The following is a 56,602-nucleotide window of genomic DNA, read 5'->3' on the forward strand; positions in this document are numbered from 1 at the left end:
GTGCTCGACGACCTGGCCCGGCTGCTCGGCTGAGGGCGGCCGGGACCGAGCGTGTCGGCGCGGTGCCGTGGTCGGCCCGGCCCCGCCGAGGCGTCGCGGGGTGGGTGCGGTCGGGCGTGGGCTCGGTGGGGGCTCGGTCGGGGTGGGAATCAGTCGAGGTCGCCGGGGCCCAGCTCGTCCTCGTCCGCGCCGTGCTCGGCGAGCGCGGTGCGGACGACCCGGTAGGCGATCGGCGGCGGGTAGCCCTTGCGAGCGAGCATGCCGAGCAGCCGGCGGCCGGCCTTCTGGCGGTCCTCCGGGCCGGCAACGGTCATCGTGCGGAGGCGACGGTCGACGAGGTCCCGGGCGCGCTGTTCCTCGGCGGCATCGTCGACCTCGGTGAGCGCGGTGTCGGCGATCTCCTTGGCGACACCCTTGCGACGCAGCTCCTGGGCGATCGCCCGCCGGCCCAGGCCTCGCGCGCGGTGCCGCGAGCGGACCCAGGCGTCGGCGAAGGCCTGGTCGTCGATGAGGCCGACCTCGTCGAACCGCTCGAGGACCTTCTCGGCGATCTCGTCCGCGACACCCTTCTGCCGGAGCTTCGTGGCGAGCTCGTGCTTCGAGCGGGCGCGGTCGGTGAGCAGGCGCAGGCAGATCTCCTTGGCCGCCGCCTCCTGCTCCTCCGGGGGCCGCGTGTCCTCGGGGACGGCAGAAACCTCGGAGACCTCGCGATCGGAGCCCCCGGGACCTGTGGAGACCTCGGGGCGCGCGGCGGGCCGCTCCCCGCCGGGACGGCGACCGGTGCCCCGACGCGGCTCGCGGTCGGCCGAACGCGCGGTGGCGCGGACTCGGTCGCGACCGGCACCGTCCGAGCGCCGTGCCCGGCGGATCCGGAGGTCCTCGAGGGAGAGGACCGTGGCCTGTTCCGCCGGCGCGTCGAGATGGCCCAGGTCGGCGGCCTCGTGAGCCGCGGGACCGCCGGGCTCGAGGGCGTCGAGGTCGACGAGCCCTGCCCGCCGCTCCCGATCGGGGTCGGGTCCGGTGGCGGCCCACGCCTCGGCGGACCGGGCATCGCGGGCGGTCGTCCGGGACAGGTCATCCGGCTCGGCGGCATCCGCCTCGTCGAACCGGTCGGGCTCGTCCGTCGTGTGTGCCTCGGTGGCGAAGTCCGCGAGCCGGCCCCCGGAGGCCGGGCTCCGGTTCTCCGCCGGATCGAGATCGTCGAAGGAGACGACCGGCACGGCCTCCCGCGGGGCCGGTTCGAGCTCGTCGGACGACATCCGGCGGCGGGCCGGCCGCGCGGGGCGCGGCGGTGACCCGCCCCCGTCCTCGCCGGAGGTCGCCACGATCAGAAGTCGACGGGCGCGGGCAGCGGCTCGACCTGCTCGGCGTCGGCATCGAGCACCGCGCCGATCCCGAGCTTCTCCTTGATCCGCTTCTCGATCTCCGCGGCGATGTCGGGGTTCTCCTTGAGGAACTTGCGGGCGTTCTCCTTGCCCTGCCCCATCTGGTCGCCCTCGTACGTGTACCAGGCGCCGGACTTGCGGATGATCCCCTGCTCGACGCCGACGTCGATCAGCGAGCCCTCGCGGCTGATGCCGACGCCGTACAGCACGTCGAACTCCGCCTGCTTGAACGGCGGGGCCACCTTGTTCTTCACGACCTTGACCCGGGTCCGGCTGCCGACCATGTCGGTGCCGTCCTTCAGGGTCTCGATGCGCCGGATGTCCAGCCGGACGGAGGCGTAGAACTTGAGCGCCTTGCCGCCGGTCGTGGTCTCGGGGGACCCGAACATCACGCCGATCTTCTCGCGCAGCTGGTTGATGAAGATCGCGGTGGTGCCGGACGTGCTCAGCGCACCGGTGATCTTGCGCAGCGCCTGGCTCATGAGGCGGGCCTGGAGGCCGACGTGGCTGTCGCCCATCTCGCCCTCGATCTCGGCGCGCGGCACGAGCGCGGCCACCGAGTCGATGACGATGACGTCCAGCGCGCCGGAGCGGATCAGCATGTCCGCGATCTCCAGCGCCTGCTCGCCGGTGTCCGGCTGCGAGACGAGCAGCTCGTCCGTGTTCACGCCGAGCGCCTTGGCGTACTCCGGGTCGAGCGCGTGCTCCGCGTCGATGAACGCGGCGGTGCCGCCCGCGGCCTGCGCGTTGGCCACCGCGTGCAGCGCGACCGTGGTCTTACCGCTGGACTCCGGGCCGTAGATCTCCACGACCCGGCCGCGCGGGAGGCCGCCGACGCCGAGCGCCACGTCGAGCGCGATCGACCCGGTGGGGATCACACCGATCGGCGGGCGCGTGTCGTCCCCCAGGCGCATCACCGAACCCTTGCCGTGGTTCTTCTCGATCTGGGCGAGGGCGAGCTGGAGCGCCTTCTCGCGGTCGGGAGTGCTCATCTGACTACCTCGCTCGGTGCGGGACGGGCCTGTGTTCGCTGTGTTCGCTGTGTTCGACGACTTCCGGGGAGCCACGGGGAGAACCGTATTGGGTCCCCCCGACAGTTCCGGTACTCGCGCCCCCGCTGTGGACAACCGGGGCCGGGTGTGGACGCCACGGTATACGAACACGTGTTCGAGGCCGAGCCCGACACGCCGATCGGCTACCCTGCCGCGCCGAGCGGCGGCCCGGGCCCCGGGCGGCTGCCGTCAGTCGTCCCGCCCCAGCCTGCGGTCCTCCGGCACGTCGTAGGCCTCGCAGATCACCTGCCACACCCGCTTCGGGTCGATCCCCGCCTCGATGGCCTGCTCGGCGCTGCGCCCGCCGAGCTCGGCGAACACGTGGTCGCGCGCCAGCGAGCCCGCCCGCATCTCGCCGAACTCGTCCTGCATCAGGGTCCGGAACTGGCTCAGTCGCACCTGGCCGAGGGTAGTCAGGCCCCGCCGCGGCGGCTCATCACGCGCCCGCGCGGCGGAGCCTCACGCGCCCGCGCGGCGGAGCCTCACGCGCCCGCGCGGCGGGGCCTCACGCGCCCGCGCGGCGGCGGAACAACGCCCCGCACGCCAACACCCCGAGCAGACCCAGCCCGCCCCACCACGCCACCGCCAGCAGCGGAGACGCACCGACCGGCGTGCCCAGCAGCAGCCCCCGGACCGCGTCGATCAGCGGCGTGACGGGCTGGTGACCGGCGAATCCGCGCAGCGCCGCGGGCATGGTCTCCGGGGGCACGAACCCGCTCGAGACGTACGGCAGGAACAACAGCACGAAGGACAGCGCGCCCGCCGCCTCGGGGCTCGCGACCAGCAGCCCGAACGCCGCCGACAGCGCCGACACGCCCGCCATCAGCAGCGCCAGCAGCGCAGCCACGACCAGCCAGTCCGGCGGCGACGCGACCGGGCGGAAGCCCATCAGCAGCGCCACGCCCACGACCACCGCGGTGGACACGAGGTTGCGTGCCACGCTCGCGAGCACGTGCCCCACCAGCACCGCCGACCCGAGGACCGGAAGGGAGCGGACCCGGTCGACCATGCCCGTCGTCATGTCCCGGTTCACCCCGACCGCCGTCTGCGCCGCGCCGTGCGCCGCGCAGAGCACGATCACCCCCGGCACGACGTACGTGAGGTAGTCGGCGCCGTCCGCGCCGGTCGTCATCGCGCCGCCGAACACGTACACGAACACCAGCAGGATCAGCACCGGCAGCACCACTGCGACGATCATCGCGTCGATGCTGCGGGCCGAGTGCCGCAGCGAGCGGCCGAGGAAGGTCCCGACGTCGACGAGCGGACCGGGGGCCGCCGAGTACGACGTGGAGGGCAGCCCGGACGGCCTGGAGGACGGCGCGGTGTCCGAGGTCATGCCGGCACCGTCCCCGGCGCGGCCTCGGTGAGGGAGAGGAAGACGTCGTCGAGCGTGGGCCGGTGCACGGCCACCCGCACCACCGGGACGCCGGCCATCGCCTCCAGCAGCTCCCGCACCCCGGTGGCCGTGCCGTCCGTCGGGACGTGCACCGACGGCGTCTCGGCGTCCGCGCGGGCGGCGTACCCCCGCTGCCCGGCGACGGTCAGCGCCGCCTCCACCGACGCGGCGTCGGGCAGCACCAGCTGTACGGTCTCGCCGCCGATCAGCGACTTCAGCTCGTCGGCGGTGCCCTCGGCGGCGATCCGGCCGCCGGCGAGCACCGCGACCCGGTCGGCCAACCGGTCCGCCTCCTCGAGGTACTGCGTGGTGAGCAGCACCGTCACACCGGACGCGGCCAGCTCGGCGACCGAGTCCCGGACGTCGCGGCGGCTGCGCGGGTCCAGCCCGGTGGTCGGCTCGTCGAGGAAGAGCACCTCCGGCTCGTCGACCAGGCCGAGCGCGATGTCGAGCCGCCGGGCCATCCCGCCGGAGTAGGTCGACACCCGCCGGTCGGCCGCCGCGACCAGGTCGAAGCGTTCCAGCAGGGCGGTCGCCCGCTCGCGCGCGGCCGCCTTCGTCAGGTGCCGCAGCCGGCCCGTCATGACCAGGTTCTCCCGTCCGGTGAGCACCTCGTCGACCGTCGCGTGCTGACCGGTGAGGCTGATCGCCCGGCGAACCGCCGCCGGATCGGCCCGCACGTCCCACCCGGCCACGTGCACGCGCCCGGCGTCGGGCCGCAGCAGCGTGGCGAGGATCTTCACGGTCGTGGTCTTGCCCGCCCCGTTCGGCCCGAGCAGCGCCGCGACGCTCCCCCGCGCGACGCGCAGGTCGATCCCGTCCAGGACGCGTTTCCCCCCGAAGGACTTCCGGAGGCCCTCGACCTCCACCGTGTATGCCATACACTCAGTATATGTCGTAAACATCGCTTAGGATCAAGCCCGATGGACGCGTCGTCGCCGCTGGAGGCGGTCTGGAAGGCGGGGCCCGGCACCACGGGCCGGGAAGGGCTCTCGCGCGCCCGGATCGTGGCCGCGGCGATCGACCTCGCCGACGCCGAGGGCCTCGATGCGGTGTCGATGAGCCGCGTCGCGAAGACCCTCGGCTTCACGCCGATGTCGCTCTACCGGCACGTGGGCAGCAAGGAGGAGCTGGTCCTGCACATGCAGGACGTCGCCGTGGGTCCGCCGCCCGCCGAACTCGACCCCGCTCCCGAGGCCGGCTGGCGGGAGTGCGTGGAGCGCTGGGCCTGGGCGACCGTGGGCCGCCTGCGCGCCCACCCGTGGATCCTGCAGACCCTGCCGGTGCTGGGCCCGCCCGCCACGCCGAACCAGTTGACCTGGCTGGAGTACGGACTGCGCGCGCTGCGCCCGACGGCGCTCTCGGAGCCGGAGAAGCTGTACGTCATCCTGCTGCTCAACGCGCACGCCTTCGGCGACCTGACCTTCCACGAGGCCGAGGCGGCGGACACCGCGGAGTCGGCCTACGAGAACCTCTTCACCCGCTATCTGGACCCCGGGCGCTTCCCGGCCCTGCTCGAGGCGTTCGCGAGCGGCGCGTTCGCGGCGGGCCCGGACCCGGCCGAGGACCGGGACGCGCAGTTCCGGTTCGGGCTGGACCGCATCCTCGACGGCGTCGCGCGGCTGGTCGGGGCCAGGGCAGGATCGACGTCGTGATCGAGCAGGTCTGGGCCGCGCTCGGCGGCGACCCGAAGGAGCTTCCCCGGCTGACGACGACCGGGCCGGAGCGCACGCTGAGCAGCCGCTTCCCGGTCACGGAGTTCGGCACCGCGACGATCGGCGCCGCGCTGCTCGCGGCGACGGCGGACGACACCGTGGGGGCGGGCCGGTCCGTCGGGATCGACACGCGGCAGGCCGCGGTCGCCCTGCGCAGCGAGCGGTACCTGCGGCGGGACGGCGCGGGCCCCGGCAACCCGTTCGACCCCCTGTCGGCCTTCCACCCGACGGCGGACGGCTGGCTGCGGCTGCACGCCAACTACCCCTGGCACGCCGCTGCCGCGCGGCAGGTCCTGGACCTGGGTCCCGGGGCCGGTCTCGACGAGGTGCGGGCCGCGATCGCCGGACGGGGCAAGGTCGAGTTGGAGACCGCACTGCACGAGGCGGGCGGGGTCGCCGCAGCCACCCGCACCGAGGACGAGTGGGCGGCCACCGAGGCCGGGCGGGCCGCCCGGGCACTGCCCCTGGTCGAACGGCGGGTCCTGGGCGAGGCGCCGCCGCGGCCCGCCCGCCGTGCCCGGGTCCTCGACCTGACGCGCGTGATCGCGGGCCCGGTCGCCACCCGCTTCCTCGCGGCGCACGGCGCGGACGTGCTGCGCCTCGACCCGCCGCACCGCCCGGAGATCGCCGCGCAGGCCTGGGACACGCTGCCGGGCAAGCGGTCGGCGATCGCCGCGCTGCCGGCGGAGGACCTCCTGGCGGGCGCCGACGTCGTCGTGACCGGATACCGGCCGGGGTCCCTGGACCGCTTCGGCCTGGCCCCCGAGGAGCTGGCGGCGCGGCATCCCGGGCTCGTGGTCGTCACGCTGTCGGCGTGGGGGCACACCGGCCCGTGGGCCGGGCGGCGTGGGTTCGACAGCCTCGTCCAGTCCGCGTGCGGCATCGGCTGCACCGAGGGCGGTCCCGACGCCCCGGGAGCGCTGCCCGCCCAGATCCTGGACCACGCGACGGGCTATCTGGGCGCGGCCGGGGCCCTGCTCGCGCTGACCGCCCAGCGACGCGACGGCGGCACCCACCACGTCCGGCTCGCCCTGGCCGGCACGGCCTCGTTCCTGCAGGCGCTGCCCCGCAGCGAACCGGCCCCGGGGAACGTGGAGGAGGTCGACGCGGCCCCCTACCTCGAGGAGCTCGGCCCGTTCACGCTCGCCTCGCCGCCGGGCACCGTCGACGGCGCACTCCGGCACTGGCCCTCCCCGGCGGACTACGGCGGCGCGCGGCCGACGTGGCTACCCTGACCGGTATGTCCGATCCCACCGGCCTGTCCTCACCGCTGGGCCAGGCCGTGATCGTGCTGATGCTGCTGGCCTCGCTCACCCTGCTGATCCGCTGGTGGGTACAGAACCGCAAGCGCTGACGCCTTGGCCCGGGCGGGCGCGTCCGGGTCGCCGCCGGCCGTGGCGAGCACCGTCGCCCCCTCGTAGAGCAGGTGCAGCGCGACCCCGGCGCTCTCCGGGTGCCCCTCCTCGCGCGCCCGGTCGACCAGGTACGCCCGCATCCACTCCTTCTCCGCCCGGATCACCGGTTCGGCCGGGTGCCCGGTGCCGCCGATCTCCGCGTAGGCGTTGACGAAGGCACAACCCCGGTCCTGCTCGCGCAGCCACAGGGCCAGCACGTCGAACAGGTCCTCGACCGGCCGGCCGCGCAGGTGCTCGTGGAGGAACTCCCGCCAGATCCCGGTGCGCCGTTCCAGGTACAGCGCGACCAGGGCGTCCTTCGAGCCGAAGCGGTCGTAGAGCGTCTTCTTCGTGGTGCCGGCGGTCTCGGCGATCAGGTCCACGCCGACCGCCCGGATCCCGTGGCGGTAGAACAGCGCGCTCGCCGCCGCGATCAGCTTCTCGCCCGCAGGGGTGCTCATACACTGCGAGTATACCGACCGGTGTGGTTACTTCGGAACCATGAGACGAGACGCGGTCGCGGGCGCGGCGTTCGTGCTGTTCTGGAGCTCGGGGTTCGTCGGGGCGGAGCTGGGGACCGGCTACACCGGCGCGGACACGTTGCTGGCGTGGCGGTACGTGCTCGCCGCCGCGGTGTTGTGGCTGGTGGTGGCGGTGCGGCGGGACCGGGTCCCGCGCGGCGCGCCCGCGCGCCAGGTCCTGCTCGGGACCCTCTCCCAGGTCCTCTACCTCGGCGGTGTCGTGACGGGTGTCGGGCTCGGCGTGCCGGCGGGGACCGCGGCACTGGTCGCCGCGCTGCAGCCGTTGGTCGTCGCGACGGCGGCGGGCCGGTTCCTCGGCGAACGCACGACCTCCCGCCAACGCCTCGGGCTCGCGGCCGGGCTGGCCGGGGTCGCGCTGGTGGTGGCGGGCGACCTCGGCCCGGGCACCGCCCCGGCCTGGGCGTTCCTGCTCCCGCTCGGCGGGATGCTGGCACTCTCGGTCGGGACCGTGCTGGAGCGGCGGATGCAGCCGCCCGAGTCGCCGCTCACCGCGATGGCCCTGCAGTCGACCACGGGGGCGGTGCTGTTCACCGCGGTCGCCGCGCTGGCCGGGGACCTGCGGCCGCCCGCCGAGCCGGGGTTCTGGGGCGCGGTGGCCTGGGTGGTCGTGCTGTCGTCCTTCGGCGGCTACGGCTCCTACCTGGTCGTCCTGCGCCGCAGCGGGGCCACCCGCGTCTCCGCGCTGCTCTACCTGACCCCGCCCACGACCATGCTGTGGGCCTTCCTCATGTTCGGCGAGCTCCCGGCCCTGCCGGCCGTCCCCGGCATCGCGTTGTGCGCGGCCGGCGTCTGGCTCGTGCTCGGCCGGCGCGGACCCGGTCGACGGGAAACTGTCGGTGCCCCGGCGCATGATGGGGACCGTGAGCTCGCTGGACGGTTTCTCCCCCGCCACCCGGGACTGGTTCCGGGGCGCCTTCGCCGCGCCCACGGCCGCCCAGGAGGGCGCGTGGAGCGCCGCCCAGGCGGGACGGAACGCGCTGGTCGTGGCGCCCACGGGGTCGGGTAAGACGCTCGCGGCGTTCCTCTGGGCGCTGGACCGGCTGGCGTCGGAGCCCGTGCCCGAGGAGCGCACCCGCCGCTGCCGGGTGCTGTACGTGTCCCCGCTCAAGGCGCTGGCGGTCGACGTGCAGCGCAACCTGCGCGCCCCGCTCACCGGGATGCGGCAGGAGGCGCAGCGGCGCGGCGACCCCGTCCCGGACATCACGGTCGGCATGCGCACCGGCGACACCCCGGCGGACGAGCGGCGCCAGTTCACCCGCACCCCGCCGGACGTGCTGGTCACCACCCCCGAGTCGTTGTTCCTGCTGCTCACCTCGGCCGCGCGCGAGTCGCTGCGGGGCGTCGAGACCGTGATCCTCGACGAGGTGCACGCCGTCGCGGCGACCAAGCGCGGCGCGCACCTGGCCCTGTCCCTCGAGCGGCTCGACGAGCTGCTGGAGAAGCCGGCCCAGCGGATCGGCCTGTCGGCCACCGTCCGCCCGCTCGACGAGGTGTCCACGTTCCTGTCCGGCGCGCGCCCGGTGGAGGTCGTGCAGCCGCGCACGCCGAAGACGATCGAGGTCCGCGTCGAGGTCCCCGTGCCGGACCTCGCCGCGCTCGACGAGCGGCCGACCCCCGGCAGCGCGGACGAGGAGGTCATCGGCTCCGCGGCGGGCGGCGCCCAGCGGCCCTCGATCTGGCCCGCCGTCGAGAAGCGCTTGCTCGACCTGGTGCGCGAGCACCGCTCGACCATCGTGTTCGCCAACTCCCGGCGGTTGGCCGAGCGCCTCACGGCGAAGCTCAACGAGCTGGCGGCCGAGGAGGCCGGCGAGGCCGTCGAGCTCGACCGGTTCCCGGCCGAGGCGATCGGCGAGTCCGGCGTGGGCGGCGGGGCGCCGCCCGTGGTGGCCAAGGCGCACCACGGGTCGATGTCCCGCGAGCAGCGCACCCTCGTGGAGGAGGAGCTCAAGAGCGGGCGGCTGCCGTGCGTGGTGGCCACCTCGAGCCTCGAGCTGGGCATCGACATGGGTGCGGTCGACCTGGTGGTGCAGGTGGAGGCGCCGCCGAGCGTGGCCTCCGGGCTGCAGCGCGTCGGGCGCGCCGGGCACCAGGTGGGGGCGGTGTCGCAGGGCGTGGTGTTCCCGAAGTTCCGCGGCGACCTCGTGTCGTGCGCGGTGGTGGCCGAGCGCATGTCCGGCGGGGCGATCGAGTCGATGCGCTACCCCCGCAACCCGCTCGACGTCCTGGCCCAGCAGGTCGTGGCCATGGTCGCGATGGATCCCTGGCGGCTCGACGAGCTGGCGGCCCTCGTCCGCCGGGCCGCACCCTTCGCCGCGCTGCCGGACTCGGCGCTGCACTCGGTGCTGGACATGCTGGCCGGCCGCTACCCGTCGGAGGAGTTCGGCGAGCTGCGGGCGCGGATCACCTGGGACCGCGTGACCGACGAGCTGCGCGGCCGTCCCGGCGCGCAGCGCCTCGCGGTCACCTCGGGCGGCACGATTCCCGACCGCGGCCTGTTCACGGTGATGACGCCGGGTGGGGCCGACGGGGCGGGCTCGCGCGTCGGCGAGCTCGACGAGGAGATGGTCTACGAGTCCCGCGTGGGCGACACCTTCCTGCTCGGCACCTCGAGCTGGCGGGTCGAGGACATCACCCACGACCGCGTGATCGTCACGCCCGCGCCCGGGGAGCCGGCGCGGATGCCGTTCTGGAAGGGCGAGTCGATCGGGCGGCCGCTGGAGCTGGGCCGCGCCGTCGGCAGGTTCGTCCGCGAGATGGCCGGGCTCGCGGACGAGGAGGCCCGAACCCGGGCCGCCGCGGCCGGGCTCGACGAGTGGGCCACCGACAACCTGCTCTCCTACCTGCGCGAACAGCGCGAGGCCACCCGGCACGTGCCGAGCGACCGCACGATCCTGGTCGAACGGTTCCGCGACGAGCTCGGCGACTGGCGGCTCGTCGTGCACTCGCCGTTCGGTTCGCAGGTCAACGGGCCGTGGGCGTTGGCCATCGCGGCCCGGATGCGGGAGAAGCGCGGGGTCGAGGTGCACGCCGCCGGGGCGGACGACGGGATCGTGCTGCGCCTGCCCGACGCCCTCGACGACAGCGGCGGCGAGCTCGTGCCCACTGCGGAGGACGTGCTGCTCGAACCCGGTGAGGTCGAGCAGATCGTGGTGGCCGAGCTGGGCAACTCCTCGCTGTTCGCCTCGCGCTTCCGGGAGTGCGCGGCCCGGGCGCTGCTGCTCCCCCGCCGCGACCCGAAGCGGCGCAGCCCGCTGTGGCAACAGCGGCAGCGCTCGGCCCAGCTGCTGGCCGTCGCCGGGAAGTTCGAGCAGTTCCCGATCACGCTCGAGGCGATGCGCGAGTGCGTGCAGGACGTCTACGACCTGCCGGGCCTGCGCGAGCTGATGTCCGACGTGGAGGCGCGCAAGGTCAAGGTGGTCGAGGTGGCCACCCCGCAGCCCTCGCCCTTCGCGCGCAGCCTGTTGTTCGGCTACATCGGGATGTTCCTGTACGAGATGGACGCCCCGCTGGCCGAGCGCCGCGCGGCCGCCCTCTCGCTCGACTCCACCCTGCTCGCCGAGCTCCTGGGCTCGGAGGCGATCCGCGAGCTCCTCGATCCCGAGGTGCTGGCCGAGGTCGAGGCGTCGCTGCAGCGCACCGCGGCGGACCGGCACGCGCGCGACGTCGAGGGCGCGGCGGACCTGCTGCGCTTCGTCGGCGACCTGTCCGAGGCCGACGGCCGGGCCCGCGGCGTGGATCCCACCTGGTTCGTGGAGCTGGAGGCGCAGCGCCGGGCGATCCGGGTACGGATCGCCGGCGAGCAGCGGTTCGTCGCGATCGAGGACGCGGGCCGCATCCGGGACGCGCTGGGCGCGCCGCTGCCGGTCGGCGTGCCGGAGACGTTCACCGAACCCGTCCCGGACCCGCTCGGCGATCTCGTGCTGCGGTACGCCCGCACCCACGGCCCGTTCACGGCCGCCGAGTGCGCGGCCCGGTTCGGGCTCGGCGTCGCCGTGGTGGCCGGGGTGCTCGACCGGCTGACGGGGGTCGGACGGCTGGTCCGCGGCGAGCTGCGCCCGCAGGCCGTGTCTGCTTCCCCGACCCAGGGCTCCGTCGAGTACTGCGACGCCGAGGTCCTGCGCCGGTTGCGCCGCGCCTCGCTCGCCCGGCTGCGGGCCGAGGTCGAGCCGGTGGAGCAACGGGCGCTGGGGCGGTTCCTGCCCGCCTGGCAGGGCGTCCGCACCCACGCCGGCGGCGAGCGGCGCGGCCGCATGCGCCGGGCCCCCGGGGCGGAGGACGTGCTCGGGGTGGTCGAGCAGCTGGCCGGGGCGCCGCTGCCGGCGAGCGCCCTGGAGTCGCTGATCCTGCCCGCCCGGCTGCCGGGCTACACACCGGCCCTGCTCGACGAGCTCACCGCGGCCGGCGAGGTCACCTGGACCGGGTGCGGGCCGCTCGCCGGCAGCGACGGCTGGCTGGCCGTGGCCCCGGCGGACGTCGCCGACCTGCTGCTGCCCGAGCCCGAGCCCGAGATCGCGGCGACGCCGCTGCACCGCGCCCTCCTCGCCGCGCTCGGTCTGCCCGAGCCCGGCGAGCCCGCGGTCGGCGGTGGGGCCCTGTTCTTCCGCCAGCTCGCCGACCAAGCCGGTCGCACGCTCGTGGCACAGGGTGAGGAGTCCCCGACGGACGACGCGGCGGTCACGGCGATCTGGGACCTCCTGTGGGCCGGGCTCCTCACCAACGACACGCTCGGCCCCCTCCGGGCACGGCTGGGCGGCGGCCGCGGCTCCGGCAGCCGCGGCGGGCCGGCGCACCGGACCCGGCGCAGCGCCTCCCGCGGCCGGTACGCCCAGCTGCGCGCCGGGCGGCCGCAGATGCCGAGCCGGACCGGGCCGCCCTCGGTCGGCGGCCGGTGGGCACTGGCCGCGGACCGCGAGCTCGACCCCACCCGCCGGGCGCACGCGCGCGCCGAGGCGTTCCTGGAGCGGCACGGGGTGCTGACCCGGGGCGCGCTGGGCACCGAGCGGGTCACCGGCGGGTTCGCCGCCGTTTACAAGGTGCTGCGGGCCATGGAGGACTCCGGTCGGGTGCGGCGAGGCTACGTCGTCGAGGGGCTCGGGGCGGCGCAGTTCGCCGTGCCCGGGGCGATCGACCGGATCCGCGCGCTGTCCAGCCCGGACGGCGGCCCCGCGGCGAGCGGATCGGCGTCGCCGTCGGGGTCGAGCGCGTCCGCGCCGAGCGGGGGCCCGCGACCCGGCGGGTTCGAGGACCTCGCCGCCGGTTCCCCCGACACCGCCGCCGACGGCTACGACCCCGCGGACCACCCCGACGGGCGACACTTCGCCGGGGCCGGCCGGGCGCCGCACGATGCGGGCGGCGGCTCCGGGCTGTCGCGGGTCGTGCTGGCGGCGGCCGACCCCGCCCAGCCCTACGGCGCAGCCCTGCCGTGGCCCGGCACGGTCGGCGACTCGAAGCACCGGCCGGGGCGCAAGGCGGGTGCGCTGGTGGTGCTGGTGGAGGGGGCCCCGGCGCTCTACGTCGAGCGCGGCGGCAAGTCGTTGCTGTCCTTCACCACCGAGTACGAGGAGCTCTCGGCGGCTGCGCACGCGCTCGCCGGCGCGGTGCACGAGGGCTGGCTCGGCTCGCTCGCGGTCGAGCGCGCCGACGGTGGCGGCGCGCTGGGCTCGGAGCTCGCCGAAGTGCTCACCGAGGCGGGCTTCCGCGTCACGCCGAAGGGCCTGCGCCTGCGGGCGTGACCGGGTCCTCCCGGCCGTCCCCGCACGAGCGATCGTTCAGGCTTCCGGCGGATGCAGGCGACCGCATCGGCGACGATGATCGGGTCACCGACTCCGATGCCGTGGGAGGCCCGACCGTGACGACCGTCGAGTACGACTTCGACCCCGAGCTCGCCGCCGCCGTTCCGGTGCTACCGGTCCTCGACGTCACCGACCTGCCGGCCGCGCGCGGCGTGCTGACCCAGCTGCGCGCCCAGCTGCCCGCACCGGACGAGACGGGCGTGACGGTGACCGAGGTCCTCGTCCCGGGAGCCGACGGCGCCCCCGACGTGCCGCTGCGGATCTACCGGCCCGACCGGCCGTCCGGCCCCGCCGGCATCTTCGACGTGCACGGCGGCGGCTTCATCATGGGCGATCTCGACGGCAGCCACGCCGCCAACGTCGCCATCGCCCGCGGGGTCGGCGCCGTGCTGGTCACGGTGGACTACCGGCTCGCGCCCGAGAACCCGTTCCCGGCGGGCCTCGAGGACTGCTACGCCGGGCTGGTCTGGTTCGCCGAGCACGCCGAGGAGTTCGGCGTGGATCCCGACCGGATCGCGATCCACGGCATCAGCGCCGGCGGCGGGCTGTGCGCCGCGCTCGCGCTGCTGGCGCGGGACCGGGGCGGCCCGGCGATCGCCTTCCAGTACCTGGGCGTCCCCGAGGTCGACGACCGGCTGGAGACGCCGAGCATGCGCGCCTTCACCGACACCCCGATCTGGAACCGGCCCAACGCCGTCGTCAGCTGGGACTCCTACCTGGGCGAGGGCGTCCGCGGCACGGACGGGGTCTCCCCGTACGCCGCGCCCGCCCGGGCCACCGACCTGTCCGGCCTGCCGCCGGCGTACGTCTCGGTGATGGCCTTCGACCCGCTGCGCGACGAGGGCATCGCCTACGCGCTGGCCCTGCAGACCGCCGGCGTCCCGGTGGAGCTGCACCTGTTCCCGGGGACCTTCCACGGCTCGTCGCTGATCGAGGACGCCACGATCTCGAAGCGCGAGGCCGCCGAGCGGGTCGCCGTGCTCCGCCAGGCCCTCGAGCTGCCCCGCCGCGACTGACCCGACCCGACCGAGCCGGCTCGACCCGACCGAGCCGGCGCGGGCGGAGCCCGCTACGCCAGGGCTCCGCCCGCCCCGAGCGTCCGCGCCACCACGAGCTCGACGTAGCCCTCGACGACCGCGTCGAGGGAGAGGCCGCGGTCGTCGCGGAACCAGCCGCTGAAGCCGTTGAGCATGTCGAGCACGGCGAAGGCGGCGAGCTGCGCGTCGGGCACCGTGAACTCGCCGGACCGCGTGCCGGCGGTGATCACGTCCCGGACCCGCCGCTGGTAGTAGCGGCGGTGCCCGTCGATCTCCGTACGGTGCTCCGGGGTCAGCGACGCCATCTCGTGCAGACCCACGAGGTGCTCGACCCGCCGGCGGTACAGGTGCCGCAGGTGCGCCCGGACCAGCAGCGCCATGCGCTGCGCGGGCGTGCCCGCGGCGTCGAGCAGGGGCAGGTTCTCCTCGCACGGCTCGCGGGTCACGGTCAGGCAGACCGCGTAGAGGATCTCCTCCTTGGCCGCGAAGTGGTGGTAGAGGCTGGCCCCGCGGATGCCGACGGCGTCGGCGATGTCCCGCATGCCGACGTGTGCGTAGCCGCGGTCGGCGAAGGTCCGCGCCGCCGTGGTCACGATCTCCTCGCGGCGCAGTCGGGTGCGCGCCGTGCGGGAGGGCGCCAGGGGCCCCTGCGTCACGCCGTCACCCCCTCACCCCGGTCACCCGGCGACCTTCCGCAGCTCGCGCTTGAGGATCTTGCCCTGCGGGTCGACGGGCAGCTCGGCCACCACGTGCACCGCCTTGGGCACCTTGTAGCCGGCCATCCGCTCCTTGCAGAAGGCGATCACCTCGGCGGGGTCGACGTCGGCGCCCTCCTGCGGGACCAGGAACGCCGTGACCGCCTCGGACCAGTACTCGTCCGGCCGGCCGACGACCGCGGCCCGCAGCACCCCGGGGTGCTCGTGCAGCACGCGCTCGACCTCCTGCGAGGAGACGTTCATCCCGCCGGACTTGATCACGTCCTTGAGCCGGTCGCGGAAGAACAGGTTGCCCGCGGCGTCGATCCGGACCATGTCGCCGGTGTGCACCCACCCGTCGACCATGACCTCTGCGGTGCGCGCGGGGTCGCGGTGGTAGCCGAGCATGACCGACGGCGTGCGGCACAGCAGCTCGCCGACCTCGGCGTCGCGGCCCTCGGCGTCGACGACCCGGATCTCGAGGTGCGAGACGGGTGTGCCGATCCAGGTGGGGTCCTGGTCCGGGACGTCGTCGAGCGTCCGGAACCAGCCCACGGTGCCGAGCTGCGACAGCTCGGACTGGCCCCAGTAGGTGCCCCAGACGACGCCGGGCGCGGCCGCCGCCCACGCCGAGATCGCGTGCGGGGCGACCTGGCCGCCGTAGGTCATGCACCGCCGGACGGACCCGACGGCGTCGGCGCCGAAGTCGGGCTGCCCGGCCAGGGCCAGGTAGAACGTGGGCGTCTGCGCGATCACCGTGACGCGTTCGCGGGCGATGATCTCCAGCGAGCGGGCGGGGTCGGTGGTCGCCGGCAGCACCAGGGTGGCGCCCATCAGCGTCAGCGTGGTCATCGAGCCCAGCCCGGCGATCGTGTGGAAGGGCATCACGAACAGCCAGGTGTCGTCCGGCCCGGTGCGCAGGCCCCAGCTCCACGCGGGTGCCGTGGAGATCAGGTAGTTGCGGTGCGGGACCAGCACGCCCTTGGGGGTGGCCTCGGTGCCGGAGGTGTAGACGAGCATGGCGACGTCGTGCTCGTCGACCTCGGCCTCCGGCTCGCTGTCCGCCGCCGGCAGCTCCGCGCCGTACTCGACCAGGGCCGTCCCGGCCGGCAGCTCCGCGCCGACCAGCGCGGCGAACGCCGGTGCGGCCAGCACTACCCGGGGCTCGGCGTGCCCGAGCTGGTGTGCGACCTCCGCGCCGCGGTACAGCGGGTTGAGGCCGGTGAACGCGGCGCCGAGCTTGAGCGCGCCGTAGTAGGCGGCCACGACGTCGACCGAGTTGGGCGCCATCGACGCGACGACGTCCCCGCGGCCGACCCCGAGCCCGCGCAGCAGGTGCGCGTACCGGTTGGCCCGCCGGTCCAGCTCGGCGTAGGTGGTCTCCGAGCGGGCCCCGTCCGCCGTGTACCCGACGACGGCGACCGCCGCGGGCCGGGTGCGCGCGTGCCGCCGCAGCTGGTCGCCGATCGTGGCGCGGGCCAGCGGGCGGGTGTACTGGTCGGCGAGGCTCATGCGAAGAGCGGGGTGCCGTAGGTGTCGGCGTAGACGGTGTCCTCGACCGGTTGGCGGGTGAGCTTCTGCGGGAAGCCCTTGGCCGGGTAGCCGATCGCGAGGTGCGCCGCCGTGATGATCCCCTCCGGGATGTCGAGCAGCTTGCGCACCTCGGGTTCGGCGTGGCACAGCAGGGTGGTCACGGCGGACCCGACGCCCTGGTCGCGCAGCGCCAGGCAGAAGTTCTGCATGGTCGGGTAGATCGACGCCCCGCCGACCACGGACAGGCGGCCGAGCTCGTGGTCGGTGGGGTGCAGCCCGTCGAGCTCGGCGCAGACGACGACGATCGCGGGCGCCTCGGCGAGGTGCTCGGCGAAGTGGTCGGCGTCGGCGACCGCCTTCGGCACCGCCCCCACGCGGACGTCGCCGATCCCGACGCCGGCCAGGTACGCCTTCCACGGCGGCAGGTAGAGGTCGGCGAGAGCGCGCTTGCGCTCCGCGTCGCGGACGACGATCCAGCGCAGCGGCTGCCGGTTGCCGCCCTGCGGGCCGAAGCGGGCCGCGTCGAACGCACGGTGGAGCACCTCGTCCGGCACGGGGTCCGGGGTGAAGTACCGGCACGTGCCGGTGGTCCGCATCGCCTCGGTCAGCTCCATTGCTGCCTCCCTGTCCGCCGTTAGGTGTCGTGGAGGAGCATGGGGTGGCTCGTCACACCCGTCAAGCGCCTGGATGCGGAGCGGCCTTCCGCGTTTACCTAACCGTGGTTAGGCTCGCGTTCGGTCACCACGACGGGGAGGTCGCTGATGGGGTTCGTGCCGTTCGCGCCGGAGCGCGCCGCGATCGACCGTGCCGAGCTGGTCGCCGCCCTGGAGCAGGCGAACCTCCCGTCGTTGGTCGCGGTGCTGTACCAGCTGACCGGCGACCGGCGCTGGCTCGCCGACCCGTACCGCCCCACCCGCAGCCGCGGCATGGAGGACAACGACCCGGGCGGCTTCCCTCCCGAGATCCGGGCCGAGATCCGCGCCGCCGCGGCCGACGCCGTGTGCGCCTGGGCCGACGGGGCCCCGGTCGCGGTGCCTGCGCCGACGGGCGAGGCACTCGCGGAGATCATGAGCGCGGCCGTCGGCGAGGACGTGCCGCTCGAGTACGCCGAGATGACCGCCGAGGACATGGGCTTCGCCCCGGTCGAGGTGCGCCGCGCCCCGGCCGGCGCACCGCGGGCGATCGTCATCGGCGCGGGCGTGTCCGGGATGCTCGCGGCGATCCGGCTGGCCGAGGCCGGGATCGAGCACGTGGTCCTCGAGAAGAACGCCGACGTCGGCGGCACCTGGCTGGAGAACGCCTACCCGGGCGCCGGCGTCGACACCCCGAGCCACCTGTACTCGTACTCCTTCGCGCCGCGCGACTGGACCACCCACTTCGGCAAGCGCGACGAGGTGTGGGAGTACCTGCGCGCGGTCGCGGACCGGCACGGCCTGCGCGAGCGGATCCGTTTCGGCACCGAGGTCGTGGCCGCCACCTGGGCGGACGGGCACTGGACGGTCCGGACCGCGGCCGGCGAGGAGCTCACGGCGGAGGTCGTGATCACCGCGACCGGGCAGCTCAACCGGCCGAAGGTCCCGCCGATCCCCGGTCTGGACCGCTTCCGCGGCCCGCTCTTCCACACCGCCGAGTGGCCCGCCGACCTCGACCTCACCGGCAAGCGGGTCGTGGTGATCGGCACGGGTGCGAGCGCGATGCAGGTGGTCCCCGCCGTCGCCGGGCAGGTGGCGCACCTGACCGTCTTCCAGCGCTCGCCGCAGTGGGTCGCCCCCAACGAGGTCTACTTCTCCCCCATCCCCGAGGGCGCTCGGTACCTGGTGGAGAACGTGCCCTTCTACCGGCTCTGGTACCGCACCCGGCTCGCCTGGAACACCAACGACCGCGTGCACCCCGGGCTGCAGAAGGACCCGGCGTGGGAGCACCCGGAGCGGTCGGTCAACGCCCTCAACGACGGCCACCGGCGGGTCTTCACCCGCTACCTGGAGGCCCAGCTCGAGGGCCGGCCCGACCTCGTCGAGAAGGCACTGCCGGACTACCCGCCCTTCGGCAAGCGGATGCTGCTGGACAACGGCTGGTTCGCCGCCCTGCGCCGGGACGACGTCACCCTGCTCACCGAGGCCGTGACCGAGGTGACCGGCACCGGGGTCCGCGGAGCCGACGGGGCCGAGGTCGACGCGGACGTCGTCGTCCTCGCGACCGGCTTCCACACGCACCGCGTGCTGTGGCCGATCGAGGTCCGCGGGCGCTCCGGCCGGCGGATCGACGAGGTCTGGGGTCCGGAGGACGCCCACGCCCACCTCGGCATCACCGTGCCGGACTTCCCCAACCTGTTCCTGACCTGCGGCCCGGGCACCGTCCTCGGGCACGGCGGCAGCTACATCACCATCGCCGAGTGCCAGGTGCGCTACATCGTCGACCTGCTGGTCGCGATGGCCGAGCGGGGCGTCGGCACGGTCGAGGTGCGGCCCGAGGTGGAGGCGGACTACGTGCGCCGCCACGACGAGGCGCACGAGGCCATGATCTGGACGCACCCCGGCATGCGGAACTGGTACCGCAACGCCGCCGGGCGCGTGGTCTCCGCGCTGCCGTGGCGGATCGTCGACTACTGGCGGATGACCCGCGAGCCGGACCTGCGGGACTACCGGGTCGAGGAGCGTGCCGGCGACGGCGCCGGCTACAGGGCCGAGCCGGCCTTCCAGTCCGCCCAGCTCAGCTCCCAGTCGCCGTAGGTGTCGTAGACCGGCAGCGGCGGGCCGCCCGAGTTGGTGATCTCGACGACGTCCCCGATGCCGAAGTGGTCGAAGAACCACTGGGCGTCGGCGGGGGCGAGGTTGACGCAGCCGTGCGAGACGTTCGAGCTGCCCTGCTGCCCCACGGACCACGGCGCGGAGTGGACGAACTCGCCGTCGTTGGAGATCCGCTCGTCGAGGTCGACCTTCTCCCGGTAGTAGCCGGGCTGGCCCTGGCACACGCCGTACGTGCAGGAGTCCATGACGATCGAGGGCTGCTTGTCCGAGATGACGTGCGGGCCCGTGTGCGAGGGGAAGCCGGGCGCACCGAGGCTGATGTTCATCGTCCTGACCAGCTGGCCGTTGTCGAAGATCTGCATCTGCTCGGTGGCGCCGTCGGCCTTGGCGACCCAGGCGTCGTGCACCTTGACCGTCATGGTGCGGTCGGTGGAGCCGTACGTGCCGGCGCCGAGGTCCACGCCGTAGAGGTCGGCCTTGACCGTCAGCGTCGTGCCCGGCTTCCAGTACTGCTGCGGGCGGTAGTGCACCTCGGTGTTCGAGATCCAGTACCAGCTGCCGGCCTGCACCGGGCTGGAGGTCACGGACAGCTGCTTCTCGGCGGCCGCACGGTCGGTGATCGCGTGGTCGAAGCGCACCACGATCGGCTGCCCGACGCCGACCGTCGGCACCGAGTTCGGGGCCGGGATGAACGACGGGTACGCCTGGGCCTTCGGGTCGACGGTCGCGACCGTGCCGTCGGTGTGGCCGGGCGCCTGGTCACGGTCCAGCGTGTCGACGCCGACGGCGTAGGTCGCGGAGTAGGCGAGGTCGCCGGTGGAGGTCCAGGTGTGCCCGTCGGGCGCGAGGGTGCCGTCGACCGCCTTGCCCGTCGCCGCGTTCGTGACGTGCACGGCCTGCACGGTGCCGTCCGACACGGTCACCGTGATCGGCTGCGTCGGGTTCAACGGGGTGCCCTGCTCGGGCGTGATGTGGACGACGGGAGCGGGCGCGGCGTCGATCGTCGGCAGCCCGGCGACCGGGGCGAGCCCGTCCGCGCCGAAGGCGCCCGCCGCGGCACTGGGGTGGCTGCCCACGAAGACCCCGAGACCGAGCAGGACCACGGTCGCGACCCCCAGCGCGGTGGCACCCCACCGTCGCGTCACCTTCATCCCCACCGTCCTCCGCCTAGACCGCGCCACATTCTGGCGGCGTGAGCACCGCCACCCGGCAGCGGTACGCGAACGTCCCGATCGGGCGGTTTCGCCGGTGACGAACCGGACGGATCACCGCCCGACGGCGGCGACGAGCGCCCGGAGGCCCTCCTGCATCGACGCGAGGTCCGGCCCGCAGTCCGCGGCCGGCCCGGGCGGGGCGTTGACGGGGATGCACTGGTCCTGGGTGAACCGGTTGACCGCCCCGTCGACGGCGTCGGCCGCCTTCGTCAGGGCTTGGGGCGACGCGACCTGGCCCGCCTCCGCGCGCGCGGCGGGCACCACGTTCTGCACCTCGCGGACGAACCGCGCGCAGTCGGGGTAGATCTGCTCGGCGGGCTTCGTGGCGCACTCGTCGAGGGAGATCGACGCGAGCTTGGTCCGCAACGCGGGCAGCGTGGCGCTGGGCGCGCCGTTGCCGCCGGAGCTCGCGGCGTGCGTCGTCGACTCGCCGCACCCGGCCAGCACCGCGAGCGCCACGGCGACCACGGCGACCACGGCCGGCAGGCGGCCCTTTCGGATCGTGCTCACCCGGCCGACCCTAGGCTCCCCGCCGGACCCGGGCCGCTGTCCCCCCGGGTTTGCGGATCGGCTTCTGACCGGGGCGCGGGGCGGCGGCGGGCACGCGGACGGGTACCGACGGCTGCTCGCGCGCCACGATCCGGCCGATCGCGTGCTGCTGCCCGAGCGTCCAGGCGTTGCTGGTCAGCCAGTAGACGAGGATCGCGATCGGGAACGGGAAGAACAGCCCGCCGACGATCGCCCCCAGCGGGAAGAGCCAGGGGGTGAGCTTCATGAACCCCGCGACCTGCGCGGTCTGCGGGTCGGCCGCCGGCTGCTGCCGCAGCGACCGGCGCGCGGTGACGTGCGTCGCCACGGCCGCGAGCAGCATCAGCGGCACCGCGACGGCGACGACCGCGATCCGGTCGACGGGTGCACCGAACGAGTCCAGGAGGCTCTGTGGCATCGACACGTACGCGGAGAGCGGGGCGCCGAACAACCGGGCCTCGAGGAAGGAACGCACCTCGTCGGGGCCGAAGACGTAGTTCGGGATCGCGGCGTTCTGCGCGAACGTCAGGCCGGGGCGGTTGAAGTAGCGCAGCACGTGCAACAGGGCGATGAACACCGGGATCTGCACGAGCACCGGCAGGAACGAGCCCAGCGGCGACACGCCGTGCTCGCGGTGGAGCCTCGTCGTCTCCTCGGCGAGCTTCTGCCTGTCGCGGCCGTGCTTCTTCCTGAGCTCGGCGAGCTGCGGCGCGATCCGGCGCATCCGCTGGGCGGAGCGCATCTGGCTCAGCACCGGCCTGATCATGAGCGCGCGCAGGGTCAGGACCAGGAACACCACGGACAGGGCCCACGCCACGCCGCTGCTCGGGCCCAGGACCAGGCCGAACGCCTGGTGCCAGAACCACATCACGGCGGACACGGGGTAGTACAGGAAGTCGAGCACTGCCACACCTCCACCTCCCGGGGTCGGGAGGGAGTCGGGTTCTCGGGACGCGTGAGAGCCCGGCGGCGGAGTGGGGACTACACCGCCGGGAGGAGACCCGACGGTGCGCGTGCGCGCGTGCGGCCCGGGGCGTCCGGGTCGAGCTGGCGGAGGACCCGCGCGCGGGAGGCCCGGCGGTGCCGGTGCCGGCGTACCGCCGCGGGGCCCCGGGCCGACCTCGCCCGCAGGACGGCCGACGCGTGCCGCGCCAGCCCGACGGCCCACAGCGCGGCGCCGACGACGCCGAGCAGCACGCTCGGCTCGGCCGCCACGAGGGCCCAGCCGGTGAGGAGCAGCCCGAGCAGCAGGACGCCGCTGCGCTCCCCCGCTGTCCCGGCCACGACCCCATCGTGGCACAGGAGACGTTCCCCGCGCCGCGGGCCGGGCGCGGCGGTAGCGTCGGGGGGTGCCCGAGGGCGACACCGTCCACCTGGCCGGGAAACGCCTGAACGCGGCGCTCACCGGGCAGAGGCTGCTGCGCGGGGAGCTCCGGCACCCCCGGCTGGCGGGCGTCGACCTGGCGGGGGTCGGGGTCGTCGGCGTCGCCTCCGTGGGCAAGCACCTCTTCACCCGGTTCGACGACGGGCGGAGCCTGCACAGCCACTTCCGCATGGACGGCGCGTGGCACCTCTACCGGCCCGGGATGCGCTGGCGGCGGCCCGGGTACGAGGCCCGCGCGGTGCTGGAGGTGCCCGAACGGGTGGCCGTCGGGTTCGCCCTGCACGACCTCGAGCTGCTGCCGACCGCCGAGGAGTCACGGCTCGTCGGGCACCTCGGGCCCGACCTGCTCGACCCGGCCTGGGGCCCGGAGCACGAGGCCGAGGCGCTGCGCCGGCTCACCGCGCGCGCCGACCACGAGCTGGGCCCGGCCCTGCTGGAGCAGCGGGTCATGGCCGGGGTCGGCAACCTCTACAAGACCGAGATCTGCTTCCTGCTCGGCCTCTCGCCGTGGACGGTCGTGCGCGACACCCCCGACCTGCCCGCCGTCGTCGCGCTCGCCCGCAAGCTCCTGCTGGCCAACGCCGACCGGCCCGAGCAGACCACCACGGGCTCGCTGCTGCCCGCGGAGGCGCACTGGGTCTTCGAACGGGGCGGCCGGCCCTGCCGCCGTTGCGGCACCCGGATCCGGGTCGCGGAGCAGGGCGACGGCGTGTACGCCCGGGTCGCCTACTGGTGCCCGCGCTGCCAGCCCGGCCCCGCCCCGCGCCCGGCCCGCACCCGTCGCCCGCCACGCCGCTGAACCGCGCGCCGAGAAGGCGCCGCCGAGAACGGCGGACGCCGCCCACCTCCGCGAGGTGGGCGGCGTCCGGAGACCGGTCTCAGGCGGTGCCGGGCTGCTGCTGCCCCTGCGGGGTGCTCTGCGGCGCGGCCGGGATCTGCTGGGTCGGCTTCTCCTCCGACCCGGAGATCGGGGTGCCGTGCATCGAGGCGCGGATCTGCTCGAGCCGGTTGGCCCCCGCCATGTCGACGGTCGCCTGCTGGACCTCGAGCATCCGGCCCTGGACCGAGTTCTGCGCCAGCTCGGCCGAGCCGATCGCGTTGGCGTAGCGGCGCTCGATCTTGTCCCGGACCTCCTCGAGCGACGGCGTGTTGCCCGGCGCCGAGAGCTCGGTCATCTGCCGCAGCGAGGCCGCGGCCTGCTCCTGCATCTTCGCCTGCTCGAGCTGGCTGAGCAGCTTCGTGCGCTCGGCGATCTTCTGCTGCAGCATCATCGAGTTGCGCTCGACGGCCTGCTTGGCCTGCGCGGCGGCGCCGATCGACTGGTCGTGCAGCGTCTTGAGGTCCTCGACCGACTGCTCGGCGGTGACCAGCTGGGTGGCCGTGGCCTGCGCGGCCTGCTCGTACTGCTGCGCCTTCTGCTCGTCGCCCTGGGCCCGTGCCTGGTCGGCGAGGACCAGCGCCTGACGCGCCGACGCCTGCAGCTTCTCGATCTCCCCCAGCTGCCGGTTGAGCTTCATCTCCAGCTGGCGCTGGTTGCCGATGACGGCCGCCGCCTGCTGCGAGAGCGCCTGGTGCTGGCGCTGTGCGTCCTCGATGGCCTGCTGGATCTGCACCTTCGGGTCCGCGTACTCGTCGACCTTCGACGAGAACAGGGCCATCAGGTACTTCCAGGCCTTCGTGAAACCGTTGGCCATCTGCTCCGCCTACCTCCGAGTGCGAACCGGGTACCGCCTTCACCGAGCGGCCCGCGTGTGTCCCCCCGCGACCGCCGAGCGGTGCTCTTGCGCCCATCGTGGCATCGCCACGGCCTCGGGTGCCACCGCGTGCGGACGATATCGGGGATCGTCCGGAGGCCGCCCTCGGGGCGACCCGGGGACCAGGCTACCGGGCGCCGGGGCACGGGTGCGGGGAGAACGGACCAACCGGACGGACGTGGGCGCGACCGCCCACAGCGGGATCTCAGTGAGCCGGGAACCCGGCGGGCTCAGGCCGCGGACGCGACGGGGGTGCCCGGACGCCCGCCGAGCGGGGCACCGGTGCGCACCGGGGCGAGGCGCAGGTCGGTGTGCCGCTGCCCGATGGGGACCAGGGTCTCGCTGCGCCCGACGAACTCCAGCTGCTCGTCCCGCGTCATCTCGCTGATGACCTCGGCGAGCAGGTCCGGCAGGGCGACGTCGAGCGCCTCGCAGATCGCGGCGAGCAGCTCGCTCGAGGGCTCCTTGCGGCCGCGCTCGACCTCCGAGAGGTAGCCGAGGCTGACCCGGGCGGCGCGGGAGACGTCACGCAGGGTGCGCTTCCGCAGGGTGCGGGCACGCCGAAGGCTGCCACCGATCGCCTCACGCAGCAGCAGAGCCATGCGCCCACCCTCCTCGTCGGACCCCGAGCCACCCCGTCCGGGGGACGGGGTGCCCCCACCGTACCGAGTCGGGGCCGCCCGCGTCGCCGCAGCGCGGCGCCCGACACGTCCGCCGTGGGCGAACAGCCGCGCTCGGCCGAGCTCAGGCGCGGCGCAGCGCGGCCCGGGCCGCGGCGCGCAGCCGGACCGCGCGCACCACGTAGTCCAGGCCCGTGACCACGGTGAGCACGATCGCCACCGCCATGAGCGTCCAGCGCACGACCTCGACCGCCCCCTCCGCCGCGGGCAGCAGGAGCGTCAGGGGCAGCACGTAGAGCCCGATCGCGAACGTCTGGACCAGCGTCTTCAGCTTCCCGCCCTTGCTCGCCGGGATCACCCCGTGCCGGATCACCCAGAAGCGCAGCAGCGTCACGCCGATCTCCCGGCCCATGATCACCACGGTGACCCACCAGGGCAGCAGCCCCAGCACCGAGAGCCCGATCAGGGCCGCGCCCATCAGCGCCTTGTCGGCGATCGGGTCGGCGATCTTGCCGAACGACGTGACCAGCCCCCGCTTGCGTGCGATCTCGCCGTCGAACCGGTCGGTGATCGCGGCGACGGCGAACACCAGGGCCGCGACCAGCCGCCAGCCCAGGTCCGTGCCGTCGAGGTGCAGCAGGGCGAGCAGGAAGAAGGGGACGAGCAGGAGCCGGACGCCGGTCAGGACGTTGGCGATGTTGAGCAGCGGGACCGCGTTCTCCGGCGAGGCGACCGGTTCCTCGGCCGGGACCGCGCTCATCGCGCTCCCCCGCCGCTCATCCCGCCGTTCCCACGGCCACGAGGCGGCCGGCGGCGGCGGGGACCACGACCTCGCGGGCCTCGACGACCAGGTCCGCGCCCTCGGAGTCGACCACCTCGGCCCGCACGAACGCGCCGACCTCGAGGGGCTCGCCGTCGAGCTCGCCGGAGACGAACACGCACTCGCCGTCGACCTCGGGGGCCTGGTGCGCGGCGCGCCCCGTGGCGTCCTCGGTCTCCGACTCGGCCGTCTCCACCAGCACGACGACCTCGGTGCCGATCCGCTCCTCGGCCCGCTGGGTCATCAGCTCGTCGACCAGCGCGGAGATCCGCTCGACGCGCGCGGCGACCTCCGCCGGGTCGAGCTTGCCCTCGTAGCCGGCGGCCTCGGTGCCCTCCTCGTCCGAGTAGCCGAACACGCCCACCGCGTCGAGCCGGGCGCCCGTCAGGAAGGCCTCCAGCTCGGCGAGGTCCTCCTCGGTCTCGCCGGGGAACCCGACGATCACGTTGCTGCGGATGCCCGCCTCGGGCGCGAGGGCCCGGATGCGCGCGCAGAGGTCGAGGAAGTCCGTCCGGGAGCCGAACCGGCGCATCCGGCGCAGGACGGGGTTCGACGCGTGCTGGAAGGACAGGTCGAAGTAGGGCGCCACGCCGGCGGTGGTCGCGACGACCTGCAGCAGGTCGGGGCGGGTCTCGGCGGGCTGCAGGTAGCTGACGCGCACCCGCTCGATCCCGGGGATCGCCGCGAGCCGGGGCAGCAGGTCCACGAGAGCCCGGGTGCCGCCCGGCAGGTCCTTCCCGTACGACGTCGAGTTCTCGCTGACCAGCACGAGCTCCCGTACCCCGTCCCGGGCCAGCCATGCGGCCTCCGCCAGCACCTCGTCCGGGTGGCGCGAGACGAACGAGCCACGGAAGGAAGGGATCGCGCAGAACGCGCACCGCCGGTCGCAGCCCGACGCCAGCTTGAGGTTCGCGACCGGGCCGGTGGTGAGCCGGCGCCGCGCGATGTCCGGGACCCAGGCGTGGCCCGGGATCGCCACGTCGGTGCTCGCCTCCGGCCGCTGCACCGGCGAGATCGGGAGCAGGGTGCGGCGGTCGACCGGGACGTGCGGCGCCGGGGCGTGCCCGGCGACCACGTCGCCGAGGCGCTCGGCGAGGTCCGGGTAGGCGTCGAAGCCGAGCACCGCGTCGGCCTCGGGGAGGCTGTCGGCCAGCTCCTTGCCGTACCGCTCGGCCATGCAGCCGACCGCGACCACCTTGGCGCCACGGCCCTTCGCCACGTCCGACGCCGAGAGCAACGTGTCGATCGAGTCCTTCTTGGCCTGCTCGACGAAGCCGCACGTGTTCACGACGATCACGTCCGCCTCGTCGGCCTCGGCCAGCTCCCAGCCGCTGCCGGCCAGCCGGCCGGCGAGCTCCTCGGAGTCGACCTCGTTGCGGGCGCAGCCCAGGGTCAGCAGGGCGGCCCGGCGGGGCGCGGCGTCACGGGAACTCACGAGTCACAGGGTAGACGGCAGCTCGCATGATCTACGCTCCACCGCCATGGCAGCGGTGGCCGTCCGGCGGGCGCGCACCGCCGACGTGACGACGATCAAGTCCCTCGTGGACAACTACGCGGGCAAGGTGCTGCTCGCCAAGGAGATCGTCACGCTCTACGAGGCGGTGCAGGAGTTCCTGGTCGCGGAGATCGACGGCGAGGTCGTCGGGTGCGGGGCGCTGCACGTGCTGTGGGAGGACCTCGGCGAGATCCGCACGGTCGCGGTGCACCCCAAGGTGCTCGGCCGCGGGGCCGGCCACGCGCTCGTCTCCGCGCTGATCGACGGGGCTCGTGAGCTGGGGCTCAAGCGGCTGTTCGTGCTCACCTTCGAGCGACACTTCTTCGGTCGCCACGGCTTCGCCGAGATCGACGGGACGCCGGTGTCGCAGGAGGTCTTCAACGCGATGCTGCGCTCCTACGACGCCGGGGTCGCGGAGTTCCTCGACCTCGCCCACGTCAAGCCCAACACCCTCGGCAACGTCCGCATGCTGCTGACCCTGTGACCCCCGCGCCGCGCCCCGGGCTCCCGCGCGTCGCGCTGTGGGCTTCCGCGAGTCGCGAGTTCCGGTAGCGCGAGTCGCGAGTTCCGGTCGCGCGAGTCGGCAGTTCCGGGCGTCCGAGAGCCACCTCCGCGGACGTCGCCGAGGCAGGATCGGCGGTATGACCGAGGCCGAGGAGCAGGCGGTGGCAGCGATCCGGGCCGGCGACGTCGCCGGGTTGTCCAGACTGCTCGCCGCGGAGCCCGCCCTGGCCACCGCCCGGCCGGACGGCGCGCGGACGCTGCTCCACGTCGTCGCCGACCGGCCGGGCAACCGGCCGGCGGGCCCCGAGATGGCGCGGATGCTCGTGGCCGCGGGCGCGGACGTCGACGCCCGGTTCGTCGGCGCGCACCGCGAGACCGCCCTGCACTGGGCCGCGAGCAACGACGGCGTCCCGCTCGTCGACGCCCTCCTCGACGCCGGCGCCGCGATCGACGCCGACGGCGCGGTGATCGCCGACGGCACACCCCTCTCCGACGCCGTCGCGTTCGGTCAGCACGCCGCCGCGCGCCGGCTGGTCGAACGCGGTGCGACACCGCGCCCCGCCGAGGCCGCCGCGCTCGGCATGGTCGACCTGCTCGTCGCCGAGTACGAAGAGCACCCGCCCCGGCCGGACGACGTCGACGTCGCGTTCTGGTACGCCTGCCACGGCGGGAGCCTCGACGCGGCGGAGTACCTGCTGGCCCGGGGCGCCGACGTGGACGTCCTCCCGCTGTGGGAAGGGCTCACCCCGCTCGACGCGGCCGAGCGCGCCGGGGCCCGCGAGGTCGTCGTCTGGCTGCGACAGCACGGTGCCCACCGCGCCGCCGAGCTGGGCTGAGCCGCCGGCAGCTCCGACTCGCCGGAGCCCACCGCGCGACTCGCGGAGATGCGGGTCCCTGAGCTGCGGCGATACCCTCGGACGATGACCGACCCGACCCGCCCCGAGAGCGGCTCGGAGCTGGTGTGGGCGCGGCCGGCTCCGGCGCTGCGCCCGTTGGTCGACCTCTACAGCGGTTACCGCACGCCCGCGACCGCGCCCGGCACGCACATGGGCGTGCCCGGCGGGCACCTGACCTTGTTGCTGTGTCTCGACGGCGAGGTCGACGTCCTGCGCACGCCCGATCCCGACCGGTCGCCGGGCTCCTACCGGGTGATGGTCGGCGGGCTGCACGATCGCCCCGCCGTGATCGGCACCGGCCCGGCGCAGACGGGCCTGCAGCTGCGGCTGACCTGGCTCGGTGCGCGCACCCTGCTCGGCACCCCGGCGAGCGCGCTGACCGGCGACGTCGTCGGGCTCGGCGACCTCCTCGGCCGGCGCGGCGAGGTCCTCGTCGAGCGCCTCGCCGAGGTCCCGACCTGGCCCGGCCGGTTCGCCCTGCTCGACGCCGCCCTCGCCCGGCTCGCCGCCGACGCCCGTCGCCCGGACCCACGCCCGGAGGTGGCCCGGGCGTGGCACCGGCTGGCGGCGACCGGCGGCACGCTGCGGATCGAGCAGCTCGCCCGGGAGGTCGGGTGGAGCCGCCGCCACCTCGCCCTGCGGTTCCGGGACGAGGTCGGCCTCTCCCCCAAGTCCGCGGCCCGCGTGATCCGCTTCGAGCGGGCGTGCGACCTGCTCCGCGGCCCCACGCGCCCGGCGCTCGCCCACACCGCCGCCGTCTGCGGCTACGCCGACCAGGCGCATCTGGCGCGGGACTTCCGCGAGCTCGCCGGGCTCACCGCGACCGAGTGGCTGGCCGAGCGCCCCGACGGCTGAACCGTCTCCTGCGCGACCCACCGACCTGGCGCACCGCACGGCGCTGCGAACCGGCGCACCGCGTTCCGCGCCCGGGAACCCGTGGATCCTGGGGCCCCGGTCCTCCCGGCCGCCTGCTACGAAGGGCGCGTGTTCCGGATCGCCTTCCACACCCCCGAGATCCCGCCCAACACCGGGAGCGCGATCCGGCTCGCGGCCAACACCGGCGCCGAGCTGCACCTGGTGGAGCCGCTGGGCTTCGCGCTCGACGAGCGCAACGTCCGGCGGGCCGGCCTCGACTACCACGAGCTCGCCGAGCTGCGGGTGCACCGCACGATCGACGAACTGTGGGCCGCGGTGGCGCCCGCCCGCGTGTACGCGTTCACGACGGGCGCGGACCGCGACTACACCGACGTCGCCTACGAGCCGGGCGACGTCCTGCTGTTCGGCTCGGAGTCGACCGGGCTGCCCGCGGCCGTCGCCCACGCGCCGCAGGTGAGCGCCCGGGTCCGGCTGCCGATGGTCCCCGGCTCGCGGTCCCTGAACCTCGCCAACGCCGCGGCCGTCGCGGTGTACGAGGCCTGGCGCCAGCACGCCTTCCGCGGCGCCGTCGGCCCGACCGGCCCGGTCGGCGCCGCTACCCCTGCAGCACCGCCTGCACGTCGAGGTTGATCTCGATCGTCGAGCCGACGACCGGCACGCCCCGGTTGACCATCTGCTGCCAGTTCAGCGTGAAGTGCTCGCGGTGGAGCTCCGCGCTGGCGACGGCGCCGGCGCGCCGGCCGTTCCACTCCTCCATCCCGAGGAAGGTGACGTCGAGCTGCACGTCGCTGGTCAGGCCGTGCAGCGTGAGGTCCCCGTCGACGAACCAGCGGTTGCCGGGGCCGCGGCGGAAGCGGGTGCTGGAGAAGCGCAGCTGCGGGAAGCGCTCGACGTCGAGGAAGTCCGGCGAGCGCAGGTGCGTGTCCCGGGCCTCGACGTTGGTGTCGACGCTGACGGCGTCGATCACGATGTCGACCGCGGAGTCCTCGAAGGGCTCGGCGATGCGGATCTGCCCGCGGAAACGGTTGAACCGGCCGTAGACCCGCGACATCCCGATGTGCCGGGCGATGAACCGGATGGAGGAGTGGTCCGCGTCGATGTCGTAGACACCGGGCGGCGGCGGGGTGAGCGACTGGTCCGGCGCGAGCGTCAGCGCGCCGACCTCGGCGTGCTTGCCCCACTCGACCTCGACCGTGGTGCCGTTGCCCCGGTAGCCGCCGGCCTCGGCGCGCACCCGGTACTCCCCCGGGACGAGCGCGGCGGTGAAGTAGCCGAAGGGGTCGGTGTCGGCGTTGACGATCCGGGTGCTGGCGCGGTCGAGGACCGAGACCTGCGCCCCGGCCAGGGGGCGCCCCTCACCGTCCTGGACCTGCCCGCTCAGCAGGCCGCCCGTGAGCGGGATCGGCACGAGCGCGTTGCGACCGGTGTCCGACCGCCGCGCGCCCTTTCCTCGCTTGCTCCAGAACACTCCATGACCTTCCGACGAGTGAGCGGCCCGGGCACGGGCCGTCGAACACTCTGGCAGAAAAGGTCACGAACCGGTGACGCCGACGGACGTCTTGTGAACGCCCCCACACGACTGCACGCCGAACGGCAGCTCAGCCGAGCCGAACGACCCCTGCTGGGTGCGTCGTCGCTGGTAGAGCGTTCAATCAGCGTCTTCGGAAGGGGCCTCGCCGCCCCCGCCGCGCAGCAGCCAGATCACGTTCTCGAGCTCCTCGGGCTTGATGAGGACGTCGCGCGCCTTCGAGCCCTCGGACGGCCCCACGATCCCGCGGGTCTCGAGCAGGTCCATCAGCCGGCCCGCCTTGGCGAAGCCGACGCGCAGCTTCCGCTGCAGCATCGACGTCGAGCCGAACTGCGAGGTCACGATCAGCTCGGCGGCCTGGATGAGCACCTCGAGGTCGTCGCCGATGTCGGGGTCGATCTCCTTGGCCTCGCCCTGCTTGGCCGCGGTGACACCCTCGGTGTAGGTCGGCTCGGCCTGCTCCTTGGTGAACCCGACGACCTCGGCGATCTCCTCGTCCGAGATGTACGCGCCCTGCATGCGGATCGGCTTGCTCGCGCCCATGGGCAGGTAGAGCCCGTCGCCCATGCCGATCAGCTTCTCGGCGCCCGGCTGGTCGAGGATGACCCGGGAGTCGGTGAGCGACGACGTGGCGAACGCCAGCCGCGAGGGCACGTTCGTCTTGATCAGGCCCGTGACGACGTCGACCGAGGGCCGCTGTGTGGCCAGGACCAGGTGGATACCGGCCGCGCGGGCCTTCTGCGTGATGCGGACGATCGCGTCCTCGACGTCCCGCGGGGCCGTCATCATCAGGTCGGCGAGCTCGTCGACGATGCACAGGATGTACGGGTACGGCCGGTACTCCCGCTCGCTGCCCGGCGGCGCGGTGATCTCCCCGGAGCGCACCTTGCGGTTGAAGTCGTCGATGTGCCGGACCCGGTTGACCTGCATGTCCTGGTAGCGCTGCTCCATCTCCTCCACCAGCCAGGCCAACGCCGAGGCGGCCTTCTTCGGCTGGGTGATGATGGGCGTGATCAGGTGCGGGATGCCCTCGTACGGCGTGAGCTCGACCATCTTCGGGTCGACGAGGATCATCCGGACCTCCTCGGGCGTGGCCCGGGAGAGCAGGGAGACCAGCATCGAGTTGACGAAGCTGGACTTGCCGGAACCGGTGGAGCCCGCGACCAGCAGGTGCGGCATCTTCGCCAGGTTCGCGCAGAGGAAGTGGCCCTCGATGTCCTTGCCCAGGCCGATGACCATGGGGTGCTGCTCGTTGCGGGCCGTGCCCGAGCGCAGCACGTCGCCCAGCCGGACCATCTCGCGGTCGGAGTTGGGCACCTCGATGCCCACGGCGGACTTGCCCGGGATCGGGGCGAGGATGCGGACGTTGTCGGTGGCCACCGCGTAGGCGATGTTCTTCGACAGCTGGGTGATCTTCTCGACCTTCACGGCCTGGCCCAGCTCGATCTCGTAGCGGGTGACCGTCGGGCCGCGGGTGAAGCCGGTGACCTGCGCGTCCACGTTGAACTGGTCGAGCACGCCGCTGATCGACTCGATCATCGCGTCGTTGGCCGCGGAGCGCATCTTCGGCGCCGGGCCGGTCTCCAGCACGTCCACGGGCGGCAGCTGGTAGTCGCCCTCGCCGACCGGCTCGCGGATGGCCATGGACATCTGCTCGCCCTCGGCGGGCGCGGGCTCCGCGGGCGGGGTGGCCTTGACCGACGCGGGGTCCGGCCGCTTCGGGCGCGCCTTCGGCGGGACCGGGACGTACTCCTCCTCCGGTTCCGCGGGGGGCTCCGCAGGGGTGTCGGCCGCAGCCTCGTCCTTGAAGGCCTCGGCGCTCGACGCCTGCCGGCGCCGGGCCGGGCGGCGGCGTGCCGGCGGGGCCTCCGCGGCGGGCTCCTCCTCGGCGAGGACCTCCTCGCCCTCCTCCCCCTCGGGGTGGACCTCGGGCTGGCCGAGCAGCCGGCGCACGCGGTTGGGCACCTCGCGCACCGGCGTGGCCGTGAGCACGAGGAACGCGTAGAAGCTGACGAGCAGCAGGATCGGCACCGCGACCCAGGCGGTGAGCCCGCTGGCCAGGGGCGTCGCCGCGACGTAGCCGATCGCGCCGCCGCCGGAGGCCCACCGCGCCGGCTCGTCGGGCGAGCCGGAGAACAGGTGCACCAGGCCGAGCACGCCGAGCGCGAGCAACAGCGTCCCGACCGCGATCCGGGGCCGGGCCTCGGGGTGCGCGGGCGTGGTCATCAGCACGACGCCGACGGCCAGCAGGATCACCGGCAGCAGCGCGCCGGCGATGCCGAACACGGCCCCGACGCCCGCCGAGAACCCGCGGCCGACCGGGCCGCCGGCCTCCCACCAGATGCCCGCGGCGGAGATCACCGCGAGCACGATGAACAGCACGCCGAGCCCGTCCCGGCGGTGCGCGGGGTCGATCTCGCGGGTGCGGCCGGCGGCGCGCCCGGCCGACTTCGTCATCCGGACGACGCCGCGGCCGACGGCGTCGATCCCCTTGTCGATCAGGTCCGGTTGACGGCGCGCGGGCGGCCGCTTCGCGGGCGTGCGCGACCGCGAGGACGAGCCCCGCGACCGGGACGTGGACGACCGCGAGCGCGACGACGAGGACGACCGCGAGCTCCGACCCGATCCGGCCGCGGCCCGCAGGCCGCCCCCCTCCGCGGCCCGCCCGGCCGTCCCTCGTCCTGCCATGTCGCCCACGGTAACCGCGGAGACGGGCGAAACCGGTGACCGACGCACCCCGATCACGCCCGTGGGATGTGCTCCGCTCCACGCCTGCGATCGAGCAGCCGCGGTCCTCGTACGGGAAGCCGTCCAGCTCGGCGGTCTCCGGACGCCGCCGGTAGGACGACCGGATCTCGGAGATCTGGCCGTCCCGGGCGACGAACCGCTCCGCGCCGCGGGTGGCGACCCGCGCGTCCGTCCCCTGCGGACGCCACCACCGGGCGTTTCCGGAAAGGGGTACCGCGGACCGCGGGCCGGCCCCCGCTCGCCGTCCGCGGCAGAGGTCGGGGGGCGGTGGACGCGTCGCGTCCCCGACCCCGGACGGCTAGACCGCGATGACCGTCGGCACGATCATCGGGCGGCGGCGGTAGGTCTCCCCCACCCACTTCCCGACCACGCGGCGGACGGCCTGGGCGACCCGGTGCGTGTCGGTGATCCCCTCGTTCTCGGTGCGGGACAGCTCGTCCTCCACCATCGGGAGCACGGCGTCGAGCGCCTTCGGGTCGTCGGAGAACCCGCGGCCCGAGAGCGTCGGGCGCGAGACGGCCCGGCCGGTGTTCGCGTCGATCGCGACGGTGATCGAGATGAAGCCGCCCTCGCCGAGCACCAGCCGGTCGGAGAGGACGCCCTCGCCGACGTCGCCGACGAGGTTCCCGTCGACGTAGACCCGGCCGACCTCGACCCGCCCGGTGATCGCGGCCTTGCCGTCGACGAGGTCGACCACGACACCGTCCTCGGCGATGACCACGTTGTCCTCGGGCACGCCGGTCGCCACCGCGAGCGCCTTGTTCGCCCGCAGGTGCCGCCACTCCCCGTGCGCCGGCAGGACGTTCGACGGGCGCACCGCGTTGTAGAGGAACAGCAGCTCACCGGCCGGCGAGTGCCCGGACACGTGCACCTTCGCGTTGCCCTGGTGCACGACCTTGGCGCCGAGCCGGGTCAGCCCGTTGATCACCGCGAAGACGGCGGTCTCGTTGCCCGGGATCAGCGAGCTGGCCAGGATCACGGTGTCGTCCGGGCGGATCACGACGCTGCGGTGGTCGCCGCGGGCCATCCGGGACAGGGCCGAGAGCGGCTCGCCCTGCGACCCGGTGGAGATCAGGACCAGCTGTTCGTCGGGCAGCCGCATGGCCTCGTCGAGGTCGACGAGCAGCCCCTCCGGCACGTTGAGCAGCTCCAGCTCGCCCGCCAGGCCCATGTTGCGGACCATGGAGCGGCCGGCGAAGCAGACCTTGCGGCCGTGCTCGACGGCGGCGTCGAGCACCTGCTGGACGCGGTGCACGTGGCTGGCGAAGCAGGCGACGATGATCCGCGACGGGGCCTTGGCGAAGACGTCGGAGATCACCGGGCCGATCTCGCGCTCGGGCGTGACGAAGCCCGGGACGTCGGCGTTGGTCGAGTCGACCACGAACAGGTCGACGCCCTCGTCGCCCAGCCGCGAGAAGCCGGCGAGGTCGGTGAGCCGGTCGTCGAGCGGGAGCTGGTCGAGCTTGATGTCGCCGGTGTGCAGGACCAGGCCCGCGGGCGTGCGGATGGCGACGGCCAGCGCGTCGGGGATCGAGTGGTTGACCGCGAAGTACTCGCAGTCCCACGGCCCGTGGTGGACCCGGTCGCCCTCCTTCACCTCAAGCAGGTGCGGGGTGAGGTGGTGCTCCTTGCACTTGGCCGCGACCAGGGCGAGCGTGAACCGCGATCCGACGACCAGCAGGTCCGGCTTCTGCCGCAGCAGGAACGGCACGGCGCCGATGTGGTCCTCGTGGCCGTGGGTGAGCACGAGGACGTCGATGTCGTCGAGCCGGTGCTCGATCGCCCGGAAGTCCGGGAGGATCAGGTCGACGCCGGGCGAGTCCTCGGACGGGAACAGCACTCCGCAGTCGACGACCATCAGCCGGTCCCCGTACTCGAAGACCGTCATGTTCCGGCCGATCTCGCCGATGCCGCCGAGGGCGTAGACGCGCAGGCCGCCCTCGGGCAGGGGGGGCGGCGGTCCCGCGGGGAGCTCGGTCGGGTTGGTGGTCTCCGCCGGACGCGGCGGACGCTCGGGACCGCGCTCCCGGCGTCCCGATCGGCGGCGGCGGTCGTTGCGGGAGGAGGGACGACTCACGTGGTATGTGCCTCTTCTTGCTGAGCGGAGCCCGCGCGACGGACTCCGGCGCTGAGCGGAGCTTGCGGAGCGAACATCGGCGCTGGTCGGAGGGGCCGGGTCAGCGGTAGGCGACCTCGGCCCCCAGGTCGGTGTCCGTTCGGGTGCCCAACGCTCCGTGTCCGGGGTGGGCGGGGCGGCCGTGCGGCACGCGGTCGGGGTCGAGCGCGACGCCGCCGGCCATCAGGTCCGCCGCGATCAGCGCGACCTGCTCGTCGGTCGCGGGCGGCAGGGGCAGCCGCGGCTCGCCGACGTCGATCCCCCGCAGGCGCAGCGCGACCTTGGAGAAGACCGCGCCGCCGACCCGGCCCATGCCGCGCAGCAGCGGGATCATGGCGTAGTGCAGGTTGCGGGCGCGGTCGTGCTCGCCGGCCTCGAAGGCCTCCAGCATGACGCGCAGCCGGTCCGCCACGACGTGCCCGATCACCGAGACGAACCCGACGGCCCCGACCGACAGCCAGGGCAGGTTGACCGGGTCGTCGCCGGAGTAGTAGGCGAGCGTCGTGGTGGCGAGCACCTCGGTGCCGACGCGCAGGTCGTTGCGCGCATCCTTGACCCCGAGGATCCGCGGGTGCTGGGCGAGCCGCTGCAGCGTCTCCAGCTCGATCGGGACGACGGAGCGCGGCGGGATGTCGTAGAGCATCACCGGCAGGTCGGTGGCGTCGGCCACCGCGGTGAAGTGCAGGACCAGGCCGTTCTGCGGGGGCCTCGAGTAGTACGGGGTGACGACGAGCAGGCCGTGCGCGCCCGCCTTCTCCGCCTCACGGGCCAGGCGGATGCTGTGCGCGGTGTCGTAGGTGCCGGCGCCGGCGATGACCGTCGCCCGCTCGCCCACCGCGCTCACCACGGCCCGGACCAGCTCGGACTTCTCCTTGTCCGACGTCGTGGGCCCCTCGCCGGTGGTGCCGTTGACGACCAGCCCGTCGTTGCCCAGGTCGACGAGGTGGGTGGCCAGTTCCTCCGCCTTCGCCAGGTCCAGCTCCCCCTCCGCGTCGAAGGGTGTGACCATCGCCGTCAGCACCTGGCCGAACGGGCGACCCGGGGGCAGGGCCTGCGCGGAGGAGGGGCTCATGAGGGTGACGGTACCGTCCTACAGCCCGCGGCCCACGCCCTCGTACGCCTCGACGTCGGTGACGGTCCCCTCCACCTCGACCCGGGAGGCGTCGCGGCCGAAGAGGTGCAGGACGATCTCGCCGGGGTCGCCGACCAGGGTGACCAGGCCAGGGCCGGTCTTGACGACGTACGCGGCGCCCTCCGGCCGGCGGAACACGACGCCGACCGGGACGCGGCGCAGCAGGAGTCGGCCCATCCGCGTGGCGAGCATCCACAGCTGCTCGTCGCGCGCGGGGTCCGACGCGCGAGGCTCCCAGCCGGGCTCGCCACGGCGGGCGTCCTCGTGGTGCACGAAGAACTCGGCGCCGTTGGCCATCTCGTCGACCTTGCCGATCCGGTACGGCGACCACGGCGGCGCGCCCTCGCGGAGCTCGCCGATCATCGACTCCCACGGGCTGTCGGCGTACCCCGCCATGCCCTTCTGCGTGAGCGGGTGCAGCGCGGGAACCAGGATCCCGGGTGCCGCCCACGGCTGCCGCTCCCGGACGAGCAGGTGCGCGAGCAGGTCCCGGGTGGTCCAGCCCTCGCAGAGCGTCGGGCGGTCGGGCCCCAGCTTCTCCAGGGTGTCGGACAGGGCGGCACGCTCGTCGGTCGCAAGGCTCACGGGCGCCACGCTATCGCCGGGAAACCGGTCGCGCCCGGCGTCGGGCCGATGTCGGTGCACTTCGGGACAGCGCCGCGACGACGAGGGCCGGGCGGCGCTCCGGCGGCCCTCCGTGACGATCAGCCCTCCGTGACGAACGGGCTGCTGGCGATCTCCGTGCCGTCCTCGAGCTTCTGGACCTCGAAGTCGTTGAAGACGTTGGGCACCTCGGCCTGCAGCTGCCGCAGGCACTCGATCGCGAGCGCCCGGATCTCCACGTCCGCGTGCTCGGTGGCGCGCATGCCGATGAAGTGCCGCCAGGCGCGGTAGTTGCCGGTGACGACGATCCGGGTCTCGGTGGCGTTGGGCAGGATCGCCCGCGCCGCCTGCCGGGCCTGCTTGCGGCGCAGCGTGGCGTTCGGGACGTCGGCGAACCGCTTCTCCAGACCCTCCAGCAGCTGCTCGTAGGCCTTCACCGACGCCTCGGCGGCGTCGAGGAACATCTGGTGGAGCTCGGGGTCGTCGGCGATCACGTCCGGTTCGACCATCGCCGCGTCGCGCTCCGGGACGTAGCGCTGCGACAGCTGCGAGTACGAGAAGTGCCGGTGCCGGATCAGCTCGTGGGTGAGGCTGCGCGAGATGCCGGTCAGGTAGAAGCTGACCGTGCCGTGCTCGAGCACGGACAGGTGCCCGACCTCGAGGATGTGCCGCAGGTAGCCCGCGTTGGTGGCCGTGCGCGGGTTGGGCTTGTTCCAGGACTGGTAACAGGCCCGGCCCGCGAACTCGGCGAGGGCCTGCCCGCCGTCCGCATCCGTCTCCCACGGCACGTCGGCCGGCGGGAGGAACTCGGTCTTGGCGACGAGCTGAACCTTCGGCGGGACCGTCTGCGGCATGGTCGGCAGCGTAACCGGAGGGGCCGACAGAACCGGCTCGGCGTCAGCGTGACGCCGCGACGGCGGTTGCATGATGTCATGAGTGACGCCATAGTGGCGTCATGGACATCGGCCAGTACGTCGCACAGCTGCGGGAGGACCTCCTGTCCGCCGCCGCCGCGGGCGACGAGCAGACCCAGCGCACGGCCGCGCTCCTCGGCGCGGCGATCGAACCCGCGGCCCGGCTGGCCGTCATGAACGCGCTCTCCGACCTGGCCGCCGAGGTGACCGAGGCGCTCGGCGACCGCACCGTCGAGGTGCGCCTCGACGGGCGCGACGTCCGCGTCGCCGTCTCCGGTGCCGAGCACGAGCACGAGCACGAGCACGAGCAGGAGCCGCCGCGCTTCACCCCGCCCGGCCCGGGCGATGCCGGGGACATCAGCCGGATCACGCTCCGGCTCGTCGAGCAGATCAAGGCGCAGGCCGAGCAGGCCGCGGCCCAGCAGGGCGTCTCGCTCAACTCCTGGGTCTCCCAGGCCGTGCAGGGCGCCCTCGCCGGCAGGCAGCGGCGGTGGGAGCAGCGGGGCCGGGGCTGGCCGCGCCCCGAGGGCCCGGGCGGCCGGGGCGACCGGGACGACGACGGCGGCGACGGCCGCCTCCGCGGATGGGTACAGGGGTGAGCGCGATGACCGAACCGAACGAGGACCTGGTCCGCCAGCAGGCCTGGACCTGCGACGAGCCCGCCGAGCTCGAGGTCGCGATCGACGTCGGGCGGGTGCGGGTCGAGCTGAACGACGCCGCCACCGAGGTCCGGGTCGAGGTGCGCCACGAGCCCGACGCCGACAGCCCGTGGGAGCAGGGCATCACCGGGCTGCTCAACTGGCTGGGCTCCGCGACCGGCGACGTCGCCCGTGACCCCGGCGCCGCCGCGGTCCGCGCCGCCGAGATCACCTGGTCCGAGGGCGCACGGCGGCTCGTGGTGCGCTCCACCCAGGACCTGCCGCTGCGGGTGGTGCCGCTGGCGGTGACGGTGTGGGCACCGGCGGGCTCGCGGCTCGCCGTGCGCACCGGGGCCGGCGACGTCACGGTCACCGGGCGCTCCGGCTGGGCCGCCGTGCGGACCGGCTCCGGCGACGCCCGGCTCGACGAGGTCACCGGCGCCCTCGAGGTCACCACCGGGTCCGGCCGGGTCGAGCTCGGGATCGTGGGCGCGGAGGCCAAGCTGCGCACCGGCTCCGGCGGGATCGCGGCCGCCGCCCTCTCCGGCCCGACGACGGTGAAGGCGGGCTCCGGCGACGTCTCCCTCGGCGAGGTCCACGCCGACCTCACGCTGAAGACCGGCTCCGGCGACGTCGAGGTGGCCGACGCCTTCGCCGGCCGCTTCGACCTCACGACCGGCTCCGGCTCGATCCGCGTCGGGGTGCACTCCGGGGTCGCCGCCGAGCTCGATCTCACCTCGGGCTCGGGCCACGCGCGCAGTGACCTCGAGGTCGGCCGGGTCGCCCCGGCCGACGCGCCGCCGCTGCGGGTGACCGGCCGCACCGGCAGCGGGAACATCCGCATCACCCGCGCTGCCGCCGCTGCGGTCTGAGGGGTCCACAACGACGAGCGGGCGGGAGCGACGGGACAGGGACGACGACGGCGCGTCCGGCAGGTCCGGGCGCGCCGCCGGCGTTGCCGACCCGGCTCTCCCCCCGCCGCTGTCCCCGGCTCTCACCCCGCCGCCCTCACCCCGCCACACCCGCCAGCGCTCCCGCGAGATCGCCCCGCTCCCCCACGGCCACGCCCTCGAGCCCGAGCCAGTCCGCCATGTGCCGCAGCTCGGCGGCCAGCTCCGCCGCCACCCGCGGCACCTCGGCGCCCGCCTCCGCGAACGCCCCCTGCACCCGCAGCAACCCGGCCGACCGGTCGGCCTTGAGGTCCACCCGGGCGACCAGCTCGCCGTCGAGCAGGAACGGGAAGACGTAGTAGCCGAACTCGCGCTTCGGCTCGGGCACGTAGATCTCGATGCGGTACCGGAAGCCGAAGATCCGCTCGGTGCGCTCGCGCTCCCAGATCAGCGGGTCGAAGGGGCACAGCAGCGCCCGCCCCTCGATCCGCCGCGGCACGCCCGCGCCGGGCGCCCGGTACGCCGGGGACCGCCAGCCGCGCACCGCGACCGGCTCCAGCTCCCCCGCCTCGACCAGCTCCGCGACGGCCCGTCTGCTCTCCGCGGGTCCGAGGCGGTAGTAGTCCCGCAGGTCCGGCTCGGTGGCGATCCCCAGCGCCCGGGCCGCCCGCCGCACGAGCCCTCGCGCCGCCTCGCCGTGGTCCATCGGGTGGGCGGCGAGCACCGCGGGCGGCAGCACCCGCTCCGGCAGGTCGTAGAGCCGCCGGAAGTTGACCCGGGTGCCGGTGGTGAGCGCGCCGAGGCCGAAGAGGTACTCACAGATCCGCTTCACGTCCGACCGCTCCCACCACGACACCCCTGGCGGGCGCGGCTTCCCCGCCGCCCCGCCCAGGGCCGTCTCCAGCGCCCCGGCGCCGACCGGGCCGAGTTCCTTGACCGCGGCCAGCACGTCGTCGACCAGGGCGGGTTCGCGGTCGGCGAGCTGCGCGTAGTGCCGCCACCACCCCGGCCGCTTCGCCCCGGACAGCAGCAGCGGCCAGTCCTCGACGGGCAGCAGGCTCGCCTCGTGCGCCCAGTACTCGACCATCAGCCGCGGGCGACCTGCGGTGTGGTGCCAGGCCGCCGCGTCGAGCAGGTCGCGGGGGTAGGCGCCGAGCCGGCTGAAGACGGGCATGTAGTGCGCCCGCACGGCGACGTTGACCGAGTCGAGCTGCAGCAGCTGGACCCGGCCGAGGACACGCTGCAGGTGCCGCCGGGTCACCGGGCCCGACGGGCGGGGGTCGGCGAAGCCCTGCGCCGCGAGCGCGGTCCGGCGCGCGACATCGGCCGAGATCGTCCTCACGGGACGCATGCTGCCAGGCCGCCCCGACAGTTTCCGGACGGTCAGCGCGCGGGTGGCGGATCCGGGACGGGTTCGGCGGCGAACTCGTGCGCCGCGCCGGCCGGCCGGCGCTCCGCCCGCACCACCAGCACGACCGCGACCAGCACGATCAGCCCGCCCAGGCCCTGCAGCAGGGTGAACCGCTCGTCGACCAGCAGGACGCCCAGCAGGACCGCGATCACCGGGTTCACGTAGGCGTAGGTCGCGACGGTGGACACGGGGAGGCCGCGCAGCGCGATCGCGTACGCGCTGAACCCACCGAGGGTGGCCAGCGCGGCGGCCACCCAGATCCACCAGGTCGCCGCGGGGAGTGCGGCGAGGTCGACCCGCCCGCCCGCCGCCGTCCCGACCCCGATCATGATCAGGCCGCCGGTCACCATCTGCACCGTGGCCAGCGCGAACGGACTCGGCGGAACCGGCAGCCTCGTGGTCGCGTAGGTGCCCGAGGCCCAGCCCAGCCCGGCCAGGACGACCAGCCACGGCCCCCACCACGCGCTCCCGGCCGTGCCGCCGGATCCCGGTCCGGCGAGCACCAGCACTCCGAGCCCGACGAGCCCGACCAGCACCCCGACCAGCGTCGCCGGGCTCGGCCGGTCGCCGAAGAGCGTGCGCAGGACCGCGATGTAGAGCGGCACGACGGCCAGCAACAGCGCCGCGAGGCCCGACGGGATCTGCGTCTGCGCCACGGCGACCAGGCCGTTGCCCCACGCGGGCAGCAGGAGCCCGGAGAGCATCGTCGTGAGCAGCTGCGGCCGGCTCATCCGCAGCCCGCGCGGCCCGGAGACGAGCAGGACCAGCAGCCCGAGCGCGACCCCGGCCGACAGGAACCGGAAGCCCCCGGCCAGCAGCGGCGGCACGTGCGTGATCAGCAGCCGGTTGAGCAGGTAGATCGAGCCCCAGAGCAGGTAGACCAGCGAGAGCGCCACCCAGGCCGTCCGGGCGCCGGACGGACGATCGTTCACATCGTTGCACGCTGCCATGCGGACAGCGGCGGGCCAACCCCTCGGCCGGTGTCGGGCGTCACCCCGGCACCGGGTACGAATGTCCGCATGGCCCTCGCCTCGGTCCGCCCCGCCGTCGACGCGGACGTCGACGAGATCGTCCGCATCCAGGCCGAGACCTGGCGGGTGGCCTACGCGGGGATCCTCCCCCGGGCCGCCCTGGACCGGCTGACCGGCGACGACGCCCGGCGCGCCTGGCGGGATGCGGTCGCCGCCGGGGACCCGTTCCACGTGTTCGTGGCGCTCGAGGGCGACTGGACCGTCGGCTTCTGCGCCGCGGCGCACTACGCCGGGCAGGACGGGCTGGCCATCGCGGAGGTCAGTGCGCTGCTCGTCGAGCCCCGGTGGGGCCGGCGCGGGCACGGCGGCCGGCTGCTCGCCGTGGCCGGGGCCGCCCTGCGCCGCGCCGGCTCGGAGGAGGGCCGGGCCTGGGTGCCCGAGGCCGACACCGCCTCCCGGGCCTTCTACGCCCGCGCCGGCTGGGCGGCCGACGGCGCGGTGCGGGCCCTCGACACCGGCGAGGGCACCGTGCGGGAGGTCCGGCACACCGGCCCGTTGGACCTCGAGCTGACCTGACGGCGTGCGCGGCTACGACAGCCCGAGCAGGGGCTCCAGGCCGAAGGTCAGGCCGGGCCGCTCGGGCACGGCGCGGATCGCCATCAGCACGCCAGGCATGAACGACGCCCGGTTCATCGAGTCGTGCCGGATCGTCAGGACCTCGCCCGAGCCGCCGAGGATGACCTCCTGGTGGGCGACCATCCCGGGCATCCGCACGGCGTGCACGTGGATCCCGTCGACGGCGGCGCCGCGCGCGCCGAGGGGGTCGCTCGTGGTGGCGTCGGGCACCGGGCCGAGCCCGGCGGCCGAGCGCGCCTCGGCGACCAGCGAGGCCGTGCGGGCGGCCGTGCCGGAGGGGGCGTCGACCTTCTTCTCGTGGTGCAGCTCCACGATCTCGGCCGACTCGAAGAAGCGCGCGGCCTGCCCGGCGAAGTGCATGGCCAGCACGGCGCCGACGCCGAAGTTCGGCGCGATCAGCACGCCCTGGCCGGGCTTGTCCGCGAGCCAGCCGCGGACCGTGTCGAGCCGCTCGGCGTCGAACCCGGACACCCCGACCACGGCGTGCTGCCCGCGGTCGAGGACGTGCTCCAGGTTGTCCATGACGACGTCCGGCCGGGTCAGGTCGACCACGACCTCTGCGTCGTCCGCCGCGGAGATCGGATCGGCCGAGCCGACCTCCGCCACGAGCTCCAGGTCGTCGGCGCCGCGCACCGCCGCGCACGCCTCCGAGCCCATGCGCCCCTTCGCCCCCAGCACCGCCACCCGGATCGCACTCACGAGCGTGCACTCTAGGCGGCGGGTCCGGTGTCCGGGTTGCCGGCCAGTCCGGTGTCGAGCTGCGGGACGAGTGGTCGAGCACGTCCGGCAGCCGACGCGGGCGCTCTCCCTCCCCGCGCACCTGCCGCACGATTGAGCACACTGCGGCGGGCCTTCGCCGTGGGCACCGGGATGACGTTCGCGGACTGGCGCACGCGGGGTCCGGCTGCGCGCCTCCCTCGCCCTGCTGGCCGACGGGCTGCCGGTGGCCGGGGTGGCACGGCGGGTGGGCCACGCGTCGCTCAACGGGTACGTCGACGCCTTCCGCCGGCACTTCGGGCACACGCCGGCGGCGCACTTCCGGTAGCCGGGACAGCGAGCCGCGACCCTCAGGCCAGGACCAGACCGGTGATCCAGGCCGCGACCATGAGCAGGCCCGCGGCGAGCTCGATGAGGATGCTCCAGCCGACGGCCGAGAGCGCGTGCCTCGTCGACGGCCACGCCTTCGCCGAGCTGCGCAGCCGGGCCAGTTCGGCGAGGTAGACGCCAAGCACGAAGCCGAGGAACAGCCCGACGACCGGGATCACGAAGAAGCCGACGATCCCGAGCACGCCGCCCGCGAGCAGGCTGCGGCCGGGCACGCCGGCGTCGCGCAGCCGCCTGCCGGGAACCAGGAACTTCGCCAGCGACCCGACGACCAGCAGCCCGCCCGCGATGCCGAGGACCCACCAGCCGAGGGCGTCGCCGCGCGGGACGGCCCACACGGCCACGCCCGCCAGGATCACGATCAGCCCGGGCAGCACCTGGACGACGACCCCCACCAGGCCGACCAGGATCAGCAGGCCCGCGACCAGCGCCGTCACCACGCCGTCGACCCTACCGAGATCACCCCGCGAGTCGGCACTTCCCGGTTCGCCGAGTCGCACGTTCCCGATGACGGGCGTGGGGTTCGGTCGCCTCAAACTGCCGACTCGCGGTGCCGGAACTCCCGACTCGCGGTGCCGGAACTCCCGACTCGCGGTGCCGGAACTCCCGACTCGCGGTGCCGGAACTCCCGACTCGCGGGGGCCACGGCGCGACTCGCCGAAGCGTGCGACGTGACTCGCGGGCGTCGGCCTGGCTAGGCGAGGTCGTGGAGGGCGGCGGGGAGGTCGTCGACCGAGCGGTACGGGCCGACGACGGCCGCGGTGAGGTCCTGCGTGAGCAGCTCGGCGGCGAGGTCGGCGACCTGCGCCGGGGTGACGGCGTCGATCCGCGCGAGGCTGTCCGTGACGCTGCGCTGCCGCCCGTGGTCGAGCTCGGAGCGGCCGAGGCGGTTCATCCGCGACGCCGTGTCCTCCAGCCCCAGCACCGTGCCGCCGCGCAGCGACCCCTTCGCCCGTACCACCTCGGACTCGGTGAGCCCGTCGGCGGCGACGCCGGCGAGCACGTCCCGCACCACCGCGACGACCTCGCCCAGCCGCTCCGGCGCGCACCCGGCGTAGACCGAGAAGGTGCCGGCGTCGGCGTAGCAGGCCTGCGCGGAGTACACCTGGTAGGCCAGCCCGCGCTGCTCGCGGACCTGCTGGAACAGCCGCGACGACAGCCCGCCGCCGAGCGCGGCGTTGAGCACCGCGAGGACCGGGCGGCGCCGGTCGTGCCGGTCCAGCCCGGGCACGCCCAGCAGCAGGTGCGCCTGCTCGGAGTCGTCCGTGCGCAGGGCGAGGGCCTTGCGGGCGGGCAGGCGTCCGCCGCCGGCCGGGCGCGGGGCGACGGGGGCGAGCTCCGGTCCGTCGCCCAGCGCCTTCGCGGCAAGGTCGGCGACGTGCCCGTGGTCGAGGTTGCCGGCGGCCGCGACGACCATCCGCGGCGTGGTGTACTCGCCGCGCCAGAAGTCGTGCAGCGTCTCGCGGCTCATCCCGCGGATCGACTCCTCGGAGCCGATCACGGGACGGCCGAGCGGGTGCGTGCCGAAGATCGTCTCGTCGAAGAGCTCGCCGAGCAGGTCCTCGGGGTCGTCGTCGCGCATGGCGATCTCTTCGAGGACCACCCCGCGCTCCAGCTCGACGTCCGTGTGCGCCAGCTCGGCGTTGGTCACGACGTCCGCGAGGACGTCGAGCGCCAACGGTACGTCCTCGTCGAGGACGTGCGCGTAGTAGCAGGTGTGCTCCTTGGCGGTGAACGCGTTGAGCTCGCCGCCGACCGCGTCCATCTCCTCGGCGATGCCCTGCGCGGTGCGCCGCCCGGTGCCCTTGAACAGCAGGTGTTCGAGGTAGTGCGCGGCCCCGGCCTGGTCCGGGCGCTCGTCCCGGGAGCCGATGGCGATCCAGACGCCGAGCGCGACCGACCGCACGCCGGGCACCTGCTCGGTGAGCACGCGAACGCCCCCGGGCAGCTCGGTGCGAGCCACCCCGGGGGCGTCCGGGTGCGACGTGCTGGTCAGCTGGAGACCTCGGCCGGCTCGGCCGTGTCCTCCGCGGGCGCGTCGGCCGGGGCGCCGTCGGCGTCGCCCGCGCCCTCCTCCGGCACCGGGACCAGGCTGATCTTGCCGCGGTTGTCGATGTCGGTGACCTCGACGCGGATCTTGTCGCCGACCTTGACGACGTCCTCGACCTTGCCGATCCGCTTCCCGTTGCCGAGCTTCGAGATGTGGACCAGGCCGTCCTTGCCGGGGACCAGCGAGACGAAGGCGCCGAAGGCGGCGGTCTTGACGACCGTGCCCAGGAACCGCTCGCCGATCTTCGGCAGCTGCGGGTTGGCGATGGCGTTGATCATGCCGATCGCCTCCTCCGCGGAGGGGCCGTCGGCGGCACCGACGTAGATCGTGCCGTCGTCCTCGATCGAGATGTCCGCGCCGGTCTTCTCCGTGATCGAGTTGATCATCTTGCCCTTCGGGCCGATGACCTCGCCGATCTTGTCGACGGGCACCTTGATCGCGGTGACCCGCGGCGCGTAGGTGCTCATCTCGTCCGGTCCGTCGATGGCCTCCTGGAGGACCTCCAGGATGGTCAGGCGGGCGTCCTTGGCCTGGTTCAGCGCGGCCGCGAGGACCTCGGACGGGATGCCGTCGAGCTTGGTGTCCAGCTGGAGCGCGGTGACGAAGTCGCTCGTGCCGGCGACCTTGAAGTCCATGTCGCCGAACGCGTCCTCCGCGCCCAGGATGTCGGTGAGCGCGACGTACTGGGTCGCGCCCTCGACCGAGTCGGACACCAGGCCCATCGCGATGCCCGCGACCGGCGCCTTCAGCGGCACACCGGCGTTGAACAGCGACATCGTGGACGCGCAGACCGAGCCCATCGACGTGGAGCCGTTGGAGCCGAGCGCCTCGGACACCTGGCGGATCGCGTAGGGGAACTCCTCGCGCGTGGGCAGCACGGGCAGCAGGGCCCGCTCGGCCAGCGCGCCGTGGCCGATCTCGCGGCGCTTCGGCGAGCCCACCCGGCCGGTCTCACCGGTCGAGTACGGCGGGAAGTTGTAGTGGTGCAGGTAGCGCTTGTGCGTCTCCGGCCCCAGCGAGTCGATCTGCTGCTCCATGCGCAGCATGTTCAGCGTGGTGACGCCCATGATCTGGGTCTCGCCGCGCTCGAACAGCGCCGAGCCGTGCGCCCGCGGGACGACCTCGACCTCGGCCGACAGCGGCCGAATGTCGGTGAGCCCACGGCCGTCGATGCGGACCTTGTCGCGCAGGATGCGCTGGCGCACGAGCTTCTTGTTCAGCGACCGGAACGCGGCGCCGAGCTCCTTCTCGCGGCCCTCGAACTGCGCGCCGAGGGACTCGAGCACCGAGAGCTTGACCTCGTCGATCTTCGCCTCGCGCTCCTGCTTGGGGCCGATGGCCAGCGCGGCGGCCAGGTCGGCGCTCGCGGCCTTCTCGACGGCCTCGAACGCGTCGGGCTGGTACGCCGGGTAGGTCGGGTAGTCGCGGGTCGGCTTGGCGGCGACCTCGGCCAGCTGCTGCTGGGCCACGCACAGACTGCGGATGAACGGCTTGGCCGCCTCCAGGCCCTGCGCGACGACCTCCTCGGTGGGCGCCTGCGCGCCACCGGCGACGAGCTCGATCGTCTCGGTGGTGGCCTCGGCCTCCACCATCATGATCGCGACGTCGTCACCCACGATGCGGCCCGCGACCACCATGTCGAACACGGCCCGCTGCAGGTCCTCGTGCTGCGGGAACGCGATCCACTGACCGTCGATCAGCGCGACGCGGACGCCGCCGATCGGGCCGGAGAAGGGCAGGCCGGCGAGCTGCGTCGACGCGGAGGCCGCGTTGATCGCGAGCGCGTCGTACGGGTCCTGCGGGTCCAGCGAGAGGACCGTGACCACGATCTGGATCTCGTTGCGCAGGCCGTCGACGAAGGACGGGCGCAGCGGCCGGTCGATCAGGCGGCAGGTGAGGATCGCGTCGGTGCCCGGACGACCCTCCCGCCGGAAGAACGAGCCGGGGATCTTGCCGATCGCGTACATCCGCTCCTCGACGTCCACCGTGAGGGGGAAGAAGTCGAAGTGCTCCTTGGGCTGCTTCGACGCCGTGGTGGCGGACAGCAGCATGGTCTCGTCGTCCAGGTAGGCGACGACGGATCCGGCGGCCTGGCGCGCGAGGCGCCCGGTCTCGAACCGGATGGTGCGGGAGCCGAAGCTCCCGTTGTCGATCACTGCGGTCGTCTCGTGGACGCCGTCGTTCTCGAGGTCTGACATGAAGTGGTGTCTCTCCTTCGTGAAGAGCCTGTGCCACCTCGCCGGATCCTCCGCGGAGCCGGTCTTCGATCGAAGCCCCCGGAGTCTTCTCTCCGGGAGCCACTACCGAGGACCGGCGGATCATGGGGCGCGGTGACGGAAGTGGGTCGTTCTTCAGTTGTGCGCCGGGACGCCGGGGCGGCTCACGCCGCCCCGGCCCCCGGACCGGGTCAGCGGCGCAGGCCCAGGCGCTCGATGAGCGAGCGGTAGCGCTGCACGTCGACCGACGCCAGGTACTTCAGCAGGCGGCGGCGGCGGCCGACCATGAGGAGCAGGCCGCGGCGGGAGTGGTGGTCGTGCTTGTGCTGCTTGAGGTGCTCGGTCAGGTCGCTGATCCGCTTGGTCAGCAGCGCGACCTGCGCCTCCGGCGAGCCGGTGTCGCCCTCGTGGACGCCGTACTCGTCGAGGATGGTCTTCTTGTCTGCGGCGGTGAGTGCCACTGCGGTGGTGCTCCTTCGTGTGGTGACGTCCGTGGGGCCCGCACCCGGGCCACGCACTCGCCGTGGTGGGCGACCGCGTCGGGGCGGGAAGCTGGTCGCGGCCGCCACGGACTGCAGCCGGACCCGGTGAACAGGCTACCAGCGCGGCCCTTCCCGCCTCCGGGTACCCGGGGATCGTCGCCGGTCAGGGTGGGTGACGGGTGTGTCGGACGTGTCTGCTGTGGTCGTCGGGGGCGATGCCCGCCCGACGGCGGCAGCGCGGCCCCGCCGGTGGTGGCGACGCGGCCCCGCGGGTGGTGACGACGCGGCTCAGCGGGTGGCGGCGGCGCGGCGCAGCAGCGCGGCGAGCTCCGGGAAGGTCGCCGCGAGGGTCGACGCCGCGGCGACCAGCTGCGCCGGCCCCGCCACCCGCCGGAGCGCCTCGGCCGCGACCAGGGCGGGGTCGGGACGCGGGCCCGGTCGGGCGGGGCGGGGAGCGGGCGCGGGGTGGGCGCCCGGGGCCGGGCCGGGCGTCGGGGACGGGTGCCGCCGCGGCGGCGTGCCGACGGAGCCGGACTCGCGGCTCGCCCCGACCGGGCGGGCGAGCAGCGCCGTCCACCCCGGCGGGGCGGTGCGCACCTCGTCGAGCAGCGCCGGCACGTCCTCCGGCGCGACCGGCCCGGCCGCGCAGCGCCCGTCGAGCAGGAGCAGCCGGGCCAGCACGGCGGGATCGCCGATCTTCACGCGCTTGGCGCTGACCAGCTGCGACAGCATCGCCGGGCTCATCCCGAGGGTTGCGGCGAGTGCACCCTGCGTGACGCCGAGGACCCGCGTCATCCGGTGCACCCGCTCGGCGAGCGGCGTCCCGTACAACGCCCGCTGGCGCTCCCGGTTGGTGGCGAGCCTGTCGATCTCCACCCCGGGATGCTGGCATCCGGGCCCGGGCCCCCGAGGCGGAACGGGCGAAGTCGGCACCGGGAACCGCGCCCGATCGGGTGACGGCGCGCCCGCGCTCAGCTCAGACGCCCAGCAGCTCCCGCGTCCGCTCGACGTCGGCGTTCATCTGCTCGATGAGCGGGTCGATCCCGTCGAACCGCTCCTGGCCGCGCAGGCGGTGGGCGAACTCGATGCCGACCTCGTGGCCGTAGAAGTCCTCGTCGACGTCGAGGACGTAGGCCTCGACGGTGCGGACCTTGCCGGAGAAGGTCGGGTTGGAACCGACCGAGATCGCCGCGGCCAGCCGCCGCTCGCCCAGCAGGAACCAGCCCGCGTAGACACCGTCGGCGGGCAGGGCGGTGTGCAGCGCGCAGGCGACGTTGGCGGTCGGGAAGCCCAGCTCGCGGCCGCGCTTGTCGCCGTGCACCACCACGCCGTCGACCCGGTGCAGCCGGCCGAGCGCGGCCGCGGCGGCCTCCATGTCGCCCGCGTCGATGCACGAGCGGATGTAGGTGGACGAGAAGGTGACCCCGTCGTCCGTGATCAGGTCGAGCGCCTCGACCTGGAAGCCGAACCGGACGCCCAGGTCCCGCAGGGTGCCGATGTCGCCCGCGGCCTTGTAGCCGAAGGTGAAGTTGGTGCCCACCACCACGTTCGCGGCGTGCAGGGTGTCGACCAGCACCTCGTGCGCGAACTCCGCGGGCTTCATGTGCGCCAGCTCGTTGGTGAACGGGATGACGCAGAACGCGTCCGCCCCCGCCTCCTCGACCAGGTCGGCACGCCGCTCCAGCGTGGTCAGTGCGGCGGGGTGCGACCCCGGGCGGACCAGCTCGGCGGGATGCGGGTCGAAGGTGACGACCACGCTGCGCAGGCCGCGCTCCCGGCCGCGGGCGACCGCCCGCTCGATCAGCTGCCGGTGCCCGCGGTGCACGCCGTCGAAGACCCCGATGGTCACGACGCTGCGGCCCCATCCCGAGGGCACGGCCTCGAGTCCCCGCCACCGTTCCACGATCGGCAGCCTACGGAACCGATCCTGCTCAGGAGCCCGCGGGGGCGAGCACCACGACCGGCTTCGCCGCGCCCCCGGCGTCGGCCATGAGCGCGAGCACGCGGCCGTCGGGCGCGAAGACGCCGTAGGTACCGCTCAGCCCGGCGGCGGGCAGCCGTTTGCCGTGCGCGACGTCGGTGGCGCCGCCGGCGTCGACGTCCCGGCGCGGGAAGGCGGTCGCCACCGCCCCGGCGAGGTCGAGCGACAGCCCGGGCTCGGCCTCGAGCTCCTCCAGCGTGCGCGCGTGGGTCAGGTCGAACGGCCCGACCCGGGTGCGCCGCAACGCCGTCAGGTGCCCGCCCACGCCCAGTGCCGCGCCGACGTCGCGGGCCAGCGCTCGCACGTAGGTCCCGGACGAGCACTCCACCACCACGTCGAGGTCCGGGCCCCGGCGCTCGAGCAGCGTGAACGCCGACACCGTCACCGGCCGGGCCGGGATCTCCACCGTCTCGCCCGCGCGCACCCGCGCGTAGGCCCGCTTCCCGTCGATCTTGATCGCGCTGACCGACGACGGGACCTGCCGGATCTCGCCCGTCCGGGCCGCCATCGCCGCGCCGATCGCCTCGTCCCCGACCCCGGACGCGTCGGCAGACGACACGACCTCGCCCTCGGCGTCGTCCGTGGTCGTGGCCGCGCCGAGGCGGATCGTGGCGGTGTAGGCCTTGGTGTCGAGCGCGAGGTGCCCGAGCAGCTTGGTGCCGCGCTCGACCCCGCACACGAGCACGCCGGTGGCCATCGGGTCGAGGGTGCCGGCGTGCCCGACCTTGCGGGTGCGCAGGATGCGCCGCAGGCGGGAGACGACGTCGTGCGAGGTCATCCCGCCGGGCTTGTCGACGACGACGATCCCACCGGCTACCAGTCCTGCGTCGGGCACGGGCCGTGACCCTACTTCCCCAGCCGGTACCCGACGCCGCGTGCCGTCACGATCACCTCCGGCCGGCCCAGCTTGGACCGCACCAGCGCCACGTGCGCCTCCAGCGTGCGGCGCGCGGAGGAGTCGGTGGTCCCCCACACCTCGTCGAGCAGCTCGTCCCGCGCGACGACGGCGCCCTCGCGGCGGGCGAGCGCCGCGAGCAGGTCGAACTCCTTGCGCGCCAACCCCACCTCGGCGCCCGCGACCGTGACCGCCCGGCGCGCGAGGTCGATCTCCACGTCCCCGGCGACGACGGTGGGCGCCACCCCGAGCCCGCGGGTGCGGCGCAGCACGGCGTCGATCCGGGCCAGCAGCTCCTCGACGAGGAACGGCTTGACGATGTAGTCGTCCGCGCCGTTGCGCAGCCCGCTGACCCGCGCCTCCACCGCCCCGCGACCGGTCACCGCCAGGATCGGCACCCGCGAGACCTCCCGGATGCCGCGGCACACCCCGATCCCGTCCCGGTCCGGCAGCCCCATGTCGAGGAGCACGACGTCCGGTTCGGACTCGCGCACCGCCGCGAGCGCGTCCGCCCCCCTGGTCACGTGCCGGACCCGGAAGCCCGCGTTGCCCAGCGCCTTCGCCACGGCGCCGCCGAGCACTTCGTCGTCCTCGACCAGAAGTGCGCGCACCGTCCGGTTGCTCCCATCCTGCGAAACCTCAAGCCCCACCCAATTATGAACGCCTACGCCCTGACATGGCGCCGGTCACGTTCCTAGCGTGCTCCCCGGCACCGGACGTCGAGGAGGACGACACGTGACAGCAACCGAAGCCGCACCTCGCAAGCGCTTCTTCACCCAGCTCTGGTTCTGGGTCATCGTCGGCATCGTCCTCGGTGTGGTGTTCGGGCTCGTGGCGCCCGACGCCGCCAAGGGCGCCAAGTGGCTCGCCGACGGCTTCATCCAGATGATCAAGGTGATCGTGGCGCCGGTGATCTTCTGCACCGTCGTCGTGGGCATCGCCTCGATCGGCAACCTCGCCCGCGCCGGCGGACTGGCGCTCAAGGCACTCTTCTACTTCCTGGTCGCGACGGTCGTCGCGCTGACCATCGGCCTGCTCGCGGCGAACGTCTTCGCGCCGGGCTCCGGGTTCACCGGCCAGCCGTCGGCGACCGCGCTGGAGTCGGCCGCCAAGCAGGTCGACCAGGGCGCACAGGACGCCGGGTTCACCGGCTTCGTCCTCAACGACCTGCTCCCGACGAGCTTCCTGGGCCCGTTCGTGGAGAACGAGGTCCTCCGCGTCCTGGTGCTGGCGATCCTCACCGCCTGCTCGGTGTCGCTGCTGGCCGCGCCGCTGCGCAAGCGGGTCGTCGGGTCGATCGAGACGATCGCGCAGGTCATCTTCGGGATCATCAAGCTGATCATGTGGGCCGCGCCGGTCGCCGCGTTCGGCGGCATGGCCTACACGGTCGCCCAGTTCGGCGCCTCGTCGCTGACCAACCTCGTCAAGCTGATGGGCGTCTTCTGGGGCACCTGCGCGTTCTTCGTCGTGGCCGTCCTCGGGCTCGTGTCCTGGTGGGCCGGGTTCAACATCTTCAAGGTCATCCGGCTGATCAAGGACGAGCTGCTGATCATCGTCGGCACGTCGTCGTCGGAGTCCGTGCTGCCGCGCCTGCTCACCAAGCTGGAGGCGGCGGGCGCGTCGAAGCAGACCGTCGGCCTGGTCATCCCGACCGGCTACTCGTTCAACCTCGACGGCACCTGCATCTACCTGACCCTGGGCGCGCTGTTCATCATCCAGGCGGGCAACGAGTCCCTGCCGATCGGCCTGCAGATCGGCCTCGCCCTGCTGATGGTGCTGACGTCGAAGGGCGCCGCGGGCATCACGGGCGCCGGCCTGGTCACCCTGGCCGCGTCGCTGCAGGCCTTCGGCGGTGAGTTCTTCTCGGCCGAGGCGATCGCGGTGGGCATCGCGCTGATCATCGGCATCGACCGCGTGATGAGCGAGGGCCGGGCGCTGACCAACTGCATCGGCAACGTCGTGGCCACGCTGGTCATCGCCCGCTGGAACGGCGAGCTCGACCGCGAGCGGCTCGAGGCGGTGCTCGACGACCCGTCGCTGGTCGACGAGGCCATGGAGCTGGAGCACGGCTCGCCGGCCGAGGACGGGGCCGGGGACGAGTCCGAGAAGGAGCCCGCGGCGGTCGGCGCCGGCAGCGGCTACGAGGTCGCGACCGAGCGCACCGGCCGGGTCACGAGCACCGGCAAGACCCTCCCGCCCGGCGAGCGGACCGAGGAGCGGACCGACACGCACGAGTCCCTCCGGTAGCACAATCACCGGCGTGTCCCCCCGACCCCGCCGCGGCTCCCGCCTCGTCAGCCGGCTGCTCCTGCTGCAGCTCGTGACGGTGCTGGTGACCGTCGGCGGGGTCGCGGCACTGGGGGTGTTCGGGGCCCGCGAGCTCGAGTCCGCCGCGGCGGCCCGGCTCACCCTGGCGACCGCGCAGTCCGTGGCCGGCGACCCGGAGGTCGTCGCGGCGGTGGCGGCGGGTGGGGATCCGCTCGTCGTCTCCCGGACCTTGCAGCCCCTGGCCGAGCGCGTGCGGGTCGCCACCGGCACCGCCTTCGTCGTGATCATGACGCCCGACGGCGTGCGGTACAGCCATTCCGAGCCCGACCGCATCGGCGGGGTGTACGTCGGCTCCATCGCCGAGGCGCGCGCCGGGCGGGCCTACACCGAGGACTACCCGGGCACCCTCGGGCCGTCGGTCCGCACCGTGGTCCCGGTGACCGACCGCGGGCAGGTCGTCGGGCTGGTGTCCGTGGGCGTCCTGGAGACGCGGATCAGCGCGCTGGTGGCGCGCGAGCTGCCCTGGATCCTCCTCGTCGCCGCCGCGGCGGTGGCGCTCGGCGCGTTCCTCGCCTGGCTGCTGGCCCGGCGGGTGCGGCGGCAGACGCTCGGCCTGGAGCCCGAGGAGATCGCCGCCGCCTACACCCACCACGACGCCGTCCTGCGGGCCGTCCGTGAGGGCCTGATGGTGCTCGACGGGGACGGCCGCGTGGTCGTGCTCAACGCCGAGGCGCGGCGGCTGCTGGGCTTCGCCCCCGACGAACCCGTGGAGGGCCGGCAGCTGGTGGAACTGGGCGTGGACCCGGCGCTGCGGGCGGTCACCCGGCTGGCCACGGGCGGGGTGGAGGACGACGGGGACGTCCTCGACACCCTCACCCTCGCGGGCGAGCGGGTCCTGTTGCTCTCGCGCACCGCGGCCGGGCCCCGCGCCGGCGACGGCACCCGCGTCGTCACGCTGCGGGACCGGACCGAGCTGGCCGAGGTGCTGCGCGAGCGCGACGCCGCCCGGGACCGGGCCCGCGCGCTGGCCGGGCAGGCCCACGAGTTCGCCAACCGCATGCAGACCGTGCTCACCCTCGTGCAGCTCGGCGACACCGACGACGCGCTGCGGGCCGGCACCGCCGCCGTCGACCGGGCGCGCGGGCCGGTGCTCGACACCGTGCACGACCCGGTGCTGGCCGCGCTGCTCACCGATAAGGCCTGGACCGCCGGCGAGCGGGGGATCGCCTTCACCGTCGCCGACGAGACCGAGGACCCGGTCCGGCTCGACCCGGACGACCTCGTCTCGCTCGTCGGCAACCTGGTCGACAACGCCCTCGACGCCGCGGAGGGCTCGCCCGACCCGCGGGTGGAGGTACGCCTGACCGACGACGTGCTCGAGGTCGCCGACTCCGGACCGGGCATCCCGCCCGAGGCCGCCGACGACGTCTTCGAGCACGGCTTCTCCACGAAGGAGGCCCGGCCGGACCGGCCGCGCGGGATCGGGCTGGCGCTGGTCGCGCGGATCGTGCGGCGGCTCGGCGGCACGGTCGAGGTGGTGCCGCGCGCGCCGGGGACACTCTTCCGGGTCGGCCTGCCTACTCGGCAGGGCCCAGCACCGCGCCCGGCACCGCCCAGCGTCCCGACCGCGTCCGCAACCCCACCGCCACGAACCTGACCAGCATGAACAGCGACAGGCCGGTCCAGATCCCGACCAGCCCCCAGCCCGCGACGAGGGAGATCCAGATCAGCGGGAGGAACCCGCAGACGGCCGCCAGCAGGGTCGAGGTGCGCAGGAACGCGGCGTCGCCGGCCCCGAGCAGCACGCCGTCGATCGCGAACACCACGCCGGCCACGGGTTGCAGCGCCACGAAGAACCACCAGGCCTGCGGGATCGTGTCCAGAGTGGCCTCGTCGGCGGTGAACAGACCCGGCAGCAGGGGGTAGAGCGCGGCGAACACGACCGCGAACACGATCCCGAGCACCAGCCCGTAGCGGATCACCTGCGCCGCCACGCCCTTGGCGTGCTCGGCCCCGCCGCCGCCCAGGGCCGCGCCGACGAGGGCCTGCGCGGCGATCGCGACGGCGTCGAGCACCAGGGCCTGGAAGTTCCACAGCTGCAGGACGACCTGGTGCGCCGCGACCGCCGACGCCCCGAACCGGGCGGCCACCGCCGTGGCCGACAGGAAGCAGATCTGGAAGCCGGCGGTGCGCAGGATCAGGTCGCGGCCCATCGACAGCTGCGCGCGGATCAGCGACAGCCGCGGGAGCAGCGACACCTCCGGGTGCGCCTTCTTCTCCCGGGCCAGCGCGACCAGGAAGAGCCCCGCGACGATCACCTGCGCCACCAGGTTCGCGACGGCCGAGCCCTCCAGGCCCCACCCGAGCCCGTGCACCAGCACCGGGCACAGGACCGCGGAGAGCCCGTTGCCGGCGAGGACGTAGCGCAGCGGGCGCGCGGTGTCCTGGACGCCGCGCATCCAGCCGTTGCCCGCCAGCGTGACGAGGATGAGCGGCGCACCGAACAGCGCGATCCGCAGCCAGCCGACCGCGGCGTCGGCGACCGCGCCGCCGTCGCCCAGGACGTTCGCGACGGGCCGCGCGACCAGCTGGCCGACCCCGAGCACCAGCAGCCCGACCGCGAGCGCCACCCACGTGGCC

The 56,602-nt window shown here is 74.3% G+C and carries 51 protein-coding genes and 1 pseudogene (1 of these 52 cut by a window edge); 17 read left to right on the top strand and 35 right to left on the bottom strand.

The features are described 5' to 3' along the window. Positions 1 to 149: 149 nt before the first annotated feature. The 5 genes from recX to LWC35_RS26900 all read right to left on the bottom strand — a co-directional run bounded on the left by recX (position 150) and on the right by LWC35_RS26900 (position 4,714). On the bottom strand, positions 150 to 1,325 hold the full coding sequence (recX, locus tag LWC35_RS40500; RefSeq protein WP_308194678.1) for a recombination regulator RecX: 1,176 nt from the start codon (positions 1,323 to 1,325) through the stop codon (positions 150 to 152). Between the two features lie 2 nt (positions 1,326 to 1,327). After that, positions 1,328 to 2,377, bottom strand: a complete 1,050-nt coding sequence (recA, locus tag LWC35_RS26885; protein ID WP_232873053.1) for a recombinase RecA — start codon at positions 2,375 to 2,377, stop codon at positions 1,328 to 1,330. 249 nt (positions 2,378 to 2,626) lie between these two features. Next, positions 2,627 to 2,836 (bottom strand): DUF3046 domain-containing protein, encoded by a 210-nt coding sequence (locus LWC35_RS26890; protein WP_232873054.1) that lies wholly within the window; start codon positions 2,834 to 2,836, stop codon positions 2,627 to 2,629. Positions 2,837 to 2,942: 106 nt separating this feature from the next. Beyond that, complete coding sequence (locus LWC35_RS26895; RefSeq protein WP_232873055.1) at positions 2,943 to 3,773, bottom strand: ABC transporter permease; 831 nt, start codon at positions 3,771 to 3,773, stop codon at positions 2,943 to 2,945. Beyond that, entirely contained in the window at positions 3,770 to 4,714 is a 945-nt protein-coding gene (locus LWC35_RS26900) for an ATP-binding cassette domain-containing protein (protein WP_232873056.1), read from the bottom strand. Before LWC35_RS26900 ends, LWC35_RS26895 begins: the two co-directional genes overlap by 4 nt. Positions 4,715 to 4,756: 42 nt before the next feature. Between LWC35_RS26900 and LWC35_RS26905 the strand changes: the two genes are divergently transcribed. Next, on the top strand, positions 4,757 to 5,488 hold the full coding sequence (locus LWC35_RS26905; protein WP_232873057.1) for a TetR/AcrR family transcriptional regulator: 732 nt from the start codon (positions 4,757 to 4,759) through the stop codon (positions 5,486 to 5,488). Next, the gene (locus LWC35_RS26910; protein ID WP_232873058.1) at positions 5,485 to 6,783 is read left to right on the top strand and encodes a CoA transferase; all 1,299 of its coding nucleotides are present in this window, start codon (positions 5,485 to 5,487) and stop codon (positions 6,781 to 6,783) included. The genes LWC35_RS26905 and LWC35_RS26910 overlap by 4 nt, the downstream gene beginning before the upstream one ends. A 29-nt stretch (positions 6,784 to 6,812) precedes the next feature. On the opposite strand, the gene LWC35_RS26915 is transcribed toward LWC35_RS26910, so the two are convergent. Next, a complete protein-coding gene (locus LWC35_RS26915; RefSeq protein WP_232873059.1) occupies positions 6,813 to 7,403 on the bottom strand; it encodes a TetR/AcrR family transcriptional regulator in 591 nt (196 codons plus the stop codon). 40 nt (positions 7,404 to 7,443) lie between these two features. Here LWC35_RS26915 and LWC35_RS26920 point away from each other — a divergent pair. The 3 genes and pseudogenes from LWC35_RS26920 to LWC35_RS26930 form a co-directional block, all read left to right on the top strand. Continuing rightward, positions 7,444 to 8,226: pseudogene (locus tag LWC35_RS26920) on the top strand (DMT family transporter); the annotation flags it as partial. Positions 8,227 to 8,332: 106 nt separating this feature from the next. Continuing rightward, positions 8,333 to 13,216 carry an ATP-dependent helicase gene (locus LWC35_RS26925; RefSeq protein WP_443690209.1) on the top strand — a complete coding sequence of 1,628 codons (4,884 nt, stop codon included), beginning with the start codon at positions 8,333 to 8,335 and terminating at the stop codon, positions 13,214 to 13,216. 116 nt (positions 13,217 to 13,332) lie between these two features. Next, a complete protein-coding gene (locus tag LWC35_RS26930; protein ID WP_232873060.1) occupies positions 13,333 to 14,292 on the top strand; it encodes an alpha/beta hydrolase in 960 nt (319 codons plus the stop codon). 53 nt (positions 14,293 to 14,345) lie between these two features. Here LWC35_RS26930 and LWC35_RS26935 read toward each other — a convergent pair whose 3' ends face one another. From LWC35_RS26935 to LWC35_RS26945, 3 genes are read right to left on the bottom strand one after another with little or no spacing between them, the layout of a single operon-like run. Continuing rightward, positions 14,346 to 14,969: a TetR/AcrR family transcriptional regulator gene (locus LWC35_RS26935; protein ID WP_232873061.1), complete on the bottom strand. Its 624-nt coding sequence runs from the start codon at positions 14,967 to 14,969 to the stop codon at positions 14,346 to 14,348. A 21-nt stretch (positions 14,970 to 14,990) separates the two neighbouring features. Further along, positions 14,991 to 16,520 carry a class I adenylate-forming enzyme family protein gene (locus LWC35_RS26940; RefSeq protein ID WP_232873062.1) on the bottom strand — a complete coding sequence of 510 codons (1,530 nt, stop codon included), beginning with the start codon at positions 16,518 to 16,520 and terminating at the stop codon, positions 14,991 to 14,993. Further along, complete coding sequence (locus LWC35_RS26945) at positions 16,517 to 17,155, bottom strand: nitroreductase family protein (RefSeq protein ID WP_232873063.1); 639 nt, start codon at positions 17,153 to 17,155, stop codon at positions 16,517 to 16,519. The genes LWC35_RS26940 and LWC35_RS26945 overlap by 4 nt, the downstream gene beginning before the upstream one ends. 147 nt (positions 17,156 to 17,302) lie before the next feature. On the opposite strand from LWC35_RS26945, the gene LWC35_RS26950 reads away from it, so the two are divergent. Beyond that, positions 17,303 to 19,270: a flavin-containing monooxygenase gene (locus LWC35_RS26950; RefSeq protein WP_232873064.1), complete on the top strand. Its 1,968-nt coding sequence runs from the start codon at positions 17,303 to 17,305 to the stop codon at positions 19,268 to 19,270. Here the strand turns inward: LWC35_RS26950 and LWC35_RS26955 are convergent. The 4 genes from LWC35_RS26955 to LWC35_RS40505 form a co-directional block, all read right to left on the bottom strand. After that, positions 19,216 to 20,439 carry a L,D-transpeptidase gene (locus tag LWC35_RS26955; protein ID WP_232873065.1) on the bottom strand — a complete coding sequence of 408 codons (1,224 nt, stop codon included), beginning with the start codon at positions 20,437 to 20,439 and terminating at the stop codon, positions 19,216 to 19,218. The two genes, LWC35_RS26950 and LWC35_RS26955, sit on opposite strands and share 55 nt — an antisense overlap. A 114-nt stretch (positions 20,440 to 20,553) precedes the next feature. Next, on the bottom strand, positions 20,554 to 21,012 hold the full coding sequence (locus LWC35_RS26960; protein WP_232873066.1) for a hypothetical protein: 459 nt from the start codon (positions 21,010 to 21,012) through the stop codon (positions 20,554 to 20,556). A 10-nt stretch (positions 21,013 to 21,022) separates the two neighbouring features. Continuing rightward, the gene (gene yidC, locus LWC35_RS26965; RefSeq protein WP_232873067.1) at positions 21,023 to 21,940 is read right to left on the bottom strand and encodes a membrane protein insertase YidC; all 918 of its coding nucleotides are present in this window, start codon (positions 21,938 to 21,940) and stop codon (positions 21,023 to 21,025) included. A 71-nt stretch (positions 21,941 to 22,011) separates the two neighbouring features. After that, positions 22,012 to 22,314 carry a DUF6412 domain-containing protein gene (locus tag LWC35_RS40505; protein WP_232873068.1) on the bottom strand — a complete coding sequence of 101 codons (303 nt, stop codon included), beginning with the start codon at positions 22,312 to 22,314 and terminating at the stop codon, positions 22,012 to 22,014. 65 nt (positions 22,315 to 22,379) lie between these two features. Here LWC35_RS40505 and LWC35_RS26975 point away from each other — a divergent pair, with 65 nt between their 5' ends. Further along, complete coding sequence (locus LWC35_RS26975; protein WP_232873069.1) at positions 22,380 to 23,213, top strand: DNA-formamidopyrimidine glycosylase family protein; 834 nt, start codon at positions 22,380 to 22,382, stop codon at positions 23,211 to 23,213. A gap of 79 nt (positions 23,214 to 23,292) precedes the next feature. Here LWC35_RS26975 and LWC35_RS26980 read toward each other — a convergent pair whose 3' ends face one another. The 4 genes from LWC35_RS26980 to rimO all read right to left on the bottom strand — a co-directional run bounded on the left by LWC35_RS26980 (position 23,293) and on the right by rimO (position 27,043). Further along, entirely contained in the window at positions 23,293 to 24,108 is an 816-nt protein-coding gene (locus LWC35_RS26980) for a PspA/IM30 family protein (RefSeq protein ID WP_232873070.1), read from the bottom strand. Positions 24,109 to 24,398: 290 nt separating this feature from the next. After that, a complete protein-coding gene (locus LWC35_RS26985) occupies positions 24,399 to 24,770 on the bottom strand; it encodes a helix-turn-helix domain-containing protein (RefSeq protein WP_232873071.1) in 372 nt (123 codons plus the stop codon). A gap of 142 nt (positions 24,771 to 24,912) precedes the next feature. Further along, positions 24,913 to 25,548: a CDP-diacylglycerol--glycerol-3-phosphate 3-phosphatidyltransferase gene (gene pgsA, locus LWC35_RS26990; RefSeq protein ID WP_232873072.1), complete on the bottom strand. Its 636-nt coding sequence runs from the start codon at positions 25,546 to 25,548 to the stop codon at positions 24,913 to 24,915. 16 nt (positions 25,549 to 25,564) lie between these two features. Further along, complete coding sequence (gene rimO / locus LWC35_RS26995) at positions 25,565 to 27,043, bottom strand: 30S ribosomal protein S12 methylthiotransferase RimO (protein ID WP_232873073.1); 1,479 nt, start codon at positions 27,041 to 27,043, stop codon at positions 25,565 to 25,567. 46 nt (positions 27,044 to 27,089) lie between these two features. Here rimO and LWC35_RS27000 point away from each other — a divergent pair, with 46 nt between their 5' ends. The 4 genes from LWC35_RS27000 to LWC35_RS27015 all read left to right on the top strand — a co-directional run bounded on the left by LWC35_RS27000 (position 27,090) and on the right by LWC35_RS27015 (position 30,009). Next, the gene (locus tag LWC35_RS27000) at positions 27,090 to 27,587 is read left to right on the top strand and encodes an amino-acid N-acetyltransferase (RefSeq protein WP_232873074.1); all 498 of its coding nucleotides are present in this window, start codon (positions 27,090 to 27,092) and stop codon (positions 27,585 to 27,587) included. A 157-nt stretch (positions 27,588 to 27,744) separates the two neighbouring features. Beyond that, on the top strand, positions 27,745 to 28,443 hold the full coding sequence (locus tag LWC35_RS27005) for an ankyrin repeat domain-containing protein (RefSeq protein ID WP_232873075.1): 699 nt from the start codon (positions 27,745 to 27,747) through the stop codon (positions 28,441 to 28,443). A gap of 84 nt (positions 28,444 to 28,527) precedes the next feature. Next, entirely contained in the window at positions 28,528 to 29,358 is an 831-nt protein-coding gene (locus LWC35_RS27010; RefSeq protein WP_232873076.1) for a helix-turn-helix transcriptional regulator, read from the top strand. Positions 29,359 to 29,487: 129 nt separating this feature from the next. After that, positions 29,488 to 30,009, top strand: coding sequence for a tRNA (cytidine(34)-2'-O)-methyltransferase (locus LWC35_RS27015; protein ID WP_232873077.1), 522 nt, complete (start codon positions 29,488 to 29,490; stop codon positions 30,007 to 30,009). Here LWC35_RS27015 and LWC35_RS27020 read toward each other — a convergent pair. The 6 genes from LWC35_RS27020 to thyX form a co-directional block, all read right to left on the bottom strand. Further along, on the bottom strand, positions 29,975 to 30,847 hold the full coding sequence (locus tag LWC35_RS27020; RefSeq protein ID WP_232873078.1) for a YceI family protein: 873 nt from the start codon (positions 30,845 to 30,847) through the stop codon (positions 29,975 to 29,977). The two genes, LWC35_RS27015 and LWC35_RS27020, sit on opposite strands and share 35 nt — an antisense overlap. Before the next feature lie 180 nt (positions 30,848 to 31,027). Then, positions 31,028 to 33,595 (bottom strand): FtsK/SpoIIIE family DNA translocase, encoded by a 2,568-nt coding sequence (locus LWC35_RS27025; protein ID WP_232873079.1) that lies wholly within the window; start codon positions 33,593 to 33,595, stop codon positions 31,028 to 31,030. A 358-nt stretch (positions 33,596 to 33,953) separates the two neighbouring features. Next, on the bottom strand, positions 33,954 to 35,603 hold the full coding sequence (locus LWC35_RS27030) for a ribonuclease J (protein ID WP_232873099.1): 1,650 nt from the start codon (positions 35,601 to 35,603) through the stop codon (positions 33,954 to 33,956). A 229-nt stretch (positions 35,604 to 35,832) separates the two neighbouring features. Further along, complete coding sequence (gene dapA, locus LWC35_RS27035; protein ID WP_232873080.1) at positions 35,833 to 36,843, bottom strand: 4-hydroxy-tetrahydrodipicolinate synthase; 1,011 nt, start codon at positions 36,841 to 36,843, stop codon at positions 35,833 to 35,835. Between the two features lie 18 nt (positions 36,844 to 36,861). Then, positions 36,862 to 37,488, bottom strand: a complete 627-nt coding sequence (locus tag LWC35_RS27040; RefSeq protein WP_232873081.1) for a TIGR03085 family metal-binding protein — start codon at positions 37,486 to 37,488, stop codon at positions 36,862 to 36,864. 119 nt (positions 37,489 to 37,607) lie between these two features. Next, positions 37,608 to 38,360 (bottom strand): FAD-dependent thymidylate synthase, encoded by a 753-nt coding sequence (gene thyX, locus LWC35_RS27045; protein ID WP_232873082.1) that lies wholly within the window; start codon positions 38,358 to 38,360, stop codon positions 37,608 to 37,610. Positions 38,361 to 38,461: 101 nt separating this feature from the next. Between thyX and LWC35_RS27050 the strand changes: the two genes are divergently transcribed. Continuing rightward, a complete protein-coding gene (locus LWC35_RS27050) occupies positions 38,462 to 39,019 on the top strand; it encodes a toxin-antitoxin system HicB family antitoxin (RefSeq protein WP_232873083.1) in 558 nt (185 codons plus the stop codon). A gap of 5 nt (positions 39,020 to 39,024) precedes the next feature. Further along, the gene (locus tag LWC35_RS27055) at positions 39,025 to 39,930 is read left to right on the top strand and encodes a DUF4097 family beta strand repeat-containing protein (protein WP_232873084.1); all 906 of its coding nucleotides are present in this window, start codon (positions 39,025 to 39,027) and stop codon (positions 39,928 to 39,930) included. 136 nt (positions 39,931 to 40,066) lie between these two features. Here LWC35_RS27055 and LWC35_RS27060 read toward each other — a convergent pair whose 3' ends face one another. Beyond that, positions 40,067 to 41,299 (bottom strand): winged helix-turn-helix domain-containing protein, encoded by a 1,233-nt coding sequence (locus LWC35_RS27060; RefSeq protein ID WP_269804864.1) that lies wholly within the window; start codon positions 41,297 to 41,299, stop codon positions 40,067 to 40,069. A gap of 32 nt (positions 41,300 to 41,331) precedes the next feature. Further along, positions 41,332 to 42,291 carry an EamA family transporter gene (locus LWC35_RS27065; protein WP_232873086.1) on the bottom strand — a complete coding sequence of 320 codons (960 nt, stop codon included), beginning with the start codon at positions 42,289 to 42,291 and terminating at the stop codon, positions 41,332 to 41,334. Between the two features lie 87 nt (positions 42,292 to 42,378). Between LWC35_RS27065 and LWC35_RS27070 the strand changes: the two genes are divergently transcribed. Beyond that, positions 42,379 to 42,906, top strand: a complete 528-nt coding sequence (locus tag LWC35_RS27070; protein ID WP_232873087.1) for a GNAT family N-acetyltransferase — start codon at positions 42,379 to 42,381, stop codon at positions 42,904 to 42,906. A gap of 12 nt (positions 42,907 to 42,918) precedes the next feature. Here LWC35_RS27070 and dapB read toward each other — a convergent pair whose 3' ends face one another. Continuing rightward, on the bottom strand, positions 42,919 to 43,665 hold the full coding sequence (dapB, locus tag LWC35_RS27075) for a 4-hydroxy-tetrahydrodipicolinate reductase (protein ID WP_308194679.1): 747 nt from the start codon (positions 43,663 to 43,665) through the stop codon (positions 42,919 to 42,921). 205 nt (positions 43,666 to 43,870) lie between these two features. On the opposite strand from dapB, the gene LWC35_RS27080 reads away from it, so the two are divergent. After that, positions 43,871 to 44,011, top strand: coding sequence for a helix-turn-helix transcriptional regulator (locus tag LWC35_RS27080; protein ID WP_269804874.1), 141 nt, complete (start codon positions 43,871 to 43,873; stop codon positions 44,009 to 44,011). Positions 44,012 to 44,033: 22 nt separating this feature from the next. Here the strand turns inward: LWC35_RS27080 and LWC35_RS27085 are convergent, their stop codons facing one another. The 8 genes from LWC35_RS27085 to LWC35_RS27120 form a co-directional block, all read right to left on the bottom strand. After that, a complete protein-coding gene (locus LWC35_RS27085; RefSeq protein ID WP_232873089.1) occupies positions 44,034 to 44,510 on the bottom strand; it encodes a DUF456 domain-containing protein in 477 nt (158 codons plus the stop codon). 254 nt (positions 44,511 to 44,764) lie between these two features. Then, positions 44,765 to 46,066: a M16 family metallopeptidase gene (locus LWC35_RS27090; protein ID WP_232873101.1), complete on the bottom strand. Its 1,302-nt coding sequence runs from the start codon at positions 46,064 to 46,066 to the stop codon at positions 44,765 to 44,767. Next, on the bottom strand, positions 46,063 to 48,318 hold the full coding sequence (locus LWC35_RS27095; RefSeq protein ID WP_232873090.1) for a polyribonucleotide nucleotidyltransferase: 2,256 nt from the start codon (positions 48,316 to 48,318) through the stop codon (positions 46,063 to 46,065). The genes LWC35_RS27090 and LWC35_RS27095 overlap by 4 nt, the downstream gene beginning before the upstream one ends. Positions 48,319 to 48,527: 209 nt before the next feature. Further along, positions 48,528 to 48,797, bottom strand: a complete 270-nt coding sequence (rpsO, locus tag LWC35_RS27100) for a 30S ribosomal protein S15 (protein WP_037047075.1) — start codon at positions 48,795 to 48,797, stop codon at positions 48,528 to 48,530. 309 nt (positions 48,798 to 49,106) lie between these two features. Then, a complete protein-coding gene (locus LWC35_RS27105) occupies positions 49,107 to 49,694 on the bottom strand; it encodes a hypothetical protein (RefSeq protein ID WP_232873091.1) in 588 nt (195 codons plus the stop codon). A gap of 100 nt (positions 49,695 to 49,794) precedes the next feature. Further along, complete coding sequence (locus tag LWC35_RS27110) at positions 49,795 to 50,721, bottom strand: bifunctional riboflavin kinase/FAD synthetase (RefSeq protein WP_232873092.1); 927 nt, start codon at positions 50,719 to 50,721, stop codon at positions 49,795 to 49,797. Positions 50,722 to 50,749: 28 nt separating this feature from the next. After that, positions 50,750 to 51,634: a tRNA pseudouridine(55) synthase TruB gene (gene truB, locus LWC35_RS27115; RefSeq protein ID WP_308194681.1), complete on the bottom strand. Its 885-nt coding sequence runs from the start codon at positions 51,632 to 51,634 to the stop codon at positions 50,750 to 50,752. Between the two features lie 11 nt (positions 51,635 to 51,645). Next, a complete protein-coding gene (locus LWC35_RS27120) occupies positions 51,646 to 52,305 on the bottom strand; it encodes a response regulator (protein ID WP_232873093.1) in 660 nt (219 codons plus the stop codon). 124 nt (positions 52,306 to 52,429) lie between these two features. On the opposite strand from LWC35_RS27120, the gene LWC35_RS27125 reads away from it, so the two are divergent. Together LWC35_RS27125 and LWC35_RS27130 are read left to right on the top strand one after the other, a co-directional pair. Beyond that, complete coding sequence (locus LWC35_RS27125; protein ID WP_232873094.1) at positions 52,430 to 53,941, top strand: cation:dicarboxylate symporter family transporter; 1,512 nt, start codon at positions 52,430 to 52,432, stop codon at positions 53,939 to 53,941. Between the two features lie 13 nt (positions 53,942 to 53,954). Further along, complete coding sequence (locus tag LWC35_RS27130; RefSeq protein WP_232873095.1) at positions 53,955 to 55,619, top strand: sensor histidine kinase; 1,665 nt, start codon at positions 53,955 to 53,957, stop codon at positions 55,617 to 55,619. On the opposite strand, the gene LWC35_RS27135 is transcribed toward LWC35_RS27130, so the two are convergent. After that, on the bottom strand, positions 55,540 to 56,602 hold the 3' portion of the coding sequence (locus tag LWC35_RS27135) for an MATE family efflux transporter (protein ID WP_232873096.1). 278 nt of this gene lie beyond the right edge of the window; 1,063 of the gene's 1,341 nt are visible here — the last part of the coding sequence; its start codon lies beyond the right edge, outside the window; its stop codon occupies positions 55,540 to 55,542. The genes LWC35_RS27130 and LWC35_RS27135 overlap by 80 nt on opposite strands.

The sequence above is a fragment of the Pseudonocardia kujensis genome (genome assembly GCF_021283305.1).
GTDB lineage: Bacteria > Actinomycetota > Actinomycetes > Mycobacteriales > Pseudonocardiaceae > Pseudonocardia > Pseudonocardia kujensis.

Bases quoted from the DNA above. Each gene is read 5' to 3' on its own strand.
- recA (WP_232873053.1), bottom strand. From the start codon at position 2,377: ATGAGCACTCCCGACCGCGAGAAGGCGCTCCAGCTCGCCCTCGCCCAG.
- LWC35_RS26895 (WP_232873055.1), bottom strand. From the start codon at position 3,773: ATGACCTCGGACACCGCGCCGTCCTCCAGGCCGTCCGGGCTGCCCTCC.
- LWC35_RS26900 (WP_232873056.1), bottom strand. From the start codon at position 4,714: ATGGCATACACGGTGGAGGTCGAGGGCCTCCGGAAGTCCTTCGGGGGG.
- LWC35_RS26905 (WP_232873057.1), top strand. From the start codon at position 4,757: ATGGACGCGTCGTCGCCGCTGGAGGCGGTCTGGAAGGCGGGGCCCGGC.
- LWC35_RS26915 (WP_232873059.1), bottom strand. From the start codon at position 7,403: ATGAGCACCCCTGCGGGCGAGAAGCTGATCGCGGCGGCGAGCGCGCTG.
- LWC35_RS26925 (WP_443690209.1), top strand. From the start codon at position 8,333: ATGATGGGGACCGTGAGCTCGCTGGACGGTTTCTCCCCCGCCACCCGG.
- LWC35_RS26940 (WP_232873062.1), bottom strand. From the start codon at position 16,520: ATGAGCCTCGCCGACCAGTACACCCGCCCGCTGGCCCGCGCCACGATC.
- LWC35_RS26945 (WP_232873063.1), bottom strand. From the start codon at position 17,155: ATGGAGCTGACCGAGGCGATGCGGACCACCGGCACGTGCCGGTACTTC.
- LWC35_RS26950 (WP_232873064.1), top strand. From the start codon at position 17,303: ATGGGGTTCGTGCCGTTCGCGCCGGAGCGCGCCGCGATCGACCGTGCC.
- LWC35_RS26955 (WP_232873065.1), bottom strand. From the start codon at position 20,439: ATGAAGGTGACGCGACGGTGGGGTGCCACCGCGCTGGGGGTCGCGACC.
- LWC35_RS26980 (WP_232873070.1), bottom strand. From the start codon at position 24,108: ATGGCCAACGGTTTCACGAAGGCCTGGAAGTACCTGATGGCCCTGTTC.
- LWC35_RS26985 (WP_232873071.1), bottom strand. From the start codon at position 24,770: ATGGCTCTGCTGCTGCGTGAGGCGATCGGTGGCAGCCTTCGGCGTGCC.
- pgsA (WP_232873072.1), bottom strand. From the start codon at position 25,548: ATGAGCGCGGTCCCGGCCGAGGAACCGGTCGCCTCGCCGGAGAACGCG.
- LWC35_RS27000 (WP_232873074.1), top strand. From the start codon at position 27,090: ATGGCAGCGGTGGCCGTCCGGCGGGCGCGCACCGCCGACGTGACGACG.
- LWC35_RS27005 (WP_232873075.1), top strand. From the start codon at position 27,745: ATGACCGAGGCCGAGGAGCAGGCGGTGGCAGCGATCCGGGCCGGCGAC.
- LWC35_RS27010 (WP_232873076.1), top strand. From the start codon at position 28,528: ATGACCGACCCGACCCGCCCCGAGAGCGGCTCGGAGCTGGTGTGGGCG.
- LWC35_RS27025 (WP_232873079.1), bottom strand. From the start codon at position 33,595: ATGGCAGGACGAGGGACGGCCGGGCGGGCCGCGGAGGGGGGCGGCCTG.
- dapA (WP_232873080.1), bottom strand. From the start codon at position 36,843: ATGAGCCCCTCCTCCGCGCAGGCCCTGCCCCCGGGTCGCCCGTTCGGC.
- thyX (WP_232873082.1), bottom strand. From the start codon at position 38,360: ATGCCGCAGACGGTCCCGCCGAAGGTTCAGCTCGTCGCCAAGACCGAG.
- LWC35_RS27050 (WP_232873083.1), top strand. From the start codon at position 38,462: ATGGACATCGGCCAGTACGTCGCACAGCTGCGGGAGGACCTCCTGTCC.
- LWC35_RS27055 (WP_232873084.1), top strand. From the start codon at position 39,025: ATGACCGAACCGAACGAGGACCTGGTCCGCCAGCAGGCCTGGACCTGC.
- LWC35_RS27060 (WP_269804864.1), bottom strand. From the start codon at position 41,299: ATGCGTCCCGTGAGGACGATCTCGGCCGATGTCGCGCGCCGGACCGCG.
- LWC35_RS27070 (WP_232873087.1), top strand. From the start codon at position 42,379: ATGGCCCTCGCCTCGGTCCGCCCCGCCGTCGACGCGGACGTCGACGAG.
- LWC35_RS27095 (WP_232873090.1), bottom strand. From the start codon at position 48,318: ATGTCAGACCTCGAGAACGACGGCGTCCACGAGACGACCGCAGTGATC.